Here is a 57,671-nt window from a genome sequence, read left to right as displayed (position 1 = left end):
GGGTCAGGCAGATGCCCCCCGTCCCCTCGCGTATCTCGCCGATCCTCACCGCGTGGTACTGCGCGAGGCCGAGGACGTGGATGGCCTGGCGGTAGTGGTTCAGGTCCACCACGAGGACCATGCCTATGCCCATGTTGAAGGTGCGGAACATCTCCACTTCCTCTATGCCGCCCATCTTCTGGATGACACGGAAAATATTGTGAGGATGCCAGGTGGTGAGGTCTATCACGGCGTCCACGTCGCAGGGGAGGATGCGGGGCACGTTCTCGATGATGCCGCCTCCCGTGATGTGCGCGATCCCCTTGACCTCCACCTCGCGCAGCAATCTCAGTATCCCCGGGGCGTAGATCTCCGTCGGGGTCAGCAACACCTCACCCAGGGGGCCCGAGAGTCCCTTGAGGCGGTCTTCGGGATCGAAGTCGTTCAGCTCGAAGAACACCTTGCGAGCGAGGGAATAGCCGTTGGCATGCAGGCCGGTGCTGCGCAGCCCCAGGATGACGTCCCCGGGCCGGATGCGCGAACCGTCGATGATCCTCTCCCTCTCCACCACGCCCACCGCGAAGCCGGCGAGGTCGTACTCTTCCTCCTCCATGAGGCCGGGGTGCTCCGCCGTCTCCCCCCCGATGAGGGCGCAACCGGCGCGCCGACATCCTCGCGCGATGCCCGAGACGATCTGCGCCGCCTTTTCCGGACGCACCTTTCCCATGGCCAAGTAATCGAGGAGGAAGAGGGGCTCCGCCCCGCAGGTCACCACGTCATCCACGCACATGGCCACCAGGTCGAGACCGATGGTGTCGTGACGGTCGAGCATCTGGGCCACCTTGACCTTGGTGCCCACGCCGTCAACGGAGGACACCAGCACCGGTTCCCGCATTTCCCGGAAGCCCGCGGCGAAAAGGGCGCCGAACCCACCCAGTTCCGAGATCACCTCCGGCCGCATGGTGGAGGATACCTCGCTACGCATGAGCTCCACGGCCTTTTTTCCCGCTTCTATGTCAACGCCGGCGCCGCTGTAGGTCAGGGGTTTCCGGCACGAGTCCTTCTCGTCTTCCATCTTTTACCACCCAATCTCCGTACCGCCTCACGGGCCGACCGCACCCGCCGCATCACGTCCCTTCCTTCACGTCGCCCGCCGGACGGTCTCCAGCCTGCACTTCGCCATCTTCATCTCGTCGGGCACGGGGATGGGGTAGTTCCCGTCAAAGCAGGCCATGCAGAACTCCTCCCGCGGCCTTCCCGTCGCCCTGACCAGGTTCTCCATGCTCAGGTAATGCAGGGTATCGGCCCCTATGAACTTCCGTATCTCCTCCACGCTGCGGGAGGAGGCGATGAGCTCCTGGCGGGTCGCGGTATCTATGCCGTAGAAGCAGGGGAACCTGTCGGGAGGAGAGCTGATACGCATGTGCACCTCCCTGGCCCCCGCGTCCCGCAGCATCTTCACGATCTCCTGGGTGGTGTTGCCGCGCACTATGGAGTCGTCGACCACGACCAGCCGCTTGCCGCGTATGTCCCTCACCAGCGGGTTCAGCTTCAGCCGCACGCCCAGCTGCCTGATGGCCTGCGTCGGCTGGATGAAGGTTCGTCCCACGTAACGGTTTTTGATAAGCCCCTCGCCGAAGGGGATGCCCGAAGCCTGCGAGTAACCTATGGCCGCCGGCACCCCCGTGTCCGGGATGGGCATGACCACGTCCGCCTCCACCGGCGCCTCGTCCGCCAGGCTCATGCCCATGTGCTTGCGGGCATGGTAAAGATAGGTGCCGTACATGACGGAGTCCGGGCGCGCGAAGTAGATGAACTCGAAGATGCACAGGGAGGGCTTGCGCGGTTCCATGATCCTTTCGAAACGGAGCTCGCCCTCCGCGATGACCGCCATCTCCCCGGGCGCGATCTCGCGCACGTATTCCGCCCCGATGATATCCAGGCCGCAGCTCTCGCTGGAGATGACGTAGCCGTCCATGTACTTCCCCACGCACAGGGGCCGGATACCGTAAGGGTCCCGTATTCCCAGGAGCGTGTCCTCGGTCATGATGCCCAGGCTGTACGCCCCCCGCAGCACGGGCATGACCTCTTTCGCCGCCTCCACGATGTCCTCCTCCCCGCAGCGCGCCAGGAGCACGGCTATGACCTCGGTGTCGGAGGTGCTGCGGAACCTGGCTCCCTGCGCCTCCAGCCGACCGCGCAGCTCGTCCGTGTTGACCAGGTTCCCGTTGTGGGCGACGTAAAGCGAACCGCCCCTGCGGGGAACCTGTATGGGCTGGGAGTTCTCCCAGAAGGAGGAACCGGTGGTAGAGTAGCGCACGTGGCCCAGGGCCATGTGGCCTCGCAGGCTCTGCAGGTCCCTCTCGCTGAAGACCTGGGAGACCATGCCCATGTCCTTGAGCATCACGCTCTCCCGGCCGTCGGCCACCGCTATCCCCGCGCTCTCCTGTCCCCGGTGCTGCAGGGCGTAGAGAGCGTAATAGGTCAGCTTGGCCACGTCGTCCTCGCGCGTGTATATGCCGAAGACGCCGCATGATTCGTTGATCTCCAGGCTCACCGCCGTGCACCCCTCTCATGCCGCCCGCGCCCATGCCGCCCGCGCACGGGAAGCGCACACGCAAGTTCCCGCAGACGGAGCGCCGGCGCAGACCTCGTACGCACCCTTCAATCCTTCCTTCCCCCGCCGGAGAGTATCCTCTCCAGGGCTTCCTCCCGCACCCGGCGCATCTCGGCCACCTCCAGGTCGATCCAGTCGTTGATCACCAGGCGTCCGCCGCCGGTCTTTCCCAGCACTTGCAGCGGCACGTCGCGCACCGCGGCCAGCCTGCGCAGGGATTCCAGGTCCTCCTCCGCCACGGTGACCACGAAGCGCGACTGGCTCTCTCCGAAGAGCCACTCGTGCGGGCGGAGTTCGCTCTCCACGCGGAGCTCGGCGCCGACGTCGCCCGCGCAACAGCATTCGAGCAAGGCAACCGCCGCGCCGCCCTCGCTGCAGTCATGCGCCGAGCGTATGATCCCCCTCCGGATGGCCTCTATGCAGGCGGTCTGCACCACCTTCTCCCGGGCGAGGTCGAGCGAGGGCGGCTTTCCCGCCGTCAAACCGTGCACCAGTTTCAGATACTCGGAACCTCCCAGCTCCGCCAGGGTCTCGCCCAGCATGATCACCAGCAGCCCCTCCCCGGGAAAGCCCATGGTCCTGCGATGCGCCATGTTGCCGATCAAGCCCACCATGCCCACGATGGGCGTGGGGTAGATGGCCTCGCCGAAAGACTCGTTGTAGAAGCTCACGTTCCCGCTCACCACCGGCAGCTCCAGGTAACGCGCGGCGTCCGCCAGCCCGCGCACCGCCTCCCTGAATTGCCAGAATATGTCGGGTCGCTCGGGATTGCCGAAATTGAGGCAGTTGGTGAGCGCCATGGGCACGCCTCCCGAGGCGACCACGTTGCGCGCCGCCTCCGCCACGGCGATCTGCGTTCCCAGGTAGGGGTCCAGGTAGACGTAGCGGGAGTTCCCGTCGCAGGAAACGGCCAGCGCCTTGCTGGTGCCCTTCACCCGCAACACCGCCGCATCGGAGCCGGGGAAGACCACGGTGTTGAGCTGCACCATGTGGTCGTACTGCTCGTAGACCCATCTCTTGCAGCAGAGGTTCGGGCCGCCCGCGAGGTCCAGCAGCACGCGGCCGTAATCGGTGGGGTGGGAAAGGGCGGCGACGTCCAGGGAGGCGACCTCGTCGAGGTAAGCCGGCCTTTCCGCGCGGCGATCGTAGACGGGGCCGTGGGCCAGGGTGGAAGCCGGCACCTCCGCGACCTTCTCGCCGTACCAGAAGACCTCCAGGAGGTCGCCCTCGCATACCTCGCCGATGACCACGGCGTTGAGGCCCCACTTGCCACATATTTCCATAATATCATGCAGCTTCTCCGGCTCCACCACGGCCAGCATCCGCTCCTGGGACTCGGAGATGACGATCTCGAAGGGCTCCATCTCCTCCCGCAGGGGCACCCTCTCCAGCCAGATCTTCATCCCCACCCCTCCGCGGGCCGCCGTCTCGGAGCAGGCGCAGGAAAGCCCGGCGGCGCCCAGGTCCTGCAATCCCACCAGGAGGCCCTTCTCGAGAAGCTCCAGGCAGGCCTCGATGAGCAGCTTTTCCGTGAATGGATCCCCCACCTGCACGCTTGGCCTTTTCTCCTGGCTGGACTCGTCGAACTCCTGGGAGGCGAGGATGGAGGCACCCCCGATCCCGTCCCGCCCGGTACGGTTTCCGATGAGCACCACCGCGTTGCCCGCCCCGGTGGCGATGCCCCGGGTGATGTTCTCCTTGCGCATGATCCCTATGCACATCACGTTGACCAGGGGATTCTCGTCGTAACAGGGATCGAAGTAGATGTCGCCGCCCACGGTCGGTATCCCCAGGCAGTTCCCGTACCCGGCGATGCCAGCCACCACTCCGCCCAGAAGGTAGCGCGTCCTGGCGCGGGAGGGGTCCCCGAAGCGCAGCGGATCCAGGCATGCGATGGGCCTCGCCCCCATGGTGAAGATGTCGCGCACGATCCCCCCGATCCCCGTCGCGGCCCCCTGGTAGGGCTCCACCGCGCTGGGGTGGTTGTGCGACTCCATCTTGAAGGCCACCGCCAGCCCCCCTCCTATGTCTATGACTCCCGCGTTCTCGCCCGGACCCTGCAGTACATAGGAGGCGCGCGTGGGCAGTTGCGAGAGCACCATCTTCGAGCTCTTGTAGGAACAGTGCTCGCTCCACATCAAAGAGTACATGCCAAGCTCCACCCTGTTGGGCTCGCGGCCCAGCAGGCGCACTATGTCCCGGTACTCGTCCTCGCTGAGTCCCAGTTCCTCGTAAAGCTCCGTCATCTTTTCACCCTACCCTCTCTCCGCGTGGTACGCCATGACGGATTCCCATATGAAAAGGCCGTCCTCGCTGCCGAGTATCTCCTCCGAGGCCCTCTCGGGGTGGGGCATGAGCCCGAAGACGTTGAAGCCCTCGTTGCATATTCCCGCGATGTTGTCCAGGGCCCCGTTGGGGTTGGCCTCATCGCTCACCCTGCCGTCGGTATCGCAGTAGCGGAGGATGATCCGCCCTTCCTCCACCATGCGCCGGTGGGTCTCGCGGTCCACGACGTAGTTGCCCTCGTTGTGGGCGATGGGGATGCGCAGCACCTGCCCGGGAACGGCCCTGTTGGTCCAGGGGGTGGCGGCGTTCTCCACGCGCACGTTGACGAAGCGGCAGATGAAGTGGAGGCTTGTGTTGCGCAGCATGGCCCCCGGAAGCAGTCCCGCCTCAAGCAGGATCTGGAAGCCGTTGCAGATGCCGATCACCAGGCCTCCCTCGCGGGCGAAGGAGGTGACCGCGTCCATCACGGGACTGAAACGCGCGATGGCGCCGCAACGGAGGTAATCGCCGTAGGAGAAGCCGCCAGGCAGCACCAGGCAGTCGTAGTGCGAGACGTAGGTCTCGCGGTGCCAGACGTACTCCACGTCCTCCCGCAGGACCTTGTCTATGACGTAATAACAGTCCGCCTCGCAATTGGAGCCGGGAAAGACCACCACCCCGAACTTCATGCGCCGTCTCCTCCTGTCACTTTCCCCAGGCGGCTCCCCGCGTGCCCTGGCCCCTCCCCGCCGCGACCGGTCACGGGCCGGCCACGCGGGCGCGCGTCCCTCTACTCCTCGATCTCTATCCTGTAGTCCTCGATTATGGGGTTGGCCAGCAGGCGTTCGCACATCTCCCTCACCCGCCTGCCCATCTCCTCCGCGTCCGCGCCCTGCAGTCGCAGGGTGATGTATTTCCCGATACGCACCTCCCCCACCTCGTCGAACCCGAGCGACTTGAGGGCCCCCAGAGTGGCCTGTCCCGCTGGATCGAGGATACCCCTCTTCGGGCTGATGAAGACGGAGGCCGTGACGCCAGCCTCCTCCTCCCTGATGCGCCTCAACACCTCGGCGTAGGTCTCTTCCACGTTTCCGAGGTCCTGCCGGAAGCGGTCCTTGTCCATGATCTCGCCACTTTCCATGTCCCAGAGGCGGCAGATGTCGGGGCTGAACTCGTCTCCCAGGTATATCCTTCCCTCCCGCAGCCCGAACTCCAGCTTGAAATCGGCGAGGACGAGGCCGCGCGCCTCGAAATAGGGGCGGAGGATCTCGTTGACCTTGAGGGCTATGGCGGTCATCTCGTCCACCTGTTCGTCATCCGCCAGGCCCAGCTCCCTTATGTGCTCGCGCGAAAGCATGGGGTCTCCCAGCTCGTCGCTCTTGTAGTAGTATTCCACCAGCGGGGACCTCATCTCCGTGCGCTCCGGGAGACCGAGCCTCCTGGCCAGGCTGCCGGCGGCGTAGTTGCGCACGATGAGCTCCAGGGGGATCATCTCCAGCCACCACGTCAGTATCTCGTTCTCGGAGAGGAGCCTGATATGGTGCGTATGGACGCCCCTCTTCTCCAGCAGGCGGAAGATGATGTCGCTCATCTGCGCGTTCACCCGTCCCTTGCCCGCTATGGTGCCGCGCTTCTTGCCGTCGAAGGCGGTGGCGTCGTCCTTGAACTCGTGGATCACCTGCCCGATCTGGTCGGTGGCGTAAACGCGCTTGGCCTTGCCCTCGTAGATCAACTCTCTTTTTTCCATTCTTTCCCTCTCCGCTCTCTCAGACCGCCAGGGCCTCCAGGCGTTCGAAGACCCGGTCCACGTTACGTAGGTGGACCTGGAGGTCGAAGCAGGCCTCCAACTCCTCCCGGCTCAGCCTCGCGGTCACCTCGGCGTCCTCCAACAGCAGGGAGAGGAGCTCTCTCCCCGATGCCCAGCTCTCCATGGCGTTGCGCTGCACCAGCGCATAGGCCTCCTCCCTGGTCAGTCCCGTGTCCACCAGCGCCAGCAACACGCTCTCCGAGAAGATAAGCCCCCGCGTCAGCTCGAGGTTGCGCCGCATGTTGTCGGGATGCAGGCGCAGGTCGCGCAGCACGCCCTGGAACTTCACCAGCATGTAGTGCAGAAGGGTGGTGGAATCGGGGATGATCACCCGTTCCACCGAGGAATGGGAGATGTCCCTCTCGTGCCACAGGGCGATGTTCTCCATGGCCGCGGCCGCATTGGCCCTCAGTATCCTTGCCAGCCCGCAGATGCGCTCGCAGAGCACGGGATTGCGCTTGTGGGGCATGGCGCTGGAACCCTTCTGTCCTGCGCGGAAGGGCTCCTCGGCCTCCAGGACCTCGGTACGCTGCAGCCCCCTGATCTCGAGGGCGAACTTTTCAAGGCTGGACCCGGCGATGGCTATGGCCGCGAGGTATTCCGCGTGCCGGTCCCTCTGCAGGACCTGCGTGGAGACCTCCGCCGGCTTCAGGCCCAGCTTGCGGCAGACGTACTCCTCCACCGCGGGAGGCAGGTGGGCGTAGGTGCCGACGGCCCCCGAGAGCTTGCCGTAGGAGACGACCTCGCGCGCTTCCCGCAACCTCCTCAGGTTGCGCGCCGTCTCGAAAGCCCACAGCGCGAGCTTCTGCCCGAACACCATGGGCTCGGCATGCACCCCATGGGTTCGGCCCACCACGGCCATGTCCCGGCACTGGAAGGCCTTCTCGCGCAAGAGGGCGAAGAGCGAGGACGTCTCCGCGATGATGAGGTCCATGGCCTCCCGCATCTGCAGGGCGAGCCCGGTGTCCAGGATGTCGGAGGAGGTCATGCCGTAATGAATGTAGCGCGAGCTCTCCCCCACCGTCTCCGCCACGTTGGTGAGGAAGGCGATGACGTCATGGTGCACCGTCTCCTCTATCTCGCGCACCCTTGCCGGGTCGAAGGACGCCTTCTCCCTTATCTTGCGGAGGGCCTCCGCCGGGACCTCCCCCCGCTCCACGCGGGCCTCCACGGCCAGTATCTCGATCTCCAACCAATTACGGAGCTTGTTCTCCTCGCTCCAGACCTCGGCCATCTCCGGCAAGGTGTAACGCGGGATCATGCCTTACCGACCTTTTCCATGTAACCGTCGCCTCATCGCTCGCGGACACCAATATTATCTTTCATTTGCGCCGCCGGTAACAGGTCTTTTTCCGCCGTGCCCCTCGAAAAAGGGTCCGCCTTGCCAAGCTGTCCCGCGCTTCGGGCCGCCCCGTCATACCTTCCCCGCCATCTGCTCCCGAAAGGAACGCCAGCCCTCCGCCACCTCCTCGTACTTGAGAGCCAGTATGGCGCAGGCGAGCAGCGCCGCGTTGACGGCGCCGTCCACCGCCACCGTGGCCACGGGGACCCCGCGCGGCATCTGCGCGATGGAGAGGAGGGCGTCGAGGCCCCCGAGGTTGCCCGCGGAAAGGGGGACGCCGATGACGGGCAGGGTGGTGAGCGAGGCCACCACACCGGGGAGGTGGGCGGCCATGCCCGCGGCCGCGATGAAGACCTCCACCCCCCGTCCGGGTGCCTCCCGCACGAAGTGGCGCAGCTTCTCAGGCTGGCGGTGGGCCGATATGACCTCGCTTATCACCTCCACCCCCATCTTCCGCAGGGTTTCCTCCGCCGGTCCCACCTTGTCACGGTCGGACTCCGAGCCCATGAGCAGAGCGACCACGGGAGCCATCCTCACGCACCTCCTGACCGTTAAGAACAACCACCGAGAAAAATGAACCCGCCGCGCGGGCCACCGTCAACGCGAACGGGGCATGGCACCCCGCCATGCACGTGGCGGATAACGGCGTGAGTTAACGATAACATCATGCCGCCTCATCATGTTATTTCGCCACGTCGCCTTAACATATCGCCTCATTGCGACGCTTCAATATGGCCCTTCCCAAACCCATACCCCCGCATCACCGACCAACCATCGAAACGTACGCCCTCGAGTGCCGGCATCAGCGGGCTTCCACGGCGCGCAGGGCTATATCCCGGCGGTAATAGATGTCCGTGAAACGTATGAGCTCCACGGCCCGGTAAGCCCTTTCCCTTGCTTCCCGGAAGTCCTTTCCCATGGCGCTCACGTTGAGCACCCTACCGCCGTCGGTGAGAACCGTGCCTCCCTCGCCCAGCCGCGTCCCGGCATGAAAGACCACCACGTCCTCCAGGGATGCCGCTTCCTCCAGGCCGTCTATAGGATAACCCTTGCGGTAATCCCCGGGGTAGCCCCCGGAGGCGATGACCACCGTCACGCAGGGGCCCTCCCTCCACCGCAGAGCGATGTCCTCCAGCCCGCCCTCTACGGTGGCCAGCATGGCGGGCACGATATCGCTCTCCAGCCGAGGCAGCACCGCCTGGGTTTCGGGGTCTCCGAAGCGCACGTTGAACTCGAGGACCTTGGGGCCATCGGCGGTAAGCATGAGGCCCGCGTAGAGGATGCCCCGGTAGTGTATGCCCCTCTCCGCGAGGGCCCCAGCCGTCGGTTTCAGTATCTCGTCGACCACGCGGCGGTAATCCTCGGCGGACAGCACCGGCACCGGCGAGTAGGAACCCATTCCCCCCGTATTGGGCCCCGTGTCCCCGTCGCCCACGCGCTTGTAATCCTGGGCGGGGGCCAGGGGCAGGATCTTCTCCCCGTCCACGAAGGCGAGGACGGAGACCTCCTGCCCCTCCAGGTACTCCTCGAGGAGGACCCTGGAGCCCGCGTCACCGAAGCGGCGCTCCACGAAGCAGGCCTTCAGCGCCTCGTATGCGGCGCTGTCGTCCCTGGCGATGACCACCCCCTTGCCGGCGGCCAGTCCGTCCGCCTTCACGACGTAGGGTGGGTCGCCCCTGCGCACGCAGTCGACCGCCGCGTCGAAATCGGAGAAGACCTCGGCCCGGCCGGTGGGAACCCCGGCCTCCAGCATGACCTGCTTGGCGAAATGCTTGCTCCCCTCCATGCGGGCCGCGTCGCGCGAGGGACCGAACACCGCGAGGCCGCGCTCCCGGAAGACGTCGGCGATGCCCGCCACCAGTGGCGCCTCCGGCCCCACCACCGTGAGGTCTATGCCCTCCGCCTGCGCGAAATCGGCCAGCGCCGCGATATCCTCGGCGCCCAGGGGAACGCACTGCGCGATGGAGGCCATGCCCGCGTTTCCGGGAGCGCACCAGAGGCCGTCCACGAGCGGCGACTGCGCTATCTTCCAGGCAAGGGCGTGCTCGCGGCCCCCTCCTCCAACCACCAGAACCTTCATCGCCACCTCCCTACGACCGCGCCGTTACCTACTAATATTTTATGGAGGGGGGTGACAATCCTCCGCCGCGCATATCTTTCCGCATGTTGACCACGATGGATTAAGGGGCTTTCGCGAAGGTCTCTCCGTAACGGGGATCACCGCAACGGATAACACCGACACGGATAATACCGCAAACTATATCACCGCAACGGGGATCATGACCTTCAGCCGGACGAGACGGGGCATCACGCCCGAAGCGACGGGGCATCTATCCCGACGTCACAGAACGGCGGGCCCGAGGCGAGAGGGCATCCGGCTCAATGCGGCAGGACACCCGGCTTTAAGCCACGGGATGTTCAGCCCCACGCGAGGGGGGGCGCCGTCGCCGGGCCGGCGGGGCGGCCGCCCGCCATCACAGCGGGAGGTCGTCGTAGAAGAGGAAACGGCCCTGGCGCAGGGGCTCCCCTCCCCCGTCGAGGAAGATCGACTGCTGGCGTTCGGGCCCCACGGAGACGAGCTTTACCGGGACGCCCACCCGTTCCTGTATGAACTCCAGGTAATCCCTGGCCTGCACCGGCAGGTCCTCCATGCGGGTGACACCAGAGATGTCGGTTTTCCAGCCAGGCAACTCCTCGTAAACGGGCTCGCAATCGGAGAATTCATCGTAGAGCGGGGGGAATTCCTCGCCGGTCTCCCCGCCCCTGCGGTAGGCCACGCATACCTTGAGCGTCTCGAACCGGGAGAGCACGTCCAGCTTGGTCACGGCCAGGCTGGTGAGGGTGTTGAGGCGCGCCGCGTAGCGCAGCACCACCAGGTCGAACCAGCCGCAGCGGCGCCTGCGCCCCGTGGTGGTGCCGAACTCCTTCCCTGCCTCCTGCATGGCCTCTCCGATCTCGTTGTCCTGCTCGGTGGGGAACGGGCCCGCCCCCACCCGGGTGACATATGCCTTTGTGACCCCGATGATCTCGTCCAGGTCGCGCGGGCCCACCCCCGCCCCCGCACAGACGGCCCCGGCCACCGTGTTGGAGGAGGTCACGTAGGGATAGGTACCGTGGTCCAGGTCGAGCATGAGTCCCTGGGCTCCCTCGAAGAGGACGTTCTTCCCCTCCTCCAGCGCCCTTTTCGCCAGGAGGGAGGTGTCGGCGAGGAGATGCCGCAGCCTCTCCGCGTAGCCGGCATACGCGTCAGCCACCCCCTCGGCGTCCAGGGGGTCCGCGCCGTACACGCAGGTGATCACGCGGTTCTTCTCCTCCACCGCGCCGCGCACCCTTTCCCGGAATGCCCCGGGGTCCAGCATGTCCTGCATGCGCAGCCCCACGCGTGACGCCTTGTCCGCGTAGGTGGGACCTATGCCGCGGCGCGTGGTGCCCAGGCTCCTCGCCCCCCTACCCTCCTCCATGAGCCCGTCCAGGATCTCGTGGGAGGGGAGGATGACATGCGCGTTGTATGAGATACGCAGGCGGTCGACGTCCACGCCCATCCTGGTAAGATTATCCATCTCGCTTATGAGCACCGCCGGGTTCACGATGACCCCGTTGCCGATGACGGGGACGATGTGGGGATAGAGGATACCCGAGGGGACGAGGTGCAGCTTCAGGGTCTCCCCGTCGTACACGATGGTGTGCCCCGCGTTGTTGCCGCCGTGGAAGCGCACCACCATGTGCATGTCGTCGGAGAGGAGGTCGATGACCTTCCCCTTCCCCTCGTCACCCCACTGGGTTCCGACGACCACGATCCCGGGCATTGTCCTTCCCCTTGCCACTCGGCTCTTTTTATATGCTTGTTTTCCTTTTTCGCTCGTTCATCCGTGCCACACGGAGAAACATTATAACACCCCGTGCCCGCGGGTTCACGACGCGCCCTCCCAAAGAGGTTTCTCTCCCGTTGTGGAGGTTTTTCCTCGAACCCACTTATCCTTTACACGAACCGTGTTTGGGTTCCACATGCGGGAAAGCAGGGGTTTCATCGTGGATGGGGCAAGCGCCCCCCGGGCACAAGCACCGCGAACCTGCTTCCCCTCCCGGGGGCGGAGTCCACCCGGACATCGAAGCCCAGGAGGTCAGCACACATGCGCACGATGTAGAGGCCCAGCCCCGTCCCCTTACCGTGCTTGTCCGTTTCCCCGAGCCGGGTGAAGGGCGTGAAGAGGAACTCCAGCTTTTCCGGCTCGATCCCCTCTCCGCGGTCCTCCACGGAGAGGAGCACCGCCCCCTGTTCCTCCGCCACGCGCAGGGTCACGGGGGAGAAGTCGTCGCTGAAGCGGAAGGCGTTCTCGAGGAGGTTCGCGAGGACGAGGGAGAGCAGCCGGGGATCCGTCTCGAGGAAAAGCCCTTCCGCCCTTCCCTCCACGCGGAGCCTCTTTCTCTCCTCCCCGGAAAGGGAGGAGAGGACCCGCTCCAGGAATCCCGCAACCCCGCAGGGAACGGGGACGGGCTTCTCCTTCCCGCTCCTCAGGAGGGAGACGGTCAGGAACTTGTCCAGGACCTGCTTGAGCCTGACCGCCGCGGCCTCGATGTGGGCGAGGCCTTCGCGCACCTCCTCCCGGTCCATCTCCTCCATGCGCCTCCCGAGGGTGGTGGTGAAGCCGTAGAGGACGGTGACGGGGGTACGGAACTCGTGGGAGGTTATGTTTATGATGTCCGTCTTGAAGCGGTCCGATTCCTCGAGTTCCCTCCTCGCCCTCTCCACCTCCTCCAGGCGGAGGGTGAGCTCCAGGGACTGGAGGTGGCTCTCCACCAGGGGACCCAGGGAGCGGGCCAGGGATTCCAGGAGATCCACGTCCAGGGGGTCCAGCGGGAAACCCCTTGCCTTTCCCCCCACGAGGAGTGTGCCGCAGGAGCCAACGACGCCGTGCAGGGCAAAGGCGGCCTGGGCGCCCTTCTCCCTCATCTCTTCGCGGGCCCTCGCGCATTCCCCATCCTCTTCCGCCTCCTCCCCCGCAAGAAGGGGGCAGGGCGGGGGGAAGTGAGGGGACCGCCTCCCCCGTTCCATGAAGGGAAGGAGGAGCCCTTCTTCCCGGCGGCAGCCCAGGAGCAGCGCCTCCCCGGCAGGCTCCTCACCGGGAGCGCGACCCACGGGGTCCTCCTCCGCGGCGGGTCTCCCACCCGCTCCCCGCTCTTCCCGCCCGAAATCCCCGCCCGCCTCCCGGCGCGAGGAGCGCTCCCCTCCGTACGGAAAGGCCACGGGGATCTCCACCCAAAGCTCCTCCAGCATCAGCCTCTCCGCCACGAGGAGCAGTGCCTCTTGTATCCCCTCCCGCAGGTCCTCCCGGGAGCGGGCCAGCGCCATGGCCTCGTGCAGGAGCTCAACCTCGTCGTAGAGGCCGGGGAAGAAAAGGCGGGAGGAGAGGCGGGAGGAGAGGCGCAGGGCCATGGGTGAGAGGGCCACGCAGGCGGCCAGCGAGGCCAGGGATAGGGCGGCCACGGCACGGGGGCGGTCGGTGAGGTAACGGGTGAAGAGGAGGTAGACGAGGAGGAAGGGCGCCCCGAAGAGGAAGACGGTGAGCAGGTAGGAGAAAACCCGGCGCACCGCCAGGCGCACGTCCAGCAGGCGGTGGCGGAGGAGGGCATAGGCGGTCATGCCGTAGGGGATGATGGCCAGGGGAAAGACGTATTCGCTGGTGAAGTCCTTCTCCAGCAAGGCGGGCACGATACCCATGAAGATCACCACCAGGGGTACGTAAACCCCGAAGCCCGCCAGGATGTAGGCTGCCCTCGCCTTCTCCTGTCCACGCGAACGGCGCCACCTGATGAACACGCAGGCGAGCATGAAAAGGGCGAGGGAGGAGGACAGGCCGATCGAGAAGGCGATCAGCGGTCCACCCTCCTGGATGTAATATCCTCCGGTGAAAGAGGCGTGGCGTATGACCAGGCCCGTGAAATTCAGTAGGGATGGCGCAAGGGTGAGGGCCAGAAAGAGGGTCAGGGCGCGTCGGCCGATCCTTCCCTCCCGCAGGAAGGCCAGCCCGAAGAGGGCAAGGAACGCGGACCCCAGGCTCTCCGCGAAGAAGACCACGCGGTATTCCCAGGTTACAAGGACATCGCCGGGTTCGGGCACCATGTAATGGATATAGGCGACGATGAGCCACAGGGAGAACGCGAAAAGGGCGATGGCGAAGGATACGCGAACCAGGTTTCGCGGGCGGGGCCGGAAAACCGAGTAGGCCACGTACAAAGCCAGCGTGGCTACCAGGTAGGAAAGCGCAAGGGATATCATGCGGCCTCCCGCTCTTTCCCGGTGTGACATGCAATATATCCCGCGGGGCAGTATCTAGCCGGCAACGCCTCGCGAAACGCGGCCTCGCGGAAAAGGCGCCCTCCGGGAACCGGCACCGCGAAGCCTTTGCCCCCCCTTGCCCCCCCTCCCACGAACAGCGGGGTGATGCCGCCTAGCAGAAACGCCACGAGGGAACAGGGCCTGAGACCGGGCAGAAGGAGCAGGGCCCGACCTCTCCGTTCCTCGCGAAGCACATGCGGAACCGTGAGGTGATGAACCCGGGCATCACGCCTCCGGATCACAGATGCGGGAAGGATACGGCCAGTCAGGGAGCTATGGCCGGTAACGGGAGGAAAAGACATGTGCGCGTGGCCTTTTCCGGCTCGCGTAGTTGGATCACGGCGGAGAGACGGAGAACTGCCGATGCCATCCACGATGCCAGTAAGAGAATGGCCTTCCGGCACCCCCCTGCTGAAGTCCGGTGGTGTCATCAACTTTTGCGTCTCCATTCCAGGATCATATCCGATGTCCCCACGCGGCCGCATGCCGAAAGAAGCGTGCTCCGCGCGGTGAAGGCTCTGCCCACTTCACATATCATACCAGAAAATTACAGCCGCGACGCCAGGAGACGGCGCAAAAAAACGGTGCGGTCGCTCCGGTGTGTCCTCGAACCTCCGGGAGTCTTTCGGGTGAAGGCGGCGATCCCGTGAAGGCGCGCGTGCACACCGGGCGCCCCATGTGCTTACCCGCCCTGTCCGAGGATGGAGCGGGCGGCGATGATGCCCGAGGCCGACGCCTGCACCAGCCCGCGGGTGATGCCCGCGCCGTCCCCCACCGCATAGAGGCCATTGATGTCCGACTGGAGGTCCTTCCCCAGGCTGGGCCGGGAGGAGTAGAACTTCACCTCCACCCCGTAGAGGAGGGTGTCGCGTGAATTCAGCCCGGGGCACAGGCTGTCAAGGGCTTCCAGCATCTCCAGGATGTCGCTTATATAGCGGTAGGGAAGGGCGAAGCTGAGGTCGCCGGGCGTGGCGTCCTCGAGCGTGGGACGCACCGTGGACCGCGCGATGCGCCGCGCCGTGGAGCGCCTGCCCGCGAGGAGGTCCCCCAGCCTCTGCACGAGTATCCCCTCCCCCAGCAGGTTGGCCAGGCGGGCGATGTACTTGCCGTAGGATATGGGCTCGCGGAAGGGCTCGGTGAAGGTGGTGCTCACCAGCAGCGCGAAGTTGGAGTTCTCCGTGCGCCGCTCCGCGTAGCTGTGGCCGTTCACGGTGAGCACGTCGCCGTAACGCTCCACGCATACCTGCCCGTGGGGGTTCATGCAGAAGACGCGCACGCGGTCCTCGAAACGGCGGGAGAAGTAATGGAGCTTGGGCTCGTAGAGGTCGTCGGTGAGGGGCTCGAGGACCGGCGCCGGGACCTCCACCCGCAGGCCGATGTCCACCTGGTTGTTCTGCACCGGCACCCCCAGCCTGCCCATCTCGCCCACCAGCCAGTCCGCCCCTTCCCTCCCCGGGGCCACGACGACGAAGGGCGCCTTTACCTCCTCGCCGGTGGTAAGCCGGACCCCGGCCACTTTGCGGCCGGAGACGAGCACGGACTCCACGTGGCTCTCCGTCCGCACCTCCACCTTGTCCCGGAGGAAATCGTGCATGGCCATCAGGAGGTCCCGGCAGCGTTCCGTCCCCATATGGCGGAAAGGGCAGGGGGTGAGGATGAGGTTGGAGAGCACCGCTTTCCTCCTCCAGGCCTCCACCTTGTCCCCTTCCTCGCCGTAAACCCTTTCCGGGGCGCCGAACTCCAGGTAGAGCTGGTCAACGCGCTCGATCAAGTCGCGCAGCATGCGCGTGCCCACGTACTCCTGCAGCCAACCCCCCACCTCGGGAGAGAGGGACAGCTTACCGTCGCTGAAGGCGCCGGCGCCTCCCCAGCCGCTGGTGATGGCGCAGGTCTCGCACTTGCGGCACTTCCCTACCCGGGCGGGACACTCCCGCTTCTCTATATCCGGCCCCTTCTCCAGCATGAGCACGCGCATGCCGTCCCGCTTCACCAGCTCCAGGGCGGCGAAGATGCCCGCCGGGCCCGCCCCCACGATGACCACGTCATAATCCTTCGCCACAGCCTTGCTCCCATTCCTCGCGTGCTTGCTCCTGCCTTACGCTCCCCCGCCTTTCCGCACCCATATCTTAACATCGATGACGCCGCCCCTTCCCTTGAGGAACCCGCCCGGTACACAACGGCGCCAACGGCGACATATCCCATCAAGGCCGCGTCCGGGGAGATGGCGGGTGGGTAGCGTTACCGCCGGTCCTGTAGTTCCACCTTCGGGCCGGCTGCCGCGCCGCGATGAAATTGACGCCCCTCTTCTTCTTGTTTATGCTTATTAAGTAGATTATGTCTCTCGTGATGACAGGGGGGTGAGCGGTGTCGCATCAAGGGCTTGAAACCTGCTGGTTCTGCGAGAAGATGGGTGCCCACAAGGGGTCTGCGATCCCGGTTCGACTAGAAAGAATAATAAAGGAAAGAAGCTTCGGGGCGAGCGGGTTGCAGAGACAATGGGAGTATATCCATGTGGAAGTGCCGAGGTGCATGAGCTGCCGCGATAAACACGATAAAGCGTCAAAACATGCGCGTAAGAGCCTGTTGATAGCAGGGATAGCGTGGTTGGTTCTTTTTATAGGCATGATGGTCATCATCTCTCTCTTGTCCACGTCAAGCGCCGGACGGAACGACGCGTTGGTGGTGATCGCCACTATCCTGATCATCCTCGCACTTTTAATCAATAGCCTAGGCTTTGCCTTATGGATCAGAAAAAGCATGAAGAGGCTATTGAACGGCACAAAGCCATTGAAATACAAGCACAAATACCCCGCAATCGTCGCTTTGGTGGATGGGGGTTACGTCATTTCGATGGCCCAGCGTAAGCCCGCTCTTGTTCCCGGCGCTGGACTGCAGCCATGGGCAACCGCCGCCTCGGGCCGAGAGCCCAGGACACACGTGATACCGAAGAGTTACGGTTTGTACGACGACTCGCCGTTGATCGTGGAGGAATCACCCGACCTCGAGCGCCTGCTCAACAGCGACGAGCCCCCGGTGATCCAGACACTTTCCGACAGGAACAGGAGTTTTTGGGAAGAAGTGGCTTCGACAGAAGCAAAACGAACGTCCCTGCTGATCGGTTATCTACAACACCCCGATCCCGATATAAGGATAAGAACCATGGAATACGCGGCAATGAGCGCATCGTCAAGAGTCACCCAGGTGCTCGTGGACATACTCGGAAGCGACCCGTCTTCAACGGTTAAGATAGCGGCTGCGAAAACGATCTGGGAGCGGGAAAAGGAGTCGAACTGCGACTTTACCATACGCTGCTTGAAAGACGAGATCGATTACGGAACGGAAAGGTCAACGGTCGGACCGACGAGGGCAAAGGGCGCCATGCGTCTCCTTATAGAACACGCTCCTGACCAGGATAGAAGAGAAGCCGTTAAAGAACTGATCAGATCGAAGGGTATTCATGACATATAGCCAAAGCATGGCATTACCCTGACCATCGTGAAAGACAACAACCGTATCTTATCCCGGGTGTCGCGGGCATGAACGGGGCCAGTATACGTTCATGCCTGAACCTCACTTGCCCGGGGAACTACCGGGTCGTTCGCAGCGAGCCTGCGAGCGAGACCGTTACCCGGCGGCCCGGCCGTCGGAAGAAAGAGGAGCGTCGCGGAGCGAGCACGAGCCCCCGGCCCGGCCTCCTTATACGCACCCACCGAGGCCGGGAACGACCGGGTCGGTCGCAGCGAGCCTGCGAGCGAGACCGTTACCCGGCGGCCCGGCCGTCGGAAGAAAGAGGAGCATCGCGGAGCGAGCACGAGCCCCCGGCCCGGCCTCCTTATACGCACCCACTCAGCCCAAGAGGCCTTCGTGCCTGCATGCCTGGACCCTACACCGGGTATAAAATGAAGAAGCGGCCCGCGGCGGCCGATAATGTAAAGGCAGAGGTCTGTGGGATTGAAGGACATGTGAACAAGGGAGGGGAGCCCATGGCCGAGTTCCCGACGTGTCAGGGATGCGGGATCCCGGAGATGTTCGCACAGATGAACCGCTGGCTGGACAACGGGGACGTCGTGCAGGCGACCAACGAGCAGGCCCGCATGGCCTTCGTGGAGTGCGAGCACGTCGACCCCGTATTCCGCGACGTGGGCAACGCCATCGGCATCTCCATAGACCACATCGTCATAAACATCGTGGCCCGCGCCACCCAGCTCTACATGGACACCCTCATCCTGCCCCAGGTGAAGGAGATGATCCGCAACAGGTCACTTGATATCCCGACCTTCTCCCAGCCCATAATGGACCTCTGCCACGCCATGGGTTACGGGAAATACACCTTCCTGAGCTACCGCTACGAGGAAGACGAGGATGACTTCTGCAGGATAAGCATCTACCGCCCGTTCTCCATCCTTGAGACATCCGGCGCCTTCGCCGGGGTGGTGGCCTCCTCGGTGGGAGGCGAGCACCTCGTGACCTTCGAGGAGGTCTCCCCGGAACTGTACGAGCTGACCACCCACTGGACCACCTATCCACAGGCACTCAAGGAAAAACTGCAGCTCCGCATGTACAAGCCGAAGGAAGGGGGCCTGGCGCTGGAGCGCTGCGCCACCTGCGGGACACCCCTGCTCATTTCCTCCACCTGTCGCTGGGACATGGAAAACGGCATCATCATCAACGCGAGAACGGGGTACCGCATGGCCGAGCTGGGGCCCGGGCTCATGGACTCCATCTTCGAGGCCCTGGAGTGGGAGCTGGGGGAGGAAATCCCGAGCCTGGTGGTGGACGCCCAGCGACGCTTCGCGAGGGCGGGGTTCGCCCCCATCGACTTCTCGTGGGACGAAGACGAGCTGCGCCTGCAGTTCGCCGTGCGCGGGCTGGGAAGGCTTCGCCGCTTCCGCCTGCGCAGCGACGGGGTGCAGATGCACCTGGATAACTCGTGCATGCGGCTGCTCCTCGTGGGCCTGGTACAGGGCAGCTTCGAGAGGGCTTTCGGCGTGGACTCGCACGTGGAATGGGAGATCTCCGAAGAGGGAGCGCTGCAGATGGAGATCCGTGCGGGTTGACCCCGCACGTTTCCCTTGCCCGGTGTGACCGCGCGTTCCGCCGCCGCTCCCGCTAGCCAGCCGCCTCCCCCCAAAGCTTCCGCTTCCCGGATACCATACCGTTCCGGCAGGCGCCTTCGGGGTTGAAAGAGGCCGAGGGGCGCTCCCGCGCGGGCCTTTACAAGGATGTATAATCAAGGTTAACCTATCCGTTGGGTTGACGATAATCCCCTAAGGAAAACGTTCCCGCGCCACGGCAGGCTTCGCAGCAGCGGGGGAGGCCCTGAGGAGGAAGGCATGAGCGAGGTCTTTTCCTGTGAAGGTTGCGGGATGCCCGACGTCTTCGTGCAGATGACCACCTGGCTGGACAACGGCGACATCGTGCAGGAGCTGAACCGCGAGCTGCGCGTCGCCTTCGTGGAGAGCGACAGGATCGACGCCGTTTTCTGGGAAGTGGGAAAGGCCATCGGGATGTCCATCGACCACCTGGTCATCAACCTGGTGGGTCGCGGTCTCGAGCTCTACCTGGACGCCCTGATCCCGCCCGCCATCAAGGAGATGGTGCGCAACAGGACCATGGACATACCGACCTTCGCGGAGACCATATTCGGCCTGGCCCACAACATGGGGTACGGTAAGTTCGAGTTCCTGGGCTACCGCTACGAGGAAGATGACGATGACTTCCTCAAGATACGCATAACCAGGCCCTTCTCCGTCCTGGAGACGTCCGGGGCCATCGTGGGTGCCATCACCTCCGCCACGGGCGGCGAGAACATGGTGACCTACGAGGAGGTGTCCCCGGGCATCTACGAGATGACGGCGAGGTGGACCACCTACCCGGATGTCGTGAAGGAGAGGCTCGAGATAAGGTTGCACAGGGCCGAAAACGGCGACCTGGAGCTGGAGAGGTGCCCGCACTGCGGGTCTCCGTCGAGGCTTGCCCCCATGTGCCGGTGGGATATCGAGAACGGGATGATCACCAACGCGGAGAACGGGTATCGCATGGCATTGCTGGGGCCGGCTGTCATGGAAAGCCTCTTCGAGGCTCTGGAGCTGGAACTGGGGGAGGAGATACCCACGCTGGTGGTGGACGCCCAGCGCCGCCTCGTCCGGGAGGGCTTCATGCCCATCGACTTCACCCTGGGGTTCGAGGAAGTGCGGACGGGTCTCGCCCTGCGCGGCCTGGGAAACCTGCGCGAGCTGCGCATGGAAGCGGACGGTGCCGCCATGCGCCTGGACAATTCCTGCATGCAACTGCTCCTGGTGGGCCTGCTGCAGGGGAGCTTCGAGAGGGTCTACGACAGGGACTCGCACGTGGAATGGGAGTTATCCGATAAGGACTCCCTTCAGGTGGAAGTAACGCCCCTGACCGCTGCCGGTTAAGAAAACGGGCCCTCCCCCGTTGCCGGGGGAGGGTCTTTATATACCAACCGCGGCACAGGCAGCGGGTGACCGTCTCAGGTGGCGACCTCCTGCGCCTCCGCGTATAGCGACTCGCCCACGCGCCGGAAGGTGAAGACCCCCTCGGCGTCCACGTCCACCTCGATGAGGTCGCCCTCCTTGAACTCCCCCTCCAGGAGCTTCACGGCCAGGCGGTCCTGGATCTCGCGCTGCATCACCCGCTTGAGCGGCCGCGCGCCGAAGTGAGGATCGAAGCCCTCCGAAGCCAGCACCTCCTTGGCGCGGTCGCTGAGCCTGATGTCCAGTTTGCGCTCCGCCAGCCTCTCGCGCAGGCGCTCCAGCTGGATGTCCACGATCTGCTTTATCTCCTCCATGCCGAGGCCGTTGAAGACGATGATCTCGTCCAGCCGGTTGAGGAACTCGGGCCGGAAGTGCGCCCTCAGGGTGTCCATGATCGCCGCCCTGATCTCCTCCCGGTCCCTTCCTGCCATTTCCTGGAAATAGCTGCCGCCCAGGTTGGAGGTCATTATGATGACCGTGTTCTTGAAGTCCACGGTGCGGCCGTGGCCGTCCGTGAGGCGCCCGTCGTCCAGGATCTGCAGCAGGATGTTGAAGACGTCCGCGTGCGCCTTCTCGATCTCGTCCAGCAGGATGACGCTGTAGGGGCGCCGGCGCACCGCCTCGGTGAGCTGTCCCCCCTCCTCGTAGCCCACGTAGCCGGGGGGCGCCCCCACGAGGCGCGAGACGGTATGCCGCTCCATGTACTCGCTCATGTCCAGGCGCACCATGGCCCGCTCGTCGTCGAAGAGGAACTCGGCCAGGGCGCGCGCCAGCTCCGTCTTGCCCACTCCCGTGGGCCCCAGGAAGAGGAAGGAGCCGATGGGGCGGTTGGGGTCCTGCAGCCCGGCGCGGGCGCGGCGGATTGCGTTGGATACTTTTTCCAGGGCTTCCTCCTGCCCCACCACGCGGCGGCGCAGCCGCTCCTCCATGCGGATGAGCTTCTCCACCTCCCCCTCCAGGAGCTTGGAGACGGGGATGCCCGTCCAGGCGGAGACCACTTCCGCGATGTCCTCCTCGTCCACCTCCTCCTTGAGCATCTTGCGGTCCTTCTGCAGGTCCTGCAGGCGCCGGTTCTCCTCCTCCAGCGCCTTCTGCACCTCCACCGCCTCGCCGTAGCGCAGGCGGGCCGCCTTCTCCAGGTCGCCCTCGCGCTCGGCGCGCTGCTCCTCGATGCGCACCTGCTCCAGGCGCTCCTTGAGCTGGCGGATGCGGGAGATGGCCTCCTTCTCAGCCTGCCAGTGGGCCTTCATCTCGGAGCTCCTCTCCTTGAGCTCGGCCAGCTCCGCCTCCAGCTTTTCGAGCCTCTCCCGCGAGGCCTTGTCCTTCTCCTTCTTCAGCGCCTGCCGCTCGATCTCCAGCTGCTTGATGCGCCGCTCCACCTCGTCGATCTCGGTGGGCATGGAGTCGATCTCGATGCGCAGGCGGGACGCGGCCTCGTCCACCAGGTCGATGGCCTTGTCGGGGAGGAAGCGGTCGGAGATGTAGCGGTCGGAGAGCATCGCCGCCGCCACAAGCGCCGAATCCTGGATGCGTACCCCGTGGTGCACCTCGTAGCGTTCCTTCAAGCCGCGCAGGATGGCGATGGTGTCCTCCACGTCCGGCTCCCCCACGTAGATGGGCTGGAAGCGTCGCTCCAGGGCCGCGTCCTTCTCTATGTGCTTGCGGTACTCGTCAAGGGTGGTGGCCCCTATGCAGTGGAGCTCCCCGCGGGCCAGCGCCGGCTTGAGCATGTTGGAGGCGTCCACGGCACCCTCGGCGGCGCCGGCGCCCACCAGGGTATGCATCTCGTCGATGAAGAGGATGATCTCTCCCTCGGCATCGGTGATCTCCTTGAGCACCGCCTTGAGGCGGTCCTCGAACTCGCCGCGGTACTTGGTGCCCGCCACCAGGGCCCCGATGTCCAGGGCCACCAGGCGCTTGTTGCGCAGGCCCTCGGGGACGTCACCCTCCACGATGCGCTGCGCCAGGCCCTCCACGATGGCCGTCTTTCCCGTCCCCGGCTCGCCGATGAGCACGGGGTTGTTCTTGGTGCGGCGGGAGAGGACCTGCATCACGCGCCTTATCTCGGCGTCCCGGCCGATGACCGGGTCAAGCTTGCCGCGGCGGGCGAGGTCGGTGAGGTCACGCCCGAAGCGCGCCAGGGACTGGTAACGCTCCTCCGCCTCGGGGTCGCTCACCCGCCGGCTCCCCCTCACCTCGCTCATGGCCTTGAGGATGCGGTCGCGGTCTATGCCGTGCCGGCGCAGCACCTCCGCTGCGGCGCCCCTCTTCTCCTCCGCGACGGCCAGGAAGAGGTGCTCGGTGGAGACGTACTCGTCCTTGAGCTTGTCCGCCTCGGAGAGGGCTGCCTCCAGCAGGGAGGAGAGCCGCGGCGAGAGCTGCACCTGGCCCACCGCCCCGGTCACCCTGGGTGTCTTTTCCAGCTCGGCCTCGACCTCCGCCTGCAGCGACGGTATGTCGGCGCCGATCTTGGCCAGCAGGGAAGGCACCGTGCCCCCCTCCTGGCGCAGCAGGGCCAGGAGCAGGTGCTCCGGTTCGATGAACTGGTGGTGGCGTTCTCCCGCCACCCTCTGGGAATCGGCCAGCGCTTCCTGCGCCTTCACCGTCAACTTGTCGAAACTCACCATGTCATTTACCTCCTTCGGCGGACCGGGTCCTCGTGTCCCGGACCGCCCGTTTTATGTCAATCCCTTGCGGGAAAGTGCCGTCCTTGCGGGCCCCCTGCGGGGCCTGTATGTCAACCCCCGGACGCTGACGGGGTCTTGCCCCGCCCGCGTCCGGAGCGCATTCGCCCGCTCACTCCGCGCGGCGCGCCGCCCGTATCCCCCGGAAGGGATCGCTGTAGCGGGGGTGCATGAGCTCCCCGCGGGAGACGGGCACGATATCGTTGCGCAGGCTCTCCCGCACCTGGCGCACCCGCTCCTCCATCTCCTTCCTCATGGCTTCCAGCTCTTCCTCCAGGGACTTCATGCGCAGCCGCATCCCCTCCATGCTCCTGCGCATGTCGAGGATCATCTTCACCCCGGCCAGGTTGACGCCCATCTCCTGCGTGAGCTCCTGGATGAGCCTGCACCGCTCGATGTCAGCCTCCGAGTAGCGCCTGCGGTTGCGGACCCGTGCCGGCGTGAGCAGCCCCTTGCGCTCGTAGATGCGCAGGGTCTGGGGGTGCACGTCCGCCAGGCGCGCCGCCACGCTTATCACGTAGAGTGGTTCCTCGCTCGCTCGTTTCTTGTCCATCCACACTCACCTACCCTTCCAGGAAAGCGCGGGGGTTCTCCCTCTCCATCTCCTGGAGCTTCCTGATGAGCTCCTTCTCCTTGGCCCCCAGCTTCCTGGGCACCTGGACCCGCGCGGTGACGATCATGTCACCCTTGCCCCTGCCCCGGGGCCGGGGGGCGCCCTTTCCCCGCAGGCGGAACCTGCGGCCGTCGGAGGTCCCCGCGGGTATCTTCAGCTTGACCTTTCCGTCGAGGGTGGGGACCTCCACCGTGGTCCCCAGCGCCGCCTCCGGGAAGGTCAGCGGGAGGTCCAGGAGGATGTCCCCGTCCTTCCTCTTGAAGTACTTGTGCGGCTTCACGTGCACCTTCACGTAAAGATCGCCGGGGGTGCCGCCAAGGGGGGCCGCCTCCCCCTTGCCGGGGAAACGGACCCTGCCCCCGTCATTGATCCCCGCAGGTATCTTCACCTTGATGCTGCGGGGCCTGTCCACCGTGCCCGTCCCGCCACAGGCGGGGCAGGGGTTCTCGATAACCGTTCCCCTGCCCCCGCACTCCGGGCAGGGGCGGGAAAACGCGAAAAGCCCCTGGTTCTGGGAGATGTTTCCCCTTCCGTTACACGTGGGGCAGGTCTTGGGCAGCGTCCCCGGCCTGGCCCCGCTCCCCCGGCAGGTGGGGCAGACGGTACGTCCGCTCACCGTGAGGGGGATGGTGACGCCGTTTATGGCGTCCTCGAAGGAGATGGTCACGTCCGTGGTCAGGTCCCTGCCGCGTCGCGCCTCGCGTCGCCGGGCGCCCGCCGTGCCCATGCCTCCGAAGAGATTGAAGAGGTCTCCGAGGTCACCCAGGTCCTCAAGGTTCCCCGTGTACGTGTAGGTGCGGGCTCCCGGGCGCGCGCCGAAGGAGGAGAAATCGAAGGGGCCGAACCCGGCGCCTCCCGTACCCGCGAACATGCCGCCCGCGTCGTACTGCTTGCGCTTCTCGGGGTTGGAGAGCACCTCGTAGGCCTCGTTTATCTCCTTGAACTTCTCCTCCGAGCTCTTGTCCCCGGGGTTCGCGTCCGGGTGGTACTTGCGCGCAAGGCGGCGGTAGGCGTCCCTTATCTCCTTGTCGGACGCCTTTTTATCTACTCCCAGTATCTTGTAATAATCCTTTACGCCGTCCATCGACCATCACCCGTACGCGCCGATATTTCGCGGAACGAAGACGGACCCCGCCCCTTTCCCGTGCGCCGGGAAGAACGGGACCCGCCTCCGCCTCCCGCGATCATTGCCCCGCCTCTCCCCGGTCACACTTGCTCACCGTGGCCCTGGCGGGGCGCAGGAGATTGCCCTTGTAGCGGTAACCCTTCTGGTGCACCTCGACCACCGTCTCGTCCTCGTGGTCGTCGCTGACCACGGTCATCACCGCCTCGCAGAACTCCGGGTCGAAGGGGTGCCCGTGCGGGTCGATCTCCTCGAGGCCCTCCTTCCTCAGGATGTCCATAAGCTGGTCGTAGACCATGCGTACGCCGCGTGCCAGCCCGTCCTCCCTCTCCCCGCAGGACGCGAGCGCCTTCTCCAGGTTATCTATAACGGGAAGCAGCTTGGCGATGAGAGAGCGGTTGGCCTGTTCCACCACTCGCGTCTGCTCCCGTATCATCCTCTTGCGGTAATTCTCGAGCTCCGCCCTCTGCCGCTGGGCGTCATCCAGGTATTCCCTGGCCTTCGCCTCGGCCCTTTCCAGCCTCTCCTCCAGTTCCAACATCCTCTCTTCCAGCTCCTTCTTATTGAGGCGATGGAGCTCGCGGCGCCTCGCCGCGCGGGGATCGTCTCCCTGCGCAACTTCCTGAGCCGTCTCCCGCACCGCCTCCTGCGCCTTCTCCTCGTGCGGCGTGCCGGAGAAAGCCTCCTTACCGGGTCCGGGTTCCCCGTCCCGCCGCACGTTCTCGTCGTCACGACGATCGCCCTTCATGCGCCTTCACCTCTTCCTGCCTCGTCCCCTTCATGGAGGGGGCTGGTCCCGGAAGGCCAGCCCCTCTCCTCGCTCGACACGGGGGGGTATTACTTCTTTCCCCCCTCGACCTTGATGGGGATCTTCTTGGGCTTGGCCTCTTCCGCCTTGGGCATCTCTATCTTCAGGACGCCGTCCGCCACGGTAGCGGAGACCTTGCTCTCGTCCACCTTGCGCGGGAGAGGTATGGTCCGCTCGAACAGACCGTAAGCCCGCTCGATGCGATGGTAGTTCTCCTCCTTGACCTCCGAGGAGAAACGCCGCTCTCCCTTGATATGCAGGATGTCGTCCTCCAGGGAGATCTCGACATCCTTGGCCTCGAGACCGGGCAACTCCACCTCGACGGTGAGCTTGTCGTCAGTCTCGTACATGTCGATGGCGGGAGCCCAGGTGGCCACGGTCTCCGCCGCCGGCTCGACTCCCCTGAAGAAGCTGCGTCGGAAGAGCCGGTTGACCTCGTCCTGCAGGTTCATGAGGTCACGGAACGGATCCCATCTCACGATAGCCATGTCACCTCACTCCTTTCCTGTTTATTTCCTAGCCGCAGGTGCGGCTTTGCCATAATTGACCAACAGCAACCCGTTGTCCTTACATCTCCTCGTATTCGGCTTCGTCGATCACCTCGCCCTCGGCCTCCTCCGTCGCGCCGTAGCTGCCGTCGCCCTCGGGACCCACGTGGGCGCCCTCCGCCTTGGCCTGGGCGTACATGTGCTCGGCCAGCTTGTAGGAGGCCTGCATGAGGATCTCGCTCTTGCGCCTGATGTCGTCGATGTCGGAGCCCTTCAGGGCCTCCTTGACGTCCTCGAGCGCCTTCTCTATGGCCTTGCGGTCGTCGGGCGATACCTGGTCACCGAGGTCGCGCAGGGACTTCTCGGTGGTGTACACCAGGCTGTCCGCGTTGTTGCGCACGTCCGCCTCCTCGCGCCGGCGCCGGTCCTCCTCGGCGTGGGCCTCCGCGTCCTTGATCATCCTCTCTATCTCCTCCTCGCTCAGCCCGCTGGAGGCGGTGATGGTGATCTTCTGCTCGTTGCCGGTCGCCAGATCCTTGGCCGACACGTGCAGGATGCCGTCGGCATCGATGTCGAAGGCCACCTCTATCTGCGGCACTCCGCGCGGCGCCGGCGGTATGCCCACCAACTGGAAGTTGCCTATGAGCTTGTTGTAGGCGGCCATCTCGCGCTCGCCCTGGTAGACCTTGATGTCCACGCTGGTCTGCCCGTCCGCCGCCGTGGTGAATATCTCGCTCTTGCGCGTGGGGATGGTGGTGTTGCGCTCGATGAGCTTGGTGAACACGCCCCCCAGGGTCTCGATGCCCAGCGAGAGCGGCGTCACGTCCAGGAGAAGGACGTCCTTCACCTCGCCCTTGAGCACGCCCGCCTGGATGGCCGCGCCCATGGCCACCACCTCGTCCGGGTTGATGCCCTTGTGGGGCTCCTTGCCCCCCGTGAGCTTGCGCACGAGGTCCTGCACCATGGGCATGCGCGTGGAACCGCCGACCAGTATGACGTGGTCGATGTCCTTGGGCTCAAGGCCCGCGTCCTTCAGGGCGCGCTTGAAGGGCCCCACGCACTTCTCCAGGAGGTCCGCGGTCATCTTCTCGAACTCCGCCCTGGTCAACGTCATGTCCAGGTGCAGCGGACCCTCAGGCGTGGCGGTGATGAAGGGCAGGTTTATGTTGGTCTGGGTGGTCGTCGAGAGCTCTATCTTCGCCTTCTCGGCCGCCTCCTTCAGCCGCTGCAGGGCCATCTTGTCCTCGCGAAGGTCGATGCCGTGCTGGGCCTTGAAGTCGTCGGCCATCCAGTCTATGATGCGCTGGTCCCAGTCGTCCCCTCCCAGGTGGGTATTGCCCGCGGTGGACTTCACCTCGAACACCCCGTCCCCTATGTCCAGGATGGAGACGTCGAAGGTGCCGCCGCCCAGGTCGAAGACGAGGATGGTCTGGTCGTTCTCCTTGTCCAGGCCGTAGGCCAGCGCAGCCGCCGTCGGCTCGTTGATGATGCGCAGCACGTTGAGGCCCGCGATGCGTCCCGCCTCCTTGGTCGCCGTCCTCTGGGCATCGTTGAAATAGGCGGGCACGGTGATCACCGCGTCGGTGATCTTCTCCCCCAGGTACTCCTCCGCGTCCGCCTTCAGCTTCTGCAGTATCTTCGCGGAGATCTCCTGCGGGGTGTAATGCTTGTCCGCCAGCTTCACCTTCTCCGTGGTCCCCATCTTGCGCTTGATGGAGGCAACGGTGTTCTCCGGGTTGGTGACCGCCTGGCGCTTCGCCACCTGTCCGACAAGCCATTCGCCCGTCTTGGACACGGCGACTACCGAGGGTGTGGTCCTGCCTCCCTCGCTGTTGGGGATGACCGTCGGCTCGCTCCCCTCAAGGATGGCCACTACCGAGTTGGTGGTGCCCAGGTCGATTCCCACTGCCTTCGCCATTTCGCTTTTCCTCCTTTATTCGACCGATTTTTATACAGTCGTACGCGATCTTATTTAAGCCTGATGTTAATATAAAACTTTACATTATTATTGTCAAGAGTTTTTACAATATTTTTTGTAATATTTCCGGAACCTTATCCCCGGGGGTGCCCAAGTTGCAAAAGACCAGCTGGAAGTATTTGTGGACGCTCGGCAGGAGGCGGCGTCCTCCGCTTCCGCCTGAAAGCCCGGCTGATGTCTTTGCTTCCGGGGGCAAGCAGGCCCGAACCCCGTTCTGGAAGACAAATGGAGTCCGGCTTCCGCACCGAGAAGCGGGCGATCCCATCCCCCGACCCTTAAAGGTAGTCTCCGGGAGGGTGGCCTCCGAGTACGGGTACCGTCACCCGAACACGGCGTGCATACCGTAGACGAAGTAGAAGAGCAGGAGCGCGAGGAGGGGGTATACGAGCAGGGCCGCGTTGAAACGGATGTGGGGAGGGCGGTAGAGGATGTGCATGGTGACGGTGAAGGCCACGGCGCCGGGAAGGGCGAGGGCGATGAAGAGCTTGAACAGCCAGCTCTGGGGCACCACGAAGTTGACGACGGCCAGGGGGACCAGGAGCACGCAGACGGGGATCATGGCGTCGAGGAGGCGCTTGGCTCCGAAAACCACCCCGGAGGTACGGAAGCCGGCCGCGGCGTCGAAGGGGACGTCGTTGGCCACGCTGGGCATGTAGAGGGCGGCGGAGAAGAAAAACCCGAAGACAAGCGGCCACGCGGGCGGCCAGGTCCCCGGCTGCAGCAGCTTCCACCCTGCCACCAGCCCGGCACACGCCCCGGAGGCGTTGGTGACGACGTCCAGGACGGGCTTGTTCTTGAAGCGGAACCAGGGATGGGAGTAGATAACCCCCAGGATGACCACGTACGAGCCGACCAGGAAACACGCCATGCGCCAGTCCACGAGGAACGAAAATACGACGCAGGCCAGGACGGAGAGGACGAAGAGGAGAACCGTCTCCGCCCTGCCCATCTCCCCGGTGACGAAGGGCTGGTCCGACATGTGGGCGTCTCCCTTGTACATGTCGTTGTGCAGGCGGTCGGACTCCACATCGACGTAGAAGTTGAGGGAGCTGAAGAAGAGTATGCCGCTGGCGACGGCGAGATACGCAAGGGCTATCTTGTAACCCGGGGCATAGCCCCCTCCCTCGGCGGAGGCCGCGAAGCCGAGGACAAAGGGAAAGGCGAAGATGACCGCGGTGCGCGGGCGGAAGAGCCTGACGTACTTGCGGATGAACGCGTCCAGGCGGGTTCTCCTATCCACCGTCGCCTCCCCTCGCGAGTTCACCTCCCGTGCGCCTTCCCCGTGGTGGCGCCGGAACCGCCCGGGGCCGCTTCGCCCCCCTCCCCCGGACCCCATGAAGGCGGGCCGCACGGCGAGCGCGCGGACATCCCCTACCGCCAGTAAAACAGATGTCACCCCCCGCTTCAACTCACCCCCTCCCGCGCAGCATGCCATCGCATCTCTCCACGATGCGCCAGAAGGGATCCCACAGGTCACGCTCCTTCTCCAGCCTGGAAACGTCGAACTGGAAGACGAAGCTGGTCGCGTAAAGCGAGCACACGTCCCCGGCGTGCGGCTGCTCGGGCATCGCCTGCCCCAGCGCTTCCCGCAAGGCGACCGCGGCGGCCTTCCCGCATGCCAGCACCACCCGCGGCCCCAGCAGCATCAACTCCTCCGCCAGGTAGGGCGCGCACAACCTGATGTCCCTTCCCGTCACCCTGCCGAGCGGGCAGCGCAGCGCCGTGGCTAGGTAGATGTCCTCCTCCTTCCATCCCCATCTCCGCCGCATCTCCCCGCCCAGCGCATCCCACCATCCGCCCCACGGGTTGCGCGGACTCGCCCCCGGACCCGGCCTGCCGGCAAGGAGATAGAGCCTCGCCCCCAGACGGCCCGCGCCGGGAAGTCCCCTCCCGCCTCCCCGACAGAGGGAACACGAGGCTATATCCTCGCGCAGGGCGGCGAGGTCCGCCGCGATCTTCCCGGCGACCGCCTCCATGGCCTCCCGCCGTGCCGTTTTGTCCTCCCCGTCCATCTGCCGCCCCCCGGCTTGACCCGCGACCGCGACCCGCATAACGCGATCCTTTATACACTATATTGTATATTTCTTAAAATTCCTTCCACAAAATATTGACAACAACAACATGTATGGTTTATTATTTCTCAAAATATACAAGATGTGGGCTGTAAGAGAAGGAGGGGTGCCTTGCCTGTCAAAGTGAGAACGCGGCCTGTGTTCCTGGAGGCTTCCTACGACGAGATGAGCGACGAGGACCTTATAGCCTGCATCAGGGGGGGTGATTCCCAGGCGGAGGCCTATCTCCTGCAGAAGTACCAGTACCTCGTCCACGTGAAGGCGAAATCCTATTTCCTGGACGGAGCCGAGCACGACGACACCATACAGGAGGGGATGATCGGGCTCTACAAGGCCATACGGGATTACAAGTTCAACGACATCTGTTCCTTCCGCTCCTTCGCCGTCCTCTGCATCACGAGGCAGATAATCACCGCGGTTAAGACCCACACCAGGAAGAAGCACAACCCCCTCAGTTGCTACCGACCCCTGGAGGCCAACACCTTCGATGAGAGCGGGGACGTCGTCTATTTCGCCGGAAACGGCACCGGCTCAAAGGTGGAGGACCCCCTCGAGCTCTTCATCTTCGAGGACGAGGTCTCCCGCATCATCCACATCCTGCGCGAAAAGCTGAGCGGGCTGGAGTGGAAGGTGCTGGTCTCCTACCTGGAGGGCAAGAGCTACAAGGAGATAGCGGGTGAGATCAAGCGCGATACCAAGGTGGTGGACAACGCCCTCTGCCGCATCAAGGTGAAGATAAAGAACCACGTGGAGCCCCTGCTGAATTGAGTGCCCCGGGCCGCGCGAGGGCCGCCCGGCTGCTTACTTCTTCCTGGTCTGCCTTGAGGCCTGCTTCTTCCCCTTCCCCTTCTCCTTCTTCCTGCGCCTCTCCTCCTCCATGGCGCGGTGATAGAAGCGGTTGAAGGCCGCGGCGATGAAGGCCGTCCTACCACCTTCCAGCAGGGACATCGAGACCAGCAGGACGGCGAATACCAGCCCCGGCCGCGGGAGGTAGTAGAAGAGGAACGAGGCGCCTAGGAACAGGGTGCGCGCGATGATCTCGGGGATGATGAAGAGGGTGAGCGCATCCCCGTAACCCGCCCTGGCGAAACGGTAGCTGAGGCGCAACGCCTCCTCCACCTTGCGCACCTCTCCCAGGCAGATGAACTGGGGTGCCATGGCCAGCAGCACCATGACCAGGTCGGCGACCAGGTAGCTCAGGTAGAAGTGGATGAAGGTGAGGGCGATGAGGCTCCCTTCGCTGGCTCCCCCCGCCACCAGCATGCTCAGGATGAAGCTCACCACCATCTGCGCGGCCATGTAGGCCATCACCGAGATCGCGCCCCACGTCAATCCGGTGAGCAGGGTGCTCCTCGCGCCGCGCAGCATGCGCCGGTAAGCCGCGCCCAGGGTGAGCGCCTCCCCACCCGAGACGCGGCCCTCGTAGCGCAGCACCGCGATGCTCCAGAAGAGGAAGTGCAGGGCGAAGCAGACGGCGTATCCGGCAAGCAGCAGGAGGAGGAAGAGGCTGGCCGGCGCGGCGGGCACCAGGAAGTAGAAGAGGAAGACCTGGGGCAGCGCGGACGCGGAAAGGAGGAACCACATGAGGGGGAAGGACCTCATGTCGCCCCACGCCTCGCGGGCCATGGCGCGCGTCGGTCTCGCTGATGTCGCGGGCATGGTCGCTCCTCTCCCGCCCGAAAGGACCGCCTGCAAGGGGTCAACGAAAAGCTCTATTAACATAAACAGCGCCTTCTCTCCCGTCAATCTTCCGTCTTCGATGCCCTTCGCTTCGGAAACCAGACGTGGTACCACGGTTGTCAGGTTGAACATTTGGGAGATCACCCCTTTCTTCCTTGTTGAATGGTTTTGGCAGGATGACAGGGTGGTCTCTCAACCTTTTTCAACCTAAAGCGCCTACCGAAACGATACAGCATCTCCTCCTTCCCTTGCCCCGCAGGCCCAAAGCGGCGATAAGGCCGCCGCCAGGAGAGAGCGCACTTTTCTCCTGTTGTCGCCTGCTTCGCAGGTATGACGGGACACGGGCTTTCTCCCCTTTTTTCAACCCGAGAAACGCCCGCCGGAACGCCATAGCATCCCCGAAACGGCGGCCGAGCTCCTGCCGGGGAATGGTCTCTGCCGCTTTCTTCCAGGAAGACCGGGGAGGCGACTCACAACCGCGGGGGCCGCGAGGGGCTCCGCGGACGGCCGTCCCCCGGGCGGCGTAAGGGGAACCGGCGCGCCGTCATGCACTCTCAGCGGTTATAATATCTGCATGGTCGAGTCTGCATGGTCCGCAGGGCGATGCGCGCTTGTGCGAGGAGGTATGGGATGGTAGATACCGCACCGGAGAAGCAGGCGCAGAAGTGGGGCATGATCGCGGCCGGGCTGGCCGTCCTCCTTCTCTTCCACCGCTGGCGGCAGAAACGCAAGGTCAAGAAGATCCTCAAGGCCAGGGCGAAAGTAAGGGACCAGGCGGAAAAGGCGCGGCGGAAGGCGAAAGGGGCCGAGAAAGCCAAGGGGCGCGAGAAGAAGAAAAGCAAGAAGGGGAAGGAGCGTTCCCTGCTCGAGCAGCTCATCCGCTTCGCCGTCTTCCAGCTCATGAAAAAGGTGATCTCGGAGCAGATCAAGCAGATGGAGGTCGATCTCTCCAGGGGCAAGCTGGGCAAGAAACTGGTCGAGGCAACGGAACAGGCCTGAGTTCCGGCCTCGTTCAGACCTTGAAGCCCGTGGGCGCCCTCCCGCCCTCGCCCACCTCCAGGATGAGGCGATAGGCGCGCTCGTAGAGCTGCAGGTAGGAATCGGCGTCACGGTACCTGGCGCGTTCCTCCTCGCCGGTGAACTCGAGGTATCTTCCGACCAGGTCCAGGGCGACCTCCGCCGGGGTCTTGGACAGGAAGCCGTTGGGCATGATCCCCTCCTTTCGTCTCCGCGGCCGGGAGAGCATCCGCGTCGCGGCGACGCGCGCGCCGCCGCATGGTCATCCTGCCGGGCAGAACCGCCGTCCGGCCGCGGCCGCCCGGCATACCAGGCCCGGCATAACAGGTATATTACACCAACCAAGCTACATACCATAAAACGTCTTCTCGCCTACGATGCCCTCGCGGGCCCGCCGGCCGAGCTCCGGTAAAAGCTGCAGGGGCTGGTCAAAAGGCTTCGTTTGACGGAAAATCCTCGTATGGACGTCTACATCGCGGCGTTTCTGTTCCTTGCGGCCCTGGGGGTGCTCCTCTTCCTCTACCTGCTGCATTTCCGTAACCGCTCGCTCCGTATGGGGGCGCGTTCCCTGCGTTCCGCCCTCTCCCGGGCGCTGGCCGGGGAGGGGGTGGAGGAGGGGCGGGAAAGCGACGAGGAAACGCTGCGCGAGGGCGCCATGGAGCTGCTGGCGCGCTTCCGCCGCTGCACCGTCATCCTGTCCGCGCTCCTGGTCACCGTCTTCACCTGCTGCGCGCTGCTGACCTTGTTCTCCAGGCTGCCCGGGCTCGCCCTCCTGCTCTGCGGTGCAGGCATCATCCTGCTCTCCCTCCTGGTCTCCCTCCTCCTCCTGCGCGACCTGGTGCTCCTCATCCTTGCCGACCTGGGCGAAGGGCCGTGAAGCCCGGCAACGGGGGAGCGGGCTATCCCGCTCTCGGAAACAGGTGGGCGGGGCACGCCGACATCGTGTCTCTTCCCCGCGCTGCCGCGCGCCTCGCGCAAAGGTGAGGGGGTGCGAGATCTGCGGTGAAGTCGCGAGCATGGTACCGCGCTGCCGCGCGCCTCGCGCAAAGGTGAGGGGTTGGGTTTTGCTGTATATTTTATTGTGACCCGAACCCGGAACGACGACCGAAGCTCACGGGAGGTTTACCGCATGCGCAGAAAAGGGCTCTGCCTCTTGCTCCTGGCGTTTCTACCCTGGCTCGCCCTCGCCGTCCTCTACCGCCTGGAGCTCACGCTCTGGGGGACGGTGGCCGCGCTGGCCCTCGTGCTGGCCATGTTCCCGCTCCTTCCCCGGGGCGGCAGGTGGCCCCTGCTGCAGATATTCTCCCTGCTCTTCTTCGCGGTGGCCTGCGCCGCGGTGCTGGTCATGGGCAAGGACCTGGAGACGCGCATCCCCAACCTGCTCGCCGGGGGGTTCGCGACCCTGGCCATCATGGCGGGCTACGGCGCCGTGGAGGGCATTTCCTTTCCCTTCCAGTACCTCGCGGCGGATTACCCGGAGAGCATGCGCGAGAGCCCCACCCTCAGGCGGGCCTTCCGGGTCGTGACGCTCTTCTGGGACCTGCTCTTCGTCGCGGGACTCGCCGCCTGCCTGGTGAGCATGCTCGCGCTGCGCGGCGACACCTCGCGCGAGGCGGCCGCCCTCTCCTCCCTGTCCCTCCTCGCGCTGGGCATCATCGCCACCCCGCTCATCGTGCTCATCCTGCCCCGGCGCATGGAGGCCTCACTGCTGACCAAGCGGGCCCTTTCCGCACGCTGGGAGCCTCCCCTCCTCTCCCCGGGAAGGACGCTCGCCCGGAACGAGTACGACGCGGTGGTGGTGGGTGCGGGCATGGGCGGCCTGGCCTGCGCCGCCATCCTCTCCCAGGCGGGCCTGAAAACGCTGGTGGTAGAGCAAGCCACGCAGGTCGGCGGTTATGCCCGGACCTATGACTGGCAGGGCTTCCCCCTCAACTCCGGCCCCACCTTGCTGACGGGCGCGGTGGAAGGAGGGGCGCTAAACGCACTCCTGCGGCGCCTGGGGCTGGAGGAGACGGTGAAGATGCGCCGCATGGAGTGGGGGCTGGTGGGCGGAAAGATCGCGCTGAGGCTGGGGCAGGGCCAGGAGGCCGATATGGCAAAATTAGGAAATAAGTTCCCGGCCAGCAGGGAGGGCCTGGGGCGCCTCTTCGCCGACCTCCGCCGCTTCCGGGGCGAGTGGAAGGACCGCGCGGACTTCCTCTCGTCTCCCTTTCCGGCGGATCTGGACGATTACCACGAGCAGTTCGTGCGCCATCCCGTTTCCGCCGCATGGCAGAACCTCACCTTCCAGGAGATGCTGGAGCGTTACCTGCACGACGAGGAGCTCGTGCTCATGCTTGGGAGGCTCTCCTCCATCCTCGGCGGGGAGCCTGCCTCCTTCCCGGCATACGAGGGGGCGCGCCTCCTCCTCTCCCTTTTCATCGACGGCATCCATTACCCCGAGGGTCACCTCTCGCTTCTCACCGGCAGGATGGCGACCCTGGTGCGCGAAACGGGCGGCGAGGTGATGACCTCCTGCCGGGCGGAGGAGATCCTGGTCAGAGGCGAGGGAACGGGCGCCGAACCCATCGGCCTCCGCCTCGTCGACGGGACGCAGGTGCGCTGTAACGTCATAGTCCTGGATGCGGACCCCCGCCGCGCGGCGTCCGGCCTCATCCCCCCTTCCTGCCTGGGGCACGACTTTCTGCGCGAGGTGGGGAGGCTGCAGCCTTCGGGCTCCGCCTTCGCCCTGCATCTCGTCTTCGACGAGGAGCTGCGCATCCCCGAGCGCGTCATCCTGCTTCCCGCAAAGCCGCGAAGGGTCCGCACCGGGAACACCTTCCTGGAGGTCGCTTCCATCATCCTCAGCAAGGAAAAGCCCTTGGACCCGTCGCGCGAGGGTTGCGTGCTCATGCTCCGCGTCAACGTGCCCCATCGCTGCCTGCATGCATTCGAGGGCGAGGCGCAGGCGAACGAGCTGGGGGCCGAGCTGGCGACCCTGGTGAAGGAAGAGGTCTCCCTCATGCTGCCCGCCGTCAAGAAAGCGGTGCGGGAGTTCGTGACCCTTCCCTCCCATTTCGCGCGCCTCACCGGCAACGAGAACGGCTCCGCATTCGGTTTCGCCCCCCTTGCCTCGCAATGGTACTACCACCTCCCCGGACCCCGGCTTCCCCTGTGCAACCTCTACCTGGTAGGGGCCTGGAGCCGCTTCGGCGGGGGAGTGGAGGGGGCGGTGCTCAGCGGCGCCCTTGTGGCGCGGGAGCTCTGCGGGGAAAAGCCCTACGGCATGGTCTCCTTCCGGCAACCGGAGCGGGGCGGCAGGGTGAGGCGGGGGGAAGAAAAGGAGCCCTCGCCCCGCGTAAGACCGCGGAAACGCGAGAGGAGCAGGGTCAAGGGAGGGACCGCCGATGGAGAATGACGTGCCCATGGAGAGCGGGGAGAGGAAATTCCTCGTCGTCCAGTTGTCCGACCTGCATTGCGGGGACCTGCGCTTCGACAGCCGTCTCATCACGAACTGCGTGGATGCGGTCAACGCCCTGCGCCCCGACCTGCTGGTGGTGGCGGGCGACCTGACCGCGAACGGCTACCGCGAGGAGTTCGAGGAAGCGCGGGAATACATCGACGCCATGGAGTGTCCACGCAAGATCGTCATAGCCGGCAACCACGACTGCCGCAATGTCGGTTACCTCCACTTTGAGGAGATCTTCGGGCCCCGCACCTCCACCCTCGTCTTCACCCACAGCGGCGCCTGCGGGAAGCACCTGAGCGAGAGGGTGGAGGTGGTGGCCGTGGACTCCAACAAGGCCGACCTCGACGACGGCGAGGTGGGGCGCCACAACTACCGCTTCATAGAGGAGAAGTTCTCGGGCGACGTGACCTTCAAGATCTTCGTGCTGCACCACCACCTGGTGCACGTACCGGGCACGGGAAGGGAGCGCAACATCGTCTGGGACGCGGGCGACGTGCTGCAGGTGTTGCGGAACGTGGGCGTGGACATCGTGTTGAGCGGGCACAAGCACGTCCCTTACGTCTGGCCGCTGGACAGGATGTACCTGATAACCTCGGGGACGGCCTGCACCTGGAGGACGCGCGGTCATACGCCGCCATCCTACAACATCGTGGAGATCGAGGGCGAGGAGATCACCGTGCACATCGTCTCCTCCCCGAACGGGGAGCGCCGCACGGAAGTCCACCCGCGCTGGTGGTGCCACGAGAGGTTCGCCGGCTATTCCCGCTGATCCACGTCCCTCCCCAGCACCTTCTCTATCTTCTCGAGCAGATCGCTGAACACGTAGGGCTTGGCGATATAGTCCGCGGCGTGGAGTTCCCTCCCTCGCTCCACGTCCTCGGGACGGTTCTTCACCGTGGAGATGATCACGGGTATGGAGGAGAGCGCGGGGTCGGCAGCCAGCTCTTCCATAATCTCCCAACCGTTCTTGCCCGGCATGAGGATGTCCAGGACCACGATGTCGGGGGCTTCCTCCCTGCACATCTCGACTGCGCGCATGCTCTCCGTGCAGGTGAGGACCTGGTAACCCTCCCGCAGCAACCTGCGCTGCAGCATCTCGAGGATCACCGCGTTATCGTCGACCAGAAGCACCTTCTGCGCCAAGACGTCGCCCCCGTTCCATGCCAAGCCTTTCCTTTCCACCCTGATGTCCCTATTATAGAGCAGAAGCGGCGGGAACGCCGTACGGTAACCTGCGAGGGACGGTGGGGTTAATATATTGACGCCGCCGCGCTTCGCGACCACGGCAAGAAGCGGCTCGTGAAGTGGGTTAATTCGCTTGCCGAGTGGGTATACGTTGTTGAGTGGGTTAAGATGAGCGGGTGCATGTTGTCGGGTGGGTACGAGTTACGCGGGTGCGAGTCGAGCCGGCGTAAACCGTTGTGCGGGGAAGTCCCCGCGGAGCCACCCCCGCGGACACGGGAGAGAAAGGCACGGAGATGAAGGTGGTTCTCATCGAGCCGCGGTCGCCCGGCGTGCACGTCTATTCCAAGTTCAAGCTGCCGCGCCTGGGGCTGCCGCTGCTCGGCGCCATGCTCGAGCGCGAGCTCGGCATCAGGCCCACGATATATTTCCAGGAGCTCGGCGGACTGCCGTGGGAGGACGTGCTGGCGGCCGACCTGGTCGGCATATCCACCATCACCACCACCGCCCCCGAGGCGTACGCAATCCTGGAGCGCGTGAAGCGCGAATCGTCCTCCCCGGTGGTCATGGGGGGGCCTCACGTGACCTTCCTCCCCGAGGAAGCCCTGCGCAAGGGCGCTGACTTCGTCATCCGAGGCGAGGGTGAGTACGCCTTCGTGGAACTGGTGAGGAGGCTGCGGGCCGGCGAGGATGACTTCAGCGACATCCCCGGCATGTCCTACCGGAAAAAGGGTGAGGAGGACGTGCTGGTCCACAATCCCGGCGCCCCCCGGGTGGAGAACCTCGACGACCTCCCCTGGCCCGATCTCACCCTCATACACAACTTCGAGAAGATACCCATCATTCCCGTCATGACCAGCAGGGGGTGCCCGCACAACTGCAAGTTCTGCTCCGTCACCAAGATGTTCGGCCGCCGCTATCGCTTCCGGGAGACCGAGGACGTGCTGCGCGAGCTCGAGATGCTGCACCGGCGCAACCCCCGCGCCAGCATATTCTTCTACGACGATAATTTCACCGCCAGCACCCGGCGCACCAAGGAGCTCCTGCGGGGGATGCTCGAGCGCGGCATCAAGGTGAGATGGACGGCCCAGGCTACCGTACACGTGATACGCGACCGGGAGCTGCTCGAGCTCATGCGCGACAGCGGCTGCCTCTTCCTCTACCTGGGCCTGGAGTCCATAAATCCGCGCACGCTGGAGCTTTACCGCAAGGAGCAGACGGTGCAGGAGATTGCGGAGGCGGTGGATGTCCTGCATTCCTACAAGATCAGGGTGCACGGCATGTTCGTCCTCGGTTCCGACGAGGACGACGTGAGCACCATCCGCGAGACCGTCCGCTTCGCGCGCAAGCTCAAGATAGACACGGTGCAGTTCCTGGTCCTAACCCCCCTGCCGGGAACGGAGACCTTCGACGAGCTGTGGCGCCAGGGGCGGATACTGGTGGAGGACTGGTCGAAATACAGCGGCCACCACGTGGTCTTCAAGCCGCGCAACATGACCCCTTACCAGTTGCAGAAGGAGGGGTCCATACGGTCCATGCGTCGTTTCTATTCCCTCTGGCAGTGCTGGAAGCTCGGCCTTCTCTTCCGCTGGTGGGATTTCGCCATCTACGCTTACGCCCATCACACCATCAGCCGCTGGCAGGCGCGCAACAAGCAGTTCCTCAAGGACCTCAAGGAGCGGCATTTCCGCCCCAAGGATAGGGATGATGACACACCGACTCCCGTAAAGGAACTGAAAGCCGCACCGCCCCGCCCGGAGATGAAGTGAGGATGATGCGGGGTCGGCCCCTGTCCGGATGAGAAGGGGCAAGACCAGGATCACGTTCACGGGCAGGAAAAATCCGCACCGGGTCGGGAGTTGCGAACCTGTCAGCGAAAACCATATAAGGTGGGGGTAGAGAAGGTTCCGCCTCCCCTGCCCCTGCGGCGGTCGGTTGCGAACCAGCCGGTCAAGACCCGGTCAGGTGGGGTCCTCTCGACCTTGCCTCGTGACCTTCTCTACCTTCCGTTGCTCAGTCCTCTTCTTCCTCGAGGTCCAGCCTCTCGAGGCGCAGGACCTTGAAGATCAGGTATACCACGGCGAGTATGATGATGAAGGTGATGACGATGCCTATAAAGTGGCCGTAACTGAACACGGCATCCCCGATCTTGAAGGTCAGGGTGTCCAGGCTGCCCTTGCCCACGAGGGCACCGATGATGGGGTTGATCAGGTCGGAGACCAGCGCATCGACGACCACCTTGGCCGCGCCGCCTACGATGAAGCCGATGGCAAGGCCCACTACTCCCTGCTTGCGTATGAAATCGATAAAACCCTTCAACCTCAACACCCCCTCAACATACCTCCCGGATCACTTTATATCTTCCGGGTCGCTAGAGCATCTTTCGCCGCCCAGGGACGTTACCCCTTCTACTACGCCCGGAGGTCGTGTTGCCATAAGACGCGTCTGTCTCAAGGGATGCCTGACATGGCATCGAGGAGTCCGTACCCGGATGTGGAAAGGTGTTGAGTCCGGCGTGAACCGAAACGGTGGGAAGAACCCGCGCGAGGAAGGGGGATGGTGCCGGTGGCGCGGTTAGGGAGCGGGCGTTGATCACATGTGCACCATCGGGGGGTTCGGGGGGTTCGGGGGGTTATGCGAGGAAGAGGCGACTCCTTTCCCGCCAGTCCTCGTCCAGGATACCCCGGAAGACGCGTCGCGCCGTCCCCCGCGTGAGCACCTCGCCCGCGTCGTTCACCTCCACCTCCATGAGGCCGCCGGGGAGCTGCACATGCACCTTCCTCTTGCACCTGCCGGTGCGCAGGGCGGCAGCCACCGCCGCCGAGGCGCCCGCGGCGCTGGCCAGCGTTTCGCCGGCGCCCCTCTCCCAGGATCGCAACCTCATCTCCGAGACGTCGATCACCTGCGCGAACTCCGCGTTCACCCTCAGGGGAAAGAGGGGATGGTTCTCCACCCGCGGCCCCAATTCGCTCACCGGCGTGGCTACGAGATCGTTCACGAAGATGACGCAGTGGGGGGTTCCCATGGAGAGGCAGGTCGCCGACAGCACGGTTTCACCCACCGGGATGGGTATGTCCACCGCCTCCTCGCCCTCTCCTTTCATGGGTATGGAGCTGCGGCGAAAGTCGGGCTTTCCCATGTTCACCTCTATTGTGCCCACCCTCCCCACCGCCACGTGCACCCGCACCTCGCGGATCCCGGAAGGCGTTTCCACCTCCATGACGCTGTGCGGGAAGAAACCCGTGTCATAGAGGTGCTTGGCCAGGCAGCGCAGCCCGTTGCCGCTCACGTCCGCCTCGCTGGCGTCGGGGTTGTAGTTGACCATGCGGCAGACCGCCTTCGCAGAGGGTTCGATCATGATTATGCCGTCCCCGCCGATACCCCGGTGGCGGTCGCACAGGTCGCGGATGTCCTCGGGGGGCAGGCGGAGCGGCGCCTCCATCGCGTTAAGCAGGATGAAGTCGTTGCCCAGGCTGTGATACTTGAAGAACTCCACCGCTCGCCGCCTTCCTCCTCGGGTCCACACTCCCGCCTCGCATTCACCCATTCTTGCACAGGCCCCGGGACGTCGCTTCCCGGACCCTCCAGAACCGTCGTCCGCAGGCCGCTAAGTCGGGCCGGCGCCCGCGACGTAGTCGCCCACCAGATTATATGCCAGTCGCGTTCCCGCGGCATCCATGTGCCCGTACCCGTCCCGGCAAGAAGGGCGCGTGAGCGATGGCCAATCCGGTTGCGATCGCGCCAGCTCCCGCCTTGTCCGGGAATGCCGGTTTGGTCCGGGGACCCGGGCCCGGTGCGGGACTGCCGGGACAGCGACGTCTCCAGGTGAGAGAATAGGGGATGTGGGGGATGGGACGTGGGTCAAGCGTCGTGACGGGCCGCGTCGTGTATCGGGCCGTAGCCCGGCACGCGATATATCGAGAGGTGTCGGAAGGAGGGGCGCCGGAAGGAAAGGCCCCGGAAGGAAGAGTATCGGGAGGACGGACGGGAAGTGACGGAAGACCCGTGGGACCAGGAAGCGCAGAGGGATGCCTGGCTGGAGCAGGCCGGGATGGCCCTGGGCGCGGCGGAGGAGATGATGCTGGGGGGACTCCACGAGGAAGCCATCACCAACTCGTTCCTGGCCATGCTCTACGCGGCGAGGGCGGCCTTGAGCGGGAGGCACGAGGAGATCGCGGGATGGGATGACGTGGTGGAGCGTTTCCGGGAGGCGGCTCTCTCCATGGGCCTGAGCCCAGGGAACCGGCGCGCCCTCGTCATCGTGCGCGACCTCTACTACAGGGTGGCCGTATCGGGGGAGATGGAGGCGGATCCCCTGACGACGTCGGCGTGCCTGAATGATGCAAGGGCCTTCTTGCTGGAGATATCGAGAGTCCTCGAGACGGGCGGGGGCGGCTCGCACCGGGGCGGGCGCGAGTGAAGGAAACCCTCCTGCCCGCATTCGCCCGGCGGGGATGGGCATCCCCGCGGCGAGGAAGAAGGGGGTAACCGGCCCCCACGGACCACTTCAGGATCAGGCCCTCTTACCCCAGATCTCCAGGAAGCGCTGAGCGTCCTCCCACATGAAGATGTTGTTGAAAAGGACGTATGCCTTCTTCTTCTTGCTCTTCTTGAGCATGGTCACGATCTTCCCCAGCTCCTGGTCGGTATAGCGGTGCTTGTAGCCCCCTATCCCGTGCAGGCGCCAGTAGATGACGGAACCCCATTTCTCCCTCCCCTGGAAAGGGTCGACCACGTGTATGAGGTCCAGTTCGCGGCATATCCTGCCCACCTCCTCGGAGCTCCAGGAGCCCCGCGGCTCCCATGCCAGCCGGAGGCCGTCCCTCTCTATGGTGGACATGAACTCGCGCATCTGCGCCACGTTCTTCGGCCCCGGGCCGAAGGTCGGCGGCGTCTGGAAGACCACTATCTCGGCCTCCAGGGCGTGGGCGACCTCCATGGTCTCCCTCCAGGCGGCGTAGTTCTCGGGCGTGGGCCTGAAGGAGCCGTACGCCTCCTTGAGCTCCTCCGGTATGGGGTGGGTAAGGCGCCGGTAGGTGGGGCTGGAGGGACGGTGGGTTATAAGCTGCCAGGCCTTGATGGTGAACTCGAAGTGAGGGGGCGCTTCCTGGCGCCATTTAAGCGAGGTCTTAACCCTTGGCAGCTGGTAAAACGTCTTCTGGATCTCTACCAGCGGGAGGGTCCGGTAATAGATCTGGCGTGCCTGTGGAAAACCGCAGCAACCGACCTTTAACTCCAAGTCCGTACCTCGGTTCGACGCATCGACCCCCTTCGCCGCACCCGTACGGCGACGAGAGCGCGAGCCACGGCCATGCACATATCCTCAATCCATTTTATACATATTATTCCAGATAAACAAATCGAACACCTTTAAACCGCAGCAAATGGCCAGGCCGGGTCCGGGGGTCGGGCGAGGGACATCGCAAGCGGCCTCCGGATTTCCAACCACCCAGCCCGGGGAACTACAGGGTCGGTCGCAGCGAGCCTGCGAGCGAGACCGTTACCCGGCGGCCCGGCCTCCCCACACCCCTCATGGGCAAGGTCTCCGCGTATGTCCGGCGGCTCAGCCGAGGAAGCGACGGAGCACGGCGGCTTCCTCCACCATCTCCGAAACGTCCCTGCCCTCCTCCAGCAGGAGAAGTATGTTCGAGGTGATGTTCTTGTGGATGAGGTGAGGGGTTTCCGTGGGCTCTGTGGGGATGCCCAGCACGCCTTCAAGCCACTTCAGGTCCTCCTCCAGCCCGGCCAGCACGGGTAACCTGTCCCGCAGGCGCGTTATATTGTCGCGGTTCACATAAGCGCAGGCGTCCTGCAGGTCCCGCTTCAGGTTGCGGTAATGGCGGTTCAGCGCCTCGCTCAGCCCCTTGTCGTACACCTCGCGCAGTGCCCTGCCCGTTCCAACGATCTCCGGCGGTATGCCCAGGGAATAGAGGGAAGCGGTGAAGGTGATGGCGCGCGGCAGCTGCACCCCCCTGGTCATCTTCCTGGAATAGCCGAAAAGCCCCGTGTGCAGCCTCCTCTCCCTGCGCCGCGGCACGTGCCGCGAGGCCTCGTTGATGAGCGGCGCCACCCCCATGATGGTCTCCCGGTAATATTTCTTGAAGATGCCGAGCAGCCTCTCCACTTCCCGGCGTTCCTCGCCGCCCATCTCCACCGCGGCGACCGGCTTCCCCAGTTCCCTCTTGAGGGTCCTGATGCCCCTGGCCGCCTCCTCCACGGGATGATCGTATCGGAACGACGACTGGACGGTAGCCGTGCTGATGCCGGAGTATTCCTTGAGAAAGCGGCCGACACTGGCGGGCGTCAGGTTCCCGCGGAAGGGCACGCTCCCGCACCCTATGATGGGGAAAACACGTATGCCGCTTTCGCTGGCCGCCCGGTAAGCCCCCGCCAGGGCGACCTTCACGCCGAGGACCGCGCAGACCATCCCGTAGTTAAGGGCGGGGTCCGAACGGGCGATGAAGGGCCTCAGGTAAGAGAGCTTCCTGATCTTTTCCAGGCCCCTCTTCCTGTAAAGGGCCACGTAACTGCGGATGAGGTCCGCGATCCCCAGCATGTCGGGGATGTCCTCCACCAGCGGTATCACTTCGATAAGCGCCGGGTTCCCGCTCCCTATCCTCTTCTCCGGATCCTCCCTGACCAGGCGCGCCATCTCCGCGAAGCTGGTCTGCAGGTACACGAGCTGCTCCGCCGAGGTGGTCATGGGGAGGATGACCTCGAAGACGGGGGGCGAATGCAACCCCACGTCCCTGGCGATGTCGCAGGCGGTGAGGATGTTGGCATAGGCGCGCAGGATGCGGTAGCTCCCCTTCTCCACCCATATGTTGGGCAGGCGGTAGGTGAGAAAGATGTCCCTCCCCAGGGCCTTTCTCTTGAAGAAGGAGTAGTTCTCCTCGAAAACGCGCTCGATGACCGCCTCGTCGACGTACTTGCCCTCCCAGTCCCACATGAACTCGTCGCACCCCAGCTCGCCGAAGGCTACCACGCATTCCCTCACCTCGTCGCGGCTGTCGATGAAGCTGTTCCCCAGCCAGAAGGCGCTTGCCGCGTTATCGGGGTGCTGCGTCGCCATGGTCCTCGGGATTTTTCGCATCGCCATCCCCCTTCCCGGCCGTGAAACCGGCTGCCCGCGACCGGTCTTGCCCGCCTTTCACGGATGAAGCCCGGTGCCCGGCGTCGGCAGCGAAGACCTCGAAACGCCCTCGGTACCGGCCGTCGCCGGATCCATCACCGTTATCACGGGTTTTCAGCCGGGTTGTTCAGCCGGTAGTCTTGACCGATTCCTGACGGATAATACAGCCCGCTTTCCGTGAAGCCCCTCGCGCCACTACGGGCCGTGGGAAAAGTAGCATCATGTTAGCACAGGCTTCCCACCGAGACAATAGAGACATGTCGTGGGCCACGGATCTTACCCCGTGGGAGGCCACCTCCCGCCGCCGCTCCCCGTTGCCGCTTTCCATTCTTGATAACCTGCCCGCCTTGCCGGCGGAGGATGGGGTGGTCCGCCGCTCCCCTCCAACCCCCGGAGCGCCGGCCGGGACTGGCGGCTTCCAAGAATCCAGGCCGGGTGCAACGCCTCTCGGCGCGCCACGAAGGGCAGCCGCACGCCGTCCTCGAGCGGGAGGACCTGATACCGTGTATTACCGATTCACGCGGATTCCCGCGACGGTCCGCGAACCGCCGACCCCGGAGCGAGGGATCTTCTACGGGAAGCGGGCTTTCCCGCTCCTCCTAATTCTCCCCCAGCTTGTGGGCCTTGGCCTCGATGCCGCTATCGGCCGTGGTCTCCTGGAAGAAGCCTTCCCACAGCCCCAGGGCCACGGCCAGCTCCTGGTGCTCCCGCGCGTACTCGTGCAGGGGTATACCCCGCATGGTGGCGTCTATGGCCTGCCGGAAGGCGCGTGCGCCCGCGGCCGGGCCCATGGGATGTGCGTGTATGCCGCCCCCGGACCCGATCATGATCTCCCTGCCGATATCGGCAACGCAGGTGGGCACCATCTCCGGGGTGATCCCCCCGGAGGGCATGGGCATGGTTGGCTTGATGTCGTGCATGGGGTAATGCATGACGTCCGCGGTATACACGAAGCGGTCCTTGAGGTAGGGCGCCTTCCCGTAGGGGGCAGGGAAGACGATGGCGTCCGCGCCCGCCAGGCGCGGCAGCTTGGCCAGCACCAGGTGGGAGGCGATGCCCGAGATGGGCGACTCGTAGAGAGCGCCGGCGCAATCCATGTGCGCCAGGATGGGCACGTTTATGTCCGGATCCTCGGCCAGGGCCTGCAGCGCGGGAAGCCCCACCGCCAGGTAGTTGACCATGATGGCGTTGGCGCCGGCGTCCACGGCGCGCCTGGCCACCTCGAACATCCTGGGGATGTTGTCCGAGACGTTCACCGTGTACAGGGTGTGCTCGCCCGTCTCCTCGTAGACGCGCTTCTCCATGGCCATGTAGGCCTTCACGCGGTCCTCCACGCGGTTGAAGGCCATGTCCGCGATGAGCTCGTCGTCCTTGATGACGTCGCAACCGCCCAGCGCCGCCTCGTAGAAGAGCTTCTCCCCCACCTCGCAGGAATACCCGGTGCAGGGCTTGATCATGTTGTTGAGCAGGGGCCGCCGCTCCTCGAGCCCCAGTGCCTCGTAGATGCCGTCGATGCCGAACCTCGGTCCCTGGAACCCCTCCGTATACTTCTTCGGCAGGTATAGGTCGATGAGCTTGATCTTCCCTCCCATGGAGATGTTCCCCACTACTGCGGTGAGCAGCATGGGGATCTGGTGCTCGATGTTGCGGAAGGGGAAGGCGACCTGCACCACGTAGGTGCGCTCCTCCACCCCCCGCGGCACCTCGAACTCGTAGAAGGGGACCTCGTGGATGCCGATGACCTTGGCCACGTGCTTTGCCCTCACCTCGGGTGTCTCCCCGGGGACCGGCGTCCAGGTACCCGTGGACTGCTCTATGGCCAGGAAGGGCGCCAGGTAATACATGATCATGTCGCGGGGAAGGGCGGCGTAGTAGGTGGCCACGATGAAGTCATCGTAGTCGATGCCCTCGGGGAGGGCCTTGGGCTGGGCCTCGTAGTAAAGCATGCTCATCACTCCTCTTCTCTCGTCGTACCCGTTAGGATCAGGGTTCTGTTTTTCATGACCTCATTCCCACGGCCTTGTCCTCATGGCCTCGCCTCACCGGCCGGCGCCTCGCAGGCCTGCCCCGTCTCGTTCAGGCGCCGGCATATCCCGGTCAGGTTTCCGTACAGGGCGCGGAAAACGCCGTAGAGCTCGTCGTACTCGGTGCAGCATTGCGGGTCGGGCTCGAAGGCGCGGCGCACCCTGATCACCTTCTTCAAATCCCGGTAGCTCCCGTATTCGCGCAGGGCCACCGCCACCGCCAGGGCGCACCCCATGGCCCCCGCCTCCTGGGGATCCGCCACCGCCTCCACAGGGCGCCGCGTCACGTCGGCCATGATCTGCATCCAGACGTCGCTGCGCGCCCCCCCGCCGATGGCGCGCAGGGTGCGGCAGGGGAACCCAGCCCCGGCGACGGCGTCCACCAGCCAGCGGAAGTTGTAGGCCACCCCCTCGTAGATGGCGCGCAGCATGTGTTCCCTCTCGTGACCCAGGGAGAGGTTGACGAAGGCGGCGCGCAGGGTGGTGTCGGTGATGGGGGCGCGCTCCCCGAAGAGCCAGGGGGTGAAGAGCAGCCGCCTCGCGCCCGGCTCCACCCCCTCCACCACCTCGTCCAGGACGGCGAAGATGGCCATCTCGTCCTCGCTCCGCGCCGCCCTCTCCCGCTCCTCCGCGGTGGCGAAGTTGTCCGCGAACCATTTCAGGCAGGCCCCCGCCGTCTCCGTCTCCCCGATCATGAGGAACATCCCGGGGTCCGCCGAGGCTATGGAGGCGATGCCGTTCCTGCCCAGGTTCTTGGGCTTGGCCACCGAGAGCACCAGCCATCCCGAAGTGCCCAGGTAGATGTGTGCGTCCCCGTTCTCCAGGGCGCCGGAACCGGTGGCCGCCGCGGGGATGTCCCCCATGCCGCCGATCACGGGAGTCCCCGCCTCCAGCCCCATCTCCGCTGCGGCATCGCGCGTGAGCAGGCCGACCACCTCCACGGAGCTCTTCACCTCGGGGAGCTTCTCGAGGGAGATACCCAGCAGCCTGGCGAGAAGCGTGTCCCACTCCCGCGTCTTGTTCTTGAGCAGGCCGGTGGCGCCTGCGGCGGTGTGGTCGATGGTCATGTTCCCAGTCGCCCGGTAGACCAGGTAGCCGGTGACGTCTAGTATCTTGTGGGTGGCGGCGTAGACGTCCGGCTCCTTCTCCTTGAGCCACAGGATCTTGCACACGACGTCCTTGCCCGAGGGGACCGCACCTGCCAGCGCCATGAGCACGCGGGGTCCTCCCAACCTCCTCACCATCCTCGCCGCCTGCTCGTCGGCGCGGCTGTCGATCCAGATGATGGCCGGGCGCAGGGGATCACCGGAGGCGTCCACCGGCAGCACCCCAAGCATCTGGGTGGCGAAACCCGTGCCTATGACCTGGCGCGGGTTTATCCTGGTTTCTTTGAGCAGGCGTTGCGTGCTCGTGGTGACCGCCTTCCACCAGTCTCGCGGGTCCTGTTCCGCCCAGTTGGCCCGCGGGTAGGAGGTGGGGTAGGGCTCGAAGCTGGAGGCGATGATGCTCCCTTCCAGGTCGCAGAGTACCGCCTTGCTCCCGCCCGTGCCCACGTCGTGGCTCACGATGAACTTCTCGCCCAAGGTGCACCTCCCTCCCCTTACATGGCATTATTTTCCATGTCAAGTGATCCCTATAACTTGAAGTCCATGGCCTCCACGTTGCCGTCCTTGTCCACGTGCTCGATGAAGATGGGGGCCCGCTCCCCCTTGCCGGAGGACTTGATGACCTCACCGGCCAGCTTGATCATGTCCATGGGCTCCACCCCGGCCTCGGGCGGGAAGACGCCCTTCAGGGTTATCTTTCCCTGTCCCATGACGATGGCCCCCAGCGCGGCGGGGATGCCCGTCCCCTCGCCCATGCCCATGCCGCTCGAGGACATCTGGAAGATATAGGTATGCGGTTCGCCGTCCTTCACGCCCTTCACCACGATCTTCAGGCAACCCCGCGGGGAATCTATCCCCGCCTCCCTGAGCAGCCCGTCGCGCCGGGAGATGACGAAGGCCACGGCGAACTCGCGGGGCACGACCTTCTGCCCCTGCACCTCGATGGGCTCGTCGGAGGTCAGTCCCAGCCTGACCATGTCCTTGATTAGGTTGGCGTACGAGACGGGGATGACCAGCCCCAGGTTGGTGACCCTCTTCACGCCCTTGATGTACTTGGGGAGGGTTATGGTCTCCGGGTGGGGGTAGGCGTAGACGGGGTAGGTGCCCACGTCGCGGAAGTCGGTCTCCTCCTCCAGGGCCCTGCCGCTCTCCTCGAAGAGGCGCACCGTCCTGTACTCACCGTCCAGGAACATGGGGATATCTATTTCCATGGAATGGAAGCGATGCTTGATGACCGCGGGGCCCTCCACCGGCTCCCCGCCGTGGGCGTGGTAGATGTCCACGGAATCCACCTGGTCCAGCAGGGTCTGCGCCGTGAACTTCACCAGCAGGTTGGCCATGCCGGGGGAGCTCCCCATGCCTATGAGGGCGGAGATGCCGGCCTTCTTCGCCTCCTCGTCCATGGCGAGCATCTCCTCGGTGGCGTCCATGTCGTCGCAGATATCCACGTAGTCAACGCCCGCCTCGATGGCGGCCCGCAGTATGGGCGGACCGTAACGGTAGAAGGGACCGATGCAGTTGAGCACGAGGTCGCAGCCGGCCATGAGCTCCTTGAGGTCGGCGGCATCGTCCGCGTTCACGCCCCGCGCCGACACCCTGCCGCCCAGCTCCGCCGCCAGCTTCCGCGCCGCCTCTTCCTCGCGGTCCGCGATGACGATCTCGTCGAAGTAATCGCCCGCCGCAAGGTACTTCGCCGCGGTGCTCCCCACCGCTCCGCAACCTCCAAGGATCAAAAGCCTTGCCATATCGCCACCTCCCGTCACTCTTCCCTGCCCACCGTCACTCGTCCATGTGCGCTTTTCCGCCGGAGCCAGGACCCTGCCCGGAAAGGGAAACGCTTCCGAGGTAAGGCCGCACGGCGGAGACCAGCGAGAGGACCATCTCCATGGCCTTGCGCAGGTCGAAGGCCTCGGGGTCCTCCAGCCACTGTATCTCCATCCCCTCCACCAGCCCCAGCAGCATGCAGGTCAGGTAGTAGGGGTCTCCGGCAGGCAGTAAACCTTCATCGATTCCCTGGCTGACGATGCGCTGCAACTCCCGCTTGGTCTCCTCGTTGTTGCGGCGCAGCCTTTCCACGTACTCGGGCGAGAAGGTCTCCAGTTCCTCCGCCCGCATCTTCCAGGAGAGCTTGGTGTACTCGCGGTTGCGGTAATGCAGCTCTACCATCTCCCTCCCCAGCCACCCAAGCTTCTCGAGGGCATCGCCTTCCATGTCCGCCGCGCGCCTCACCAGGGCGACGAACTCCCTGTGCGAATCCTCGACGAGGTCGAAGTAGAGCTCTTCCTTGGATTTCCAGTACCAGTAGAGGGTCCCCTTACCGAAGCCAGCTTCCAGGGCGACCTCCGACATGGTGGTCTTGTGGTAACCCCTGGAGGAAAAGAGCCTGAGGGCCGCCTCCTTGAAAGCCCGCTCCCGCTCGTCCTTGGCGGGGTTCCTGCGCAGGCCCAGCGATTTGGCCCCGGGCAGCCTGCCGTCGCTCGTCTCCGGCCGCGGTTTCCTTCGTGCCGGCGTCCCCCTGCTGGCCTCCATGAGCTCCCTTTCCCTGCTTCCACCGTTTCCGTTTTCCCGGCTACCAACTTTAGACCAACCGGTCAGTCTTAACTATATTTTACCCCGGCCTCGTTCCCGGGTCAAGCAACATGAAGGCATGCGGATTGTCCATGCACCCTCCCTCTCCCCCCTTTTTTCAACCTTGTCCCACTTCATCTTCGGTTATTTCGGGATGTATGATCCATACACCCTCCCTCTCCCCCCTCTCAACCTGCCCTTGGGCATCCGGTATAATCGGTCATGGTCTACCGCGTGAGCGGTCGCGCGACGCTCGCGGCCACGCGAGGGCCTTGAGGCGCCGGCCAGGGTGCCGGCGGAGGCTCCGGGAAGGAACCGGAGGTATCCGTTGGAGGTATCCATGGACAGAAAAGCGAGGGCAACCGGTGAGGCACATGGAGTCAGACACGGGTAACGGGCCCGCCTTCGTTTCCTGGAGCGGCGGCAAGGACTCCTGCCTGGCACTGCACCGTGCGGTCGCGGCCGGGCGACCGGTCCTCGCCCTCTTCTGCATGCTCCACGAGGGAGGCGCTTTTTCCCGCTCCCACGGGGTCTCGCGGGAGGCCCTCGCCGCACAGGCGGAGGCCCTGGAGCTTCCCATCCGCTTCGGCAGCGCCACCTGGGAAGGATACGAGGCGGCGTTCAAGGAGGAGGTGGGGCGCATGCGCGGGCATGGCGTGTCCGCCGGGGTCTTCGGCGACATCGACCTCGCCGAGCACCGCGTCTGGGTGGAGAGGGTGTGCGGGGAACTGGGCATCGAGCCGCTACTGCCCCTCTGGGGGCAGGAGCGCCGCGGGCTGGTGACGGAGTTCGTGAACCTCGGCTACCGGGCCGTCATCATTTCCGTTCGCATGGAATATCTTTCCAGGGACTGGCTGGGGAGGGTGCTGGACCTCTCCGCCCTGCGCGATCTGGAGGCCGCGGGCGTCGATCCATCCGGCGAGGGGGGCGAGTTCCACACCTTCGTCTTTTCCGGCCCCCTCTTCGCCCATCCCGTGGATTTCGCGACGGGCGGCGTCGTGGAGCGCGACGGCCACCTGCAGCTCGAGATCATGCCGGCCTGCTGAGCGGGCCAGTCGTCAGCGGGAAGCGCCCAGCGCCTCCCTGCCCGCCTTGAGCAGCCGCGCCAGCTCCACCGCCCGGGAGACGGTGGAGGCTGCGCTGGCCATCCCCAGCTCGTCATGCAGGACCAGCAGCCTGTCCCCACCCTCCCTCTTCCCGCTCCCTTCCAGGCTGGAGAAGGCCGAGCCGCCCTGCAGACCGAGGTCGGGGGCGGCGATGACCATGTTCACGGCGTAGAAGAACTGGTTGACGGAGAGCAGGGCCATCTCCAGGCCGGCCATGCGGAACCAGGCCACGGCCAGGGATCCGCCGACCTTGTTGCGCAGCATCCCCGCGGTCTCGTTGCCGTGCACGTAAACGCGCATGCGGTCTATGAAGGCGGCCAGGTACCCGGAGAGGCGGCCGAAATAGACCGGGGTGGCCAGGATGAGGGCGTCACACTCCTCCACCCTGGGGTAGACGGCGGCCAGGTCGTCGTCGCGGGAGCACCTGCGCCCGCCGCCCTGCTTGCGCAGGCACCAGTTGCAGTGCGCGCAGTCCTCCACGCGCAGCTCCGCCAGGCTGAGCAGCTCCCACTCCACGCCGGGAACGTCTTCCTGCGCGCGCAGGGAGGCGCGCAACAATTCCTCCACGTTCCCGCCCTTCACGGGGCTTCCGCTTATGCCCAGGACCTTAACCCGTGGGTATTCAGGCGCATCTTTCATCTCACATCGCGCAAGAAAGGCAGGAGGCGCAACCTTATGTAGGCGGTGGTCCCCTCGCCCCCCTTTCCCTTCAGGGTGAGCTCGCCGCCCATGGCCTTGACGAAATCCCTGCATACCACGAGGCTCTTGGCCCGCCTCCCGCGACCCTCTCCGCCCCCGCCCTCCTGCATGACCTGCCTCACCACCTCCGGCGGGATGCCCGGGCCCTGATCCTCCACGCGCAGGAGGACCTCGTCGCCCCAGCGCTCCGCCCCCAGGATCACCGGGGAACCCCGCGGGGAGAACTTCAGGGCGTTGTCCAGCAGGCACATGAGGGCCTCCCTCAGCATCTTCTTATCGGTATGGACGAGGGGGATGTCCTCGTCCAGCTCGAGGAAGATGTTGCTTCCCGGTCTTCTCCTGGAATAATATTCCTTGAGGTCCACGAGCAGTGCGCCGAGGTCGATGCCGCGGGCCGAGGGGACCGCCCTGTCGGGCGCTTCCTGCGACCACAGCGGCAGGGCGTCCACCGCTTCCTCGTGACCCTTCAGGCGGCGCGCTATCTCGAAGTAGTCGTGCTCCTCGCGTGCGGCCTCGAGATCCCGCGCCTCCGCGAGGGCGCCCGCGGCTCCGGTGCCCGCGGGCTCGGCAACATCCTCCCGGGGATCTTGGGGTGCCGCCGTCCCGGTCCCCGGTGCGCCGCCGCCACCCGCCTCCTTCTCCTCCTCTTCCCTGGAAATTCTTTCCTGGAGGGAAGCAAGGACGCCTGCCGCCGTCTCCCCCATGGAGGCAAGGGAATGCTCGCCGACCCCCGCCGTCTTCTCCGCATCGCAGTCCGCCAGGACGAAGAATCCCGCGACCCCTTCCCCCCCGCGCAGCGGGATCACCGTGAGGGAACGCCACCTCCTCTCCCGCAGGACGGGGACGAGCGCGTCCGGTTTCTCCACGCAGGATATGACCTCGTCCCATCCCTCGCGGGGCACTCCTCCCCGTACGGTGACGGTAAGCACGCGCAGCCCCTGGCATACACGCGCGTAGCCCGGGCGCAACCCCAGCGCCCGCAGGACCCCCCGCTCCTCCCCGGAGAGGTTGCGCCAGGCCCGCAGGGACGCGCTCCCCTCCTCTACCAGGAAGGCGGCGGAGGAGGTGCAGGCGAGCTCCTCCTCCAGGAGCGCGAGGCAGCCCTCCAGGAAATCGTCCACCCCCGTGCTGCGCACCGCCGCCCCGAGAATCCTCTCCCTGCGGCGCGATTCCTCGAGGAGTCCCTCCATGGCCGTGACCGCGGAGTCCTCCCCGGTCACCTCCCTGACGAGGAGCATGAACTCCCGCTTCCTTCCCCGCGCCTCGCGGGCGGGCTTTCCCTGCAGGGAGAGGACCCTGACCTCCTTCCTCTCCCCTATTCTCAACTCGACGCCTTCCACCCTCTCGCCCGCGACCACGCGCTGCAGCAGGGCGGCCACCTCTTCCCTGGCCGCGGCGGGGAAAAGGTCGGGCAGCGGGGTGCCTATGGCCCTGTCCCTCGTGGTGCGGAGCAACTCCTCCGCGGAGTGGCTGATCAGGGTGACGCGGAGGTCGGGCGTGAAGCATACCAGCGCCGCCTCGGCATCCTCGAGGAGGCTCCAGACCCGCTTCAGCTCGCCATCGCGCTCCCTGTTTATCCTGGCCTCGGCGGTGCATTCCCTCCCCAGCCCCAGCAGCAGGGCTTCCTCCCCCTCGCCCAGGAAACTCACCGTCACGGCGACGAAGGAGGTGGAGCCGTCCTCGCGGCTGAACTCGAGCTCTCCCCTCCAGGGAGCCGCGTGCACCGCCTCCGGCAGGTAATCCAGCGCCTTCTTCGCCTTCTCCCTGGCAAGGAAGAACGAGAGCGGGCGCCCCAGGAGATCCTCCTCCCCGTGGCCCACCGCATCGCACATGGCCTGGTTGACGTAGACGCATACGGACTCCCGGTCGAGAAGGAAAGCCGGCTCGGGCAGGCCGTCCAGGAACTCCCGGATGTCGCCCTTCACCGCCTTTACGGGCGGCGGCGCTCCCTCCGCCGCGACGGGCTCGCGCTTCTCCGGAACGTATCTCGGGCCCGGGGTGGTGATGGTGACCAGGCTTCCCGTCGCGCCCAGGGCCTCGAGGGGGTAGGGCGCTATGGAGATGTTAAGGCGCATGAGGCGTTTTCCCACCTTGTAGGCCAGCGCGTAATCCTCCACCCCGCGTCCCCGCCGTGTCTTGGCCAGCAGCTCCTTCAACGCCGCGTGGAGGGATGGATTAGCCTGCTGCAGCGGGACCTTGCGCACCTGCTCGAGGGGTTTCTCCAGGAAGACCTCGGCGTCGCGGTTCCCCTCCAGTATGCGTTCCTCTCCATCGAGGAGAAGGGAGGCGTGGAGGGCTGACCCGCCTTCCCTTTCCTTCATCGCGCCTGCTCCTTTCCTGATCCGCGGCGGAACGTAGGCGTCTCCTCGCTTCAACCTGCCCCTGCTCCACGTAGACGGCATCCCTTCCGTCCGCGGAACACGGGGAAAGCCGGTGACCGGGGCTTCGCATAAAATATTCGAGGGGCGCGCGGCGTGAACCTTCCCCACGGCGCCCCGGCGGCCGCGGTCTCCCGCGCCACCCCCGGCGGGGTGCACGGGCGCGACGCCGGGAGCCCCGTGCCCTCTCCCCGCGCAGCCCCGGTTGGCGTCCCCCCGAGCACCCTCGCGGGCCGCAGCGAGCCGCCTAAACTTATGCCCTGCGCAAGTCGATAAATTCCCACATCGGCAGGAGGTGATGGAGGCATGGTCCTGACCTTCCGCTTTCCGGTGCAGGTGGTCTTCGGGGAGGGCTCCCTGCCGGAGATACGCCACTTCGTGAAGAGCTTCGGGAAGCACGCCCTGCTGGTGACGGGGGGCGGTCCCACCTCGCAACTTCCCGCGGTACAGATCTTGCAGGACATGCTCGGCGCGGAAGGTATCGCGGTGACCTTCTTCCCGGAGGTGGAAAGCGATCCCGGGGTGGAAACGGTGGAGCGGGGAGTGGCCGTGGCCCGCGAAAACGGGTGCGACTTCGTCATCGGCTTGGGGGGCGGCAGCCCCATGGACGCGGCGAAGGTCATAGCCGCCAGGCTCAACAACGAGGGCGACGTCAGCTCCTGGGAGGGCACGGGACGCATACCGCGGCGCGGCAAGCCGCTCATCTGCATCCCCACCACCGCGGGCACGGGAAGCGAGGTCACCTGGGTTGCGGTGATCACGGGTGGGAAGCGACGCCAGAAGATGTCCCTGGTAAGCCAGTACCTCTACCCCTTGCTGGCGGTGATCGATCCCGAGCTCACCTACTCCATGACCCCGGAGCTGACGGCGGCCACCGGCATGGACGCGCTCACCCATGCGGTGGAATCATACGTCGCCAGGAGGTCTTGGGAAGCGACGCGGGCGCTCTCCCTGCAGGCGGTGCGGCTCATCTTCGCCCACCTGGAGCGGGCCTGCCAGGACGGGAGCGACCGCGAGGCCAGGCACGGCATGTCCCTGGCCGCTTTCCTCGCCGGCATGGCCTTCACCACCTCGGGCCTGGGGTTGTCCCATGCCCTGGCTCACGCCCTGGGCTCCCATTTCGGAATCCCCCACGGCAAGGCGAACGCGCTGCTCCTTCCCCACGTCATGCGCTTCAACCTGGAGAGCTGTCCGGAGCTCTACCGGGAGCTGGCCATGGCGATGGGCATGGACGTGGGCGGCCTTTCCGCCCCGCGAGCCGCGGAAAAGGCGGTGGAGGCGGTGGAGGGCCTGCTCTCCCTGCTCCCCCTGCCGAAGAGCCTCTCCGAAACGGGAGTGCCGCCGTCAAGCGTGGAAGCGCTCTCCGCCGAGGCCTTCCTGAACACGCGCCTGCGCTCCTCCAATCCCAGGGACACCGTTCTCGAGGACCTGGTGGGGGTGCTGCGCCAGGCCTTCACCTAGCGGAGAGAGTGCGGAAAGAGAGAGTGCGAAAAGGATCTGAGGGTTGGGTCGTGAAAGAAGCAGTTGCAAGAAGGCGGTGCAAGAAGCCAAGGGAGGAAGCCAGGGGAAAGTTGAGAAATATCCTTGACCTACCGCCCGGCGGTGGTTTAAAAAATCTCCTTGACGGACCGCCATGCGATGGTAAAATGGAGCAGCTCCCGAGAAAAGCCTGATACTGCCTATGCCGCGGAGATCCCCGCAATCTCGCTTATCCTCGGGAGCTGGTTTCCTCAGCAAACATTCGATTTTCAACTGTATATAAGCATACCACATTTTCACCGCAAATAAACCTCGCGCCCTTTTACCACATGGGCCCACGGGAAAGGCGCGCGAGAGGCGCGGTATGACCTGGATCATCGCGGGCGCGAGACATCTCCCGTTAATATACCCCTAAGGGTATGGAGGTGAGGTGCATGCGCACGAAGATGCCCTGGATAGACAGGGAAAGATGCGACATAGCGGAGAGATGCGAGGAGTGCAAGGCGGCTCGCCTCTGTCCCCATGGGGCCTTCCAGGTCATAAAGGCGGAGCGGGGTTCCGGAGATACCTGTCGCGTAGGCATCGACTTCGAGAAGTGCCGCCTGTGCGGCAACTGCTCCCACGCCTGCGACCTCGGAGCGGTGAGGATGGTGTAAGGCGGGCGAAAGGGCCACCGCAGAAAGACCCGAGAAGATATGGCCGGCGCGGAGGGCGGAAAGGTGACGAGGGCTGGGAACGAACTGCCGGGACCGGCAGCGGCACGTGGCCGGCAGCGGCACGTGACCGGCATGGTAAGCGAAAGGAACGGGAAGGAGGCAGGAAGGATATGGCACAGTTGGACAGGGAATTTTTCAAGAAATACCATCGCGCTGTAGTGAAATCCGTCTCCGGTGAGCTGGAGAAGGTGAAGTCCCGCATCGGTTCTGTGTGGGCGGGAGATTTCAAGGCACGCGCGGGGGGCGTCTTGCGGGGCGAGGATTTCAACCGCGCTTTCGAGGATTACCTGCGGAACGACCTCCGCTTCAGCGAAAGCGTGAGCGTGCACGGGAATGACGGGGAACTCTCCATAGAGGTCAAGGGATGCCACATCTGCCACGGCAACGAGGAGCTCCGCCGCGAAGGTGGGCCTACCCTGTGCCCCATCGTGCCCACCGGGCTCTTCTCCCTCTCGCGCGTGGCGGGGGAAAAGGCCACGCTGCGCGAGGTGCGCAAGAACGGCGTGGTGGGGGACTGCGAGATATG

At 65.0% G+C, this 57,671-nt stretch carries 47 protein-coding genes (2 of these 47 cut by a window edge); 15 read left to right on the top strand and 32 right to left on the bottom strand.

Going from position 1 to position 57,671, the window contains the following annotated elements; all coding sequences use genetic code 11:
• The 11 genes from H5T73_07915 to H5T73_07865 form a co-directional block, all read right to left on the bottom strand.
• On the bottom strand, positions 1 to 1,054 hold the 5' portion of the coding sequence (locus tag H5T73_07915) for a phosphoribosylformylglycinamidine cyclo-ligase (GenBank protein MBC7247690.1). 5 nt of this gene lie to the left of the window's left edge; 1,054 of the gene's 1,059 nt are visible here — the first part of the coding sequence; it begins with the start codon at positions 1,052 to 1,054; its stop codon lies beyond the left edge, outside the window.
• Positions 1,055 to 1,120: 66 nt separating this feature from the next.
• Entirely contained in the window at positions 1,121 to 2,536 is a 1,416-nt protein-coding gene (gene purF / locus H5T73_07910; protein ID MBC7247689.1) for an amidophosphoribosyltransferase, read from the bottom strand.
• Between the two features lie 107 nt (positions 2,537 to 2,643).
• Positions 2,644 to 4,842: a phosphoribosylformylglycinamidine synthase subunit PurL gene (gene purL / locus H5T73_07905; GenBank protein ID MBC7247688.1), complete on the bottom strand. Its 2,199-nt coding sequence runs from the start codon at positions 4,840 to 4,842 to the stop codon at positions 2,644 to 2,646.
• Between the two features lie 9 nt (positions 4,843 to 4,851).
• Positions 4,852 to 5,550, bottom strand: coding sequence for a phosphoribosylformylglycinamidine synthase subunit PurQ (gene purQ / locus H5T73_07900; GenBank protein MBC7247687.1), 699 nt, complete (start codon positions 5,548 to 5,550; stop codon positions 4,852 to 4,854).
• A gap of 101 nt (positions 5,551 to 5,651) precedes the next feature.
• Entirely contained in the window at positions 5,652 to 6,608 is a 957-nt protein-coding gene (locus H5T73_07895) for a phosphoribosylaminoimidazolesuccinocarboxamide synthase (protein ID MBC7247686.1), read from the bottom strand.
• Between the two features lie 19 nt (positions 6,609 to 6,627).
• Positions 6,628 to 7,929 (bottom strand): adenylosuccinate lyase, encoded by a 1,302-nt coding sequence (locus tag H5T73_07890; protein ID MBC7247685.1) that lies wholly within the window; start codon positions 7,927 to 7,929, stop codon positions 6,628 to 6,630.
• A 153-nt stretch (positions 7,930 to 8,082) separates the two neighbouring features.
• Positions 8,083 to 8,541 (bottom strand): 5-(carboxyamino)imidazole ribonucleotide mutase, encoded by a 459-nt coding sequence (purE, locus tag H5T73_07885; protein ID MBC7247684.1) that lies wholly within the window; start codon positions 8,539 to 8,541, stop codon positions 8,083 to 8,085.
• Between the two features lie 271 nt (positions 8,542 to 8,812).
• Positions 8,813 to 10,090, bottom strand: coding sequence for a phosphoribosylamine--glycine ligase (gene purD, locus H5T73_07880; protein ID MBC7247683.1), 1,278 nt, complete (start codon positions 10,088 to 10,090; stop codon positions 8,813 to 8,815).
• 394 nt (positions 10,091 to 10,484) lie between these two features.
• Positions 10,485 to 11,816, bottom strand: coding sequence for an adenylosuccinate synthase (locus tag H5T73_07875; GenBank protein ID MBC7247682.1), 1,332 nt, complete (start codon positions 11,814 to 11,816; stop codon positions 10,485 to 10,487).
• 218 nt (positions 11,817 to 12,034) lie between these two features.
• A complete protein-coding gene (locus H5T73_07870; protein MBC7247681.1) occupies positions 12,035 to 14,287 on the bottom strand; it encodes a hypothetical protein in 2,253 nt (750 codons plus the stop codon).
• A gap of 742 nt (positions 14,288 to 15,029) precedes the next feature.
• Positions 15,030 to 16,406, bottom strand: a complete 1,377-nt coding sequence (locus H5T73_07865) for an NAD(P)/FAD-dependent oxidoreductase (GenBank protein ID MBC7247680.1) — start codon at positions 16,404 to 16,406, stop codon at positions 15,030 to 15,032.
• A 563-nt stretch (positions 16,407 to 16,969) separates the two neighbouring features.
• On the opposite strand from H5T73_07865, the gene H5T73_07860 reads away from it, so the two are divergent.
• From H5T73_07860 to H5T73_07850, 3 genes are all read left to right on the top strand, one after another.
• Positions 16,970 to 17,815 (top strand): HEAT repeat domain-containing protein, encoded by an 846-nt coding sequence (locus tag H5T73_07860; protein MBC7247679.1) that lies wholly within the window; start codon positions 16,970 to 16,972, stop codon positions 17,813 to 17,815.
• Positions 17,816 to 18,330: 515 nt separating this feature from the next.
• Entirely contained in the window at positions 18,331 to 19,404 is a 1,074-nt protein-coding gene (locus H5T73_07855; protein MBC7247678.1) for a hypothetical protein, read from the top strand.
• 276 nt (positions 19,405 to 19,680) lie between these two features.
• Positions 19,681 to 20,766 carry a hypothetical protein gene (locus tag H5T73_07850; GenBank protein ID MBC7247677.1) on the top strand — a complete coding sequence of 362 codons (1,086 nt, stop codon included), beginning with the start codon at positions 19,681 to 19,683 and terminating at the stop codon, positions 20,764 to 20,766.
• A gap of 74 nt (positions 20,767 to 20,840) precedes the next feature.
• On the opposite strand, the gene clpB is transcribed toward H5T73_07850, so the two are convergent.
• The 8 genes from clpB to H5T73_07810 form a co-directional block, all read right to left on the bottom strand.
• Complete coding sequence (clpB, locus tag H5T73_07845; GenBank protein MBC7247676.1) at positions 20,841 to 23,471, bottom strand: ATP-dependent chaperone ClpB; 2,631 nt, start codon at positions 23,469 to 23,471, stop codon at positions 20,841 to 20,843.
• Between the two features lie 169 nt (positions 23,472 to 23,640).
• Complete coding sequence (locus H5T73_07840; GenBank protein ID MBC7247675.1) at positions 23,641 to 24,081, bottom strand: MerR family transcriptional regulator; 441 nt, start codon at positions 24,079 to 24,081, stop codon at positions 23,641 to 23,643.
• A 10-nt stretch (positions 24,082 to 24,091) separates the two neighbouring features.
• The gene (gene dnaJ, locus H5T73_07835; protein MBC7247674.1) at positions 24,092 to 25,225 is read right to left on the bottom strand and encodes a molecular chaperone DnaJ; all 1,134 of its coding nucleotides are present in this window, start codon (positions 25,223 to 25,225) and stop codon (positions 24,092 to 24,094) included.
• Between the two features lie 100 nt (positions 25,226 to 25,325).
• Complete coding sequence (locus H5T73_07830) at positions 25,326 to 26,012, bottom strand: nucleotide exchange factor GrpE (protein ID MBC7247673.1); 687 nt, start codon at positions 26,010 to 26,012, stop codon at positions 25,326 to 25,328.
• Between the two features lie 89 nt (positions 26,013 to 26,101).
• The gene (locus H5T73_07825; protein MBC7247672.1) at positions 26,102 to 26,560 is read right to left on the bottom strand and encodes an Hsp20/alpha crystallin family protein; all 459 of its coding nucleotides are present in this window, start codon (positions 26,558 to 26,560) and stop codon (positions 26,102 to 26,104) included.
• A gap of 79 nt (positions 26,561 to 26,639) precedes the next feature.
• Positions 26,640 to 28,478 carry a molecular chaperone DnaK gene (gene dnaK, locus H5T73_07820; protein MBC7247671.1) on the bottom strand — a complete coding sequence of 613 codons (1,839 nt, stop codon included), beginning with the start codon at positions 28,476 to 28,478 and terminating at the stop codon, positions 26,640 to 26,642.
• A 379-nt stretch (positions 28,479 to 28,857) separates the two neighbouring features.
• A complete protein-coding gene (locus tag H5T73_07815; GenBank protein MBC7247670.1) occupies positions 28,858 to 29,778 on the bottom strand; it encodes a UbiA prenyltransferase family protein in 921 nt (306 codons plus the stop codon).
• A gap of 169 nt (positions 29,779 to 29,947) precedes the next feature.
• A complete protein-coding gene (locus H5T73_07810; protein ID MBC7247669.1) occupies positions 29,948 to 30,550 on the bottom strand; it encodes a hypothetical protein in 603 nt (200 codons plus the stop codon).
• 225 nt (positions 30,551 to 30,775) lie between these two features.
• On the opposite strand from H5T73_07810, the gene sigH reads away from it, so the two are divergent.
• Positions 30,776 to 31,378 carry an RNA polymerase sporulation sigma factor SigH gene (sigH, locus tag H5T73_07805; GenBank protein ID MBC7247668.1) on the top strand — a complete coding sequence of 201 codons (603 nt, stop codon included), beginning with the start codon at positions 30,776 to 30,778 and terminating at the stop codon, positions 31,376 to 31,378.
• Positions 31,379 to 31,411: 33 nt separating this feature from the next.
• On the opposite strand, the gene H5T73_07800 is transcribed toward sigH, so the two are convergent.
• Entirely contained in the window at positions 31,412 to 32,269 is an 858-nt protein-coding gene (locus tag H5T73_07800; protein ID MBC7247667.1) for a hypothetical protein, read from the bottom strand.
• Between the two features lie 651 nt (positions 32,270 to 32,920).
• Between H5T73_07800 and H5T73_07795 the strand changes: the two genes are divergently transcribed.
• The gene (locus tag H5T73_07795) at positions 32,921 to 33,289 is read left to right on the top strand and encodes a hypothetical protein (protein ID MBC7247666.1); all 369 of its coding nucleotides are present in this window, start codon (positions 32,921 to 32,923) and stop codon (positions 33,287 to 33,289) included.
• 13 nt (positions 33,290 to 33,302) lie between these two features.
• Here H5T73_07795 and H5T73_07790 read toward each other — a convergent pair whose 3' ends face one another.
• Entirely contained in the window at positions 33,303 to 33,500 is a 198-nt protein-coding gene (locus tag H5T73_07790) for a hypothetical protein (protein MBC7247665.1), read from the bottom strand.
• 267 nt (positions 33,501 to 33,767) lie between these two features.
• Between H5T73_07790 and H5T73_07785 the strand changes: the two genes are divergently transcribed.
• From H5T73_07785 to H5T73_07775, 3 genes are all read left to right on the top strand, one after another.
• The gene (locus H5T73_07785) at positions 33,768 to 34,184 is read left to right on the top strand and encodes a hypothetical protein (protein MBC7247664.1); all 417 of its coding nucleotides are present in this window, start codon (positions 33,768 to 33,770) and stop codon (positions 34,182 to 34,184) included.
• A gap of 252 nt (positions 34,185 to 34,436) precedes the next feature.
• Positions 34,437 to 36,704, top strand: coding sequence for an NAD(P)/FAD-dependent oxidoreductase (locus H5T73_07780; protein ID MBC7247663.1), 2,268 nt, complete (start codon positions 34,437 to 34,439; stop codon positions 36,702 to 36,704).
• The gene (locus tag H5T73_07775; GenBank protein MBC7247662.1) at positions 36,694 to 37,524 is read left to right on the top strand and encodes a metallophosphoesterase; all 831 of its coding nucleotides are present in this window, start codon (positions 36,694 to 36,696) and stop codon (positions 37,522 to 37,524) included. Before H5T73_07780 ends, H5T73_07775 begins: the two co-directional genes overlap by 11 nt.
• On the opposite strand, the gene H5T73_07770 is transcribed toward H5T73_07775, so the two are convergent.
• Positions 37,512 to 37,898 (bottom strand): response regulator, encoded by a 387-nt coding sequence (locus H5T73_07770; GenBank protein MBC7247661.1) that lies wholly within the window; start codon positions 37,896 to 37,898, stop codon positions 37,512 to 37,514. The two genes, H5T73_07775 and H5T73_07770, sit on opposite strands and share 13 nt — an antisense overlap.
• A 335-nt stretch (positions 37,899 to 38,233) precedes the next feature.
• Here H5T73_07770 and H5T73_07765 point away from each other — a divergent pair, with 335 nt between their 5' ends.
• Positions 38,234 to 39,706 (top strand): B12-binding domain-containing radical SAM protein, encoded by a 1,473-nt coding sequence (locus H5T73_07765; protein MBC7247660.1) that lies wholly within the window; start codon positions 38,234 to 38,236, stop codon positions 39,704 to 39,706.
• A gap of 244 nt (positions 39,707 to 39,950) precedes the next feature.
• Here H5T73_07765 and H5T73_07760 read toward each other — a convergent pair whose 3' ends face one another.
• Together H5T73_07760 and H5T73_07755 are read right to left on the bottom strand one after the other, a co-directional pair.
• Positions 39,951 to 40,256, bottom strand: coding sequence for an MscL family protein (locus H5T73_07760; protein ID MBC7247659.1), 306 nt, complete (start codon positions 40,254 to 40,256; stop codon positions 39,951 to 39,953).
• Between the two features lie 313 nt (positions 40,257 to 40,569).
• Complete coding sequence (locus H5T73_07755; protein ID MBC7247658.1) at positions 40,570 to 41,433, bottom strand: diaminopimelate epimerase; 864 nt, start codon at positions 41,431 to 41,433, stop codon at positions 40,570 to 40,572.
• A 495-nt stretch (positions 41,434 to 41,928) separates the two neighbouring features.
• Here H5T73_07755 and H5T73_07750 point away from each other — a divergent pair, with 495 nt between their 5' ends.
• The gene (locus H5T73_07750) at positions 41,929 to 42,357 is read left to right on the top strand and encodes a HEPN domain-containing protein (protein ID MBC7247657.1); all 429 of its coding nucleotides are present in this window, start codon (positions 41,929 to 41,931) and stop codon (positions 42,355 to 42,357) included.
• Between the two features lie 93 nt (positions 42,358 to 42,450).
• Here H5T73_07750 and H5T73_07745 read toward each other — a convergent pair whose 3' ends face one another.
• The 6 genes from H5T73_07745 to H5T73_07720 form a co-directional block, all read right to left on the bottom strand.
• Complete coding sequence (locus tag H5T73_07745; protein MBC7247656.1) at positions 42,451 to 43,176, bottom strand: DUF72 domain-containing protein; 726 nt, start codon at positions 43,174 to 43,176, stop codon at positions 42,451 to 42,453.
• 324 nt (positions 43,177 to 43,500) lie between these two features.
• A complete protein-coding gene (ppcA, locus tag H5T73_07740; protein MBC7247655.1) occupies positions 43,501 to 45,009 on the bottom strand; it encodes a phosphoenolpyruvate carboxylase in 1,509 nt (502 codons plus the stop codon).
• Positions 45,010 to 45,668: 659 nt separating this feature from the next.
• Positions 45,669 to 47,021: a ribulose 1,5-bisphosphate carboxylase gene (locus tag H5T73_07735; GenBank protein ID MBC7247654.1), complete on the bottom strand. Its 1,353-nt coding sequence runs from the start codon at positions 47,019 to 47,021 to the stop codon at positions 45,669 to 45,671.
• Between the two features lie 74 nt (positions 47,022 to 47,095).
• Positions 47,096 to 48,676 carry a hypothetical protein gene (locus tag H5T73_07730; GenBank protein MBC7247653.1) on the bottom strand — a complete coding sequence of 527 codons (1,581 nt, stop codon included), beginning with the start codon at positions 48,674 to 48,676 and terminating at the stop codon, positions 47,096 to 47,098.
• Between the two features lie 50 nt (positions 48,677 to 48,726).
• Positions 48,727 to 49,944, bottom strand: a complete 1,218-nt coding sequence (locus H5T73_07725; protein ID MBC7247652.1) for a saccharopine dehydrogenase NADP-binding domain-containing protein — start codon at positions 49,942 to 49,944, stop codon at positions 48,727 to 48,729.
• Between the two features lie 34 nt (positions 49,945 to 49,978).
• Positions 49,979 to 50,728: a TetR/AcrR family transcriptional regulator gene (locus H5T73_07720; protein ID MBC7247651.1), complete on the bottom strand. Its 750-nt coding sequence runs from the start codon at positions 50,726 to 50,728 to the stop codon at positions 49,979 to 49,981.
• Between the two features lie 413 nt (positions 50,729 to 51,141).
• Here H5T73_07720 and H5T73_07715 point away from each other — a divergent pair, with 413 nt between their 5' ends.
• Entirely contained in the window at positions 51,142 to 51,813 is a 672-nt protein-coding gene (locus H5T73_07715) for a diphthine--ammonia ligase (GenBank protein MBC7247650.1), read from the top strand.
• A gap of 12 nt (positions 51,814 to 51,825) precedes the next feature.
• Here the strand turns inward: H5T73_07715 and H5T73_07710 are convergent, their stop codons facing one another.
• Both H5T73_07710 and H5T73_07705 read right to left on the bottom strand, forming a co-directional pair.
• Positions 51,826 to 52,512: a flavodoxin family protein gene (locus tag H5T73_07710; GenBank protein MBC7247649.1), complete on the bottom strand. Its 687-nt coding sequence runs from the start codon at positions 52,510 to 52,512 to the stop codon at positions 51,826 to 51,828.
• Positions 52,509 to 54,893 carry a PAS domain-containing protein gene (locus tag H5T73_07705; GenBank protein MBC7247648.1) on the bottom strand — a complete coding sequence of 795 codons (2,385 nt, stop codon included), beginning with the start codon at positions 54,891 to 54,893 and terminating at the stop codon, positions 52,509 to 52,511. The genes H5T73_07710 and H5T73_07705 overlap by 4 nt, the downstream gene beginning before the upstream one ends.
• A 363-nt stretch (positions 54,894 to 55,256) precedes the next feature.
• Here H5T73_07705 and H5T73_07700 point away from each other — a divergent pair, with 363 nt between their 5' ends.
• From H5T73_07700 to H5T73_07685, 4 genes are all read left to right on the top strand, one after another.
• Entirely contained in the window at positions 55,257 to 56,411 is a 1,155-nt protein-coding gene (locus H5T73_07700; protein ID MBC7247647.1) for an iron-containing alcohol dehydrogenase, read from the top strand.
• 50 nt (positions 56,412 to 56,461) lie between these two features.
• Positions 56,462 to 56,623, top strand: a complete 162-nt coding sequence (locus tag H5T73_07695; GenBank protein MBC7247646.1) for a hypothetical protein — start codon at positions 56,462 to 56,464, stop codon at positions 56,621 to 56,623.
• Positions 56,624 to 56,863: 240 nt separating this feature from the next.
• A complete protein-coding gene (locus H5T73_07690) occupies positions 56,864 to 57,085 on the top strand; it encodes a 4Fe-4S binding protein (GenBank protein MBC7247645.1) in 222 nt (73 codons plus the stop codon).
• 170 nt (positions 57,086 to 57,255) lie between these two features.
• A protein-coding gene (locus tag H5T73_07685; GenBank protein ID MBC7247644.1) for a hypothetical protein crosses the window boundary here: on the top strand, positions 57,256 to 57,671 show its 5' portion. It continues 16 nt past the right edge of the window; the window shows 416 of its 432 coding nt (coding positions 1-416); it begins with the start codon at positions 57,256 to 57,258; its stop codon lies off the right edge, out of view.

This window comes from Actinomycetota bacterium (genome assembly GCA_014360655.1).
GTDB lineage: Bacteria > Actinomycetota > Geothermincolia > Geothermincolales > RBG-13-55-18 > JACIXC01.
Note: the sequence above shows the minus strand (reverse complement) of the source record. Positions and strands in the feature narration are given on the sequence as shown.

Coding starts and splice junctions, on each gene's coding strand:
- H5T73_07890 (MBC7247685.1), bottom strand. CDS start 7,929: ATGATCCCGCGTTACACCTTGCCGGAGATGGCCGAGGTCTGGAGCGAG.
- H5T73_07860 (MBC7247679.1), top strand. CDS start 16,970: ATGATGGTCATCATCTCTCTCTTGTCCACGTCAAGCGCCGGACGGAAC.
- dnaK (MBC7247671.1), bottom strand. CDS start 28,478: ATGGCGAAGGCAGTGGGAATCGACCTGGGCACCACCAACTCGGTAGTG.
- purQ (MBC7247687.1), bottom strand. CDS start 5,550: ATGAAGTTCGGGGTGGTGGTCTTTCCCGGCTCCAATTGCGAGGCGGAC.
- H5T73_07870 (MBC7247681.1), bottom strand. CDS start 14,287: ATGATATCCCTTGCGCTTTCCTACCTGGTAGCCACGCTGGCTTTGTAC.
- H5T73_07840 (MBC7247675.1), bottom strand. CDS start 24,081: ATGGACAAGAAACGAGCGAGCGAGGAACCACTCTACGTGATAAGCGTG.
- clpB (MBC7247676.1), bottom strand. CDS start 23,471: ATGGTGAGTTTCGACAAGTTGACGGTGAAGGCGCAGGAAGCGCTGGCC.
- H5T73_07715 (MBC7247650.1), top strand. CDS start 51,142: ATGGAGTCAGACACGGGTAACGGGCCCGCCTTCGTTTCCTGGAGCGGC.
- H5T73_07705 (MBC7247648.1), bottom strand. CDS start 54,893: ATGAAGGAAAGGGAAGGCGGGTCAGCCCTCCACGCCTCCCTTCTCCTC.
- purE (MBC7247684.1), bottom strand. CDS start 8,541: ATGGCTCCCGTGGTCGCTCTGCTCATGGGCTCGGAGTCCGACCGTGAC.
- H5T73_07795 (MBC7247666.1), top strand. CDS start 32,921: ATGGTAGATACCGCACCGGAGAAGCAGGCGCAGAAGTGGGGCATGATC.
- H5T73_07850 (MBC7247677.1), top strand. CDS start 19,681: ATGAGCGAGGTCTTTTCCTGTGAAGGTTGCGGGATGCCCGACGTCTTC.
- H5T73_07895 (MBC7247686.1), bottom strand. CDS start 6,608: ATGGAAAAAAGAGAGTTGATCTACGAGGGCAAGGCCAAGCGCGTTTAC.
- H5T73_07810 (MBC7247669.1), bottom strand. CDS start 30,550: ATGGACGGGGAGGACAAAACGGCACGGCGGGAGGCCATGGAGGCGGTC.
- H5T73_07735 (MBC7247654.1), bottom strand. CDS start 47,021: ATGAGCATGCTTTACTACGAGGCCCAGCCCAAGGCCCTCCCCGAGGGC.
- dnaJ (MBC7247674.1), bottom strand. CDS start 25,225: ATGGACGGCGTAAAGGATTATTACAAGATACTGGGAGTAGATAAAAAG.
- H5T73_07855 (MBC7247678.1), top strand. CDS start 18,331: ATGGCCGAGTTCCCGACGTGTCAGGGATGCGGGATCCCGGAGATGTTC.
- H5T73_07790 (MBC7247665.1), bottom strand. CDS start 33,500: ATGCCCAACGGCTTCCTGTCCAAGACCCCGGCGGAGGTCGCCCTGGAC.
- sigH (MBC7247668.1), top strand. CDS start 30,776: ATGAGCGACGAGGACCTTATAGCCTGCATCAGGGGGGGTGATTCCCAG.
- H5T73_07710 (MBC7247649.1), bottom strand. CDS start 52,512: ATGAAAGATGCGCCTGAATACCCACGGGTTAAGGTCCTGGGCATAAGC.
- H5T73_07725 (MBC7247652.1), bottom strand. CDS start 49,944: ATGGCAAGGCTTTTGATCCTTGGAGGTTGCGGAGCGGTGGGGAGCACC.
- ppcA (MBC7247655.1), bottom strand. CDS start 45,009: ATGGCGACGCAGCACCCCGATAACGCGGCAAGCGCCTTCTGGCTGGGG.
- H5T73_07875 (MBC7247682.1), bottom strand. CDS start 11,816: ATGCCCGGGATCGTGGTCGTCGGAACCCAGTGGGGTGACGAGGGGAAG.
- H5T73_07785 (MBC7247664.1), top strand. CDS start 33,768: ATGGACGTCTACATCGCGGCGTTTCTGTTCCTTGCGGCCCTGGGGGTG.
- H5T73_07825 (MBC7247672.1), bottom strand. CDS start 26,560: ATGGCTATCGTGAGATGGGATCCGTTCCGTGACCTCATGAACCTGCAG.
- purD (MBC7247683.1), bottom strand. CDS start 10,090: ATGAAGGTTCTGGTGGTTGGAGGAGGGGGCCGCGAGCACGCCCTTGCC.
- H5T73_07780 (MBC7247663.1), top strand. CDS start 34,437: ATGCGCAGAAAAGGGCTCTGCCTCTTGCTCCTGGCGTTTCTACCCTGG.
- H5T73_07775 (MBC7247662.1), top strand. CDS start 36,694: ATGGAGAATGACGTGCCCATGGAGAGCGGGGAGAGGAAATTCCTCGTC.
- H5T73_07720 (MBC7247651.1), bottom strand. CDS start 50,728: ATGGAGGCCAGCAGGGGGACGCCGGCACGAAGGAAACCGCGGCCGGAG.
- H5T73_07690 (MBC7247645.1), top strand. CDS start 56,864: ATGCGCACGAAGATGCCCTGGATAGACAGGGAAAGATGCGACATAGCG.
- H5T73_07700 (MBC7247647.1), top strand. CDS start 55,257: ATGGTCCTGACCTTCCGCTTTCCGGTGCAGGTGGTCTTCGGGGAGGGC.
- H5T73_07765 (MBC7247660.1), top strand. CDS start 38,234: ATGAAGGTGGTTCTCATCGAGCCGCGGTCGCCCGGCGTGCACGTCTAT.
- H5T73_07800 (MBC7247667.1), bottom strand. CDS start 32,269: ATGCCCGCGACATCAGCGAGACCGACGCGCGCCATGGCCCGCGAGGCG.
- H5T73_07830 (MBC7247673.1), bottom strand. CDS start 26,012: ATGAAGGGCGATCGTCGTGACGACGAGAACGTGCGGCGGGACGGGGAA.
- purL (MBC7247688.1), bottom strand. CDS start 4,842: ATGACGGAGCTTTACGAGGAACTGGGACTCAGCGAGGACGAGTACCGG.